This is a genomic window from Nonomuraea sp. B5E05, assembly GCF_039880665.1.
Classification (GTDB): domain Bacteria; phylum Actinomycetota; class Actinomycetes; order Streptosporangiales; family Streptosporangiaceae; genus Nonomuraea.
The window spans coordinates 55,178-110,383 of record NZ_JBDPMJ010000015.1; the positions used below are offsets into that span (position 1 = coordinate 55,178).

At 71.6% G+C, this 55,206-nt stretch carries 53 protein-coding genes (1 of these 53 running past the window's edge); 26 read left to right on the plus strand and 27 right to left on the minus strand.

Translation table 11 applies throughout. The features are described from left to right. The 3 genes in view from ABGB01_RS26305 to ABGB01_RS26315 are tightly spaced (each overlapping or abutting the next) and all read left to right on the plus strand, a layout consistent with a single transcriptional unit that may run on beyond the window. A protein-coding gene (locus ABGB01_RS26305) for a DUF6421 family protein (RefSeq protein ID WP_347776207.1) crosses the window boundary here: on the plus strand, positions 1–2,088 show its 3' portion. It extends 81 nt beyond the left edge of the window; only the last 2,088 of its 2,169 coding nucleotides appear in the window; its start codon lies beyond the left edge, outside the window; its stop codon occupies positions 2,086–2,088. Beyond that, positions 2,085–2,714, plus strand: a complete 630-nt coding sequence (locus ABGB01_RS26310; protein ID WP_347776208.1) for an SDR family NAD(P)-dependent oxidoreductase — start codon at positions 2,085–2,087, stop codon at positions 2,712–2,714. Before ABGB01_RS26305 ends, ABGB01_RS26310 begins: the two co-directional genes overlap by 4 nt. After that, the gene (locus ABGB01_RS26315) at positions 2,696–3,778 is read left to right on the plus strand and encodes a low specificity L-threonine aldolase (RefSeq protein WP_347776209.1); all 1,083 of its coding nucleotides are present in this window, start codon (positions 2,696–2,698) and stop codon (positions 3,776–3,778) included. Before ABGB01_RS26310 ends, ABGB01_RS26315 begins: the two co-directional genes overlap by 19 nt. A gap of 116 nt (positions 3,779–3,894) precedes the next feature. Here the strand turns inward: ABGB01_RS26315 and ABGB01_RS26320 are convergent, their stop codons facing one another. Next, a complete protein-coding gene (locus ABGB01_RS26320; RefSeq protein WP_347776210.1) occupies positions 3,895–5,292 on the minus strand; it encodes an NAD(P)/FAD-dependent oxidoreductase in 1,398 nt (465 codons plus the stop codon). A gap of 4 nt (positions 5,293–5,296) precedes the next feature. After that, positions 5,297–5,938 (minus strand): DUF305 domain-containing protein, encoded by a 642-nt coding sequence (locus ABGB01_RS26325; protein WP_347776211.1) that lies wholly within the window; start codon positions 5,936–5,938, stop codon positions 5,297–5,299. A 121-nt stretch (positions 5,939–6,059) separates the two neighbouring features. Here ABGB01_RS26325 and ABGB01_RS26330 point away from each other — a divergent pair, with 121 nt between their 5' ends. Continuing rightward, positions 6,060–6,770 carry a DUF3105 domain-containing protein gene (locus ABGB01_RS26330; protein WP_347776212.1) on the plus strand — a complete coding sequence of 237 codons (711 nt, stop codon included), beginning with the start codon at positions 6,060–6,062 and terminating at the stop codon, positions 6,768–6,770. A 6-nt stretch (positions 6,771–6,776) separates the two neighbouring features. Here the strand turns inward: ABGB01_RS26330 and ald are convergent, their stop codons facing one another. Next, positions 6,777–7,892 (minus strand): alanine dehydrogenase, encoded by a 1,116-nt coding sequence (gene ald, locus ABGB01_RS26335; protein ID WP_347776213.1) that lies wholly within the window; start codon positions 7,890–7,892, stop codon positions 6,777–6,779. 149 nt (positions 7,893–8,041) lie between these two features. On the opposite strand from ald, the gene ABGB01_RS26340 reads away from it, so the two are divergent. Beyond that, complete coding sequence (locus ABGB01_RS26340; RefSeq protein WP_347776214.1) at positions 8,042–8,956, plus strand: excalibur calcium-binding domain-containing protein; 915 nt, start codon at positions 8,042–8,044, stop codon at positions 8,954–8,956. Here ABGB01_RS26340 and ABGB01_RS26345 read toward each other — a convergent pair. Genes ABGB01_RS26345 through ABGB01_RS26355 form a run of 3 tightly spaced genes read right to left on the minus strand, consistent with a single transcriptional unit; the run spans position 8,953 to position 12,807 of the window. Further along, positions 8,953–10,332, minus strand: a complete 1,380-nt coding sequence (locus ABGB01_RS26345; RefSeq protein WP_347776215.1) for an NCS2 family permease — start codon at positions 10,330–10,332, stop codon at positions 8,953–8,955. The two genes, ABGB01_RS26340 and ABGB01_RS26345, sit on opposite strands and share 4 nt — an antisense overlap. 56 nt (positions 10,333–10,388) lie before the next feature. Further along, the gene (locus ABGB01_RS26350) at positions 10,389–10,622 is read right to left on the minus strand and encodes an EF-hand domain-containing protein (RefSeq protein WP_347620729.1); all 234 of its coding nucleotides are present in this window, start codon (positions 10,620–10,622) and stop codon (positions 10,389–10,391) included. Further along, on the minus strand, positions 10,606–12,807 hold the full coding sequence (locus tag ABGB01_RS26355; protein ID WP_347776216.1) for a molybdopterin cofactor-binding domain-containing protein: 2,202 nt from the start codon (positions 12,805–12,807) through the stop codon (positions 10,606–10,608). The genes ABGB01_RS26350 and ABGB01_RS26355 overlap by 17 nt, the downstream gene beginning before the upstream one ends. A 94-nt stretch (positions 12,808–12,901) precedes the next feature. Here ABGB01_RS26355 and ABGB01_RS26360 point away from each other — a divergent pair, with 94 nt between their 5' ends. Continuing rightward, complete coding sequence (locus tag ABGB01_RS26360; protein WP_347776217.1) at positions 12,902–14,458, plus strand: helix-turn-helix domain-containing protein; 1,557 nt, start codon at positions 12,902–12,904, stop codon at positions 14,456–14,458. A gap of 4 nt (positions 14,459–14,462) precedes the next feature. On the opposite strand, the gene ABGB01_RS26365 is transcribed toward ABGB01_RS26360, so the two are convergent. After that, positions 14,463–17,261, minus strand: a complete 2,799-nt coding sequence (locus tag ABGB01_RS26365; RefSeq protein WP_347776218.1) for a BTAD domain-containing putative transcriptional regulator — start codon at positions 17,259–17,261, stop codon at positions 14,463–14,465. A gap of 434 nt (positions 17,262–17,695) precedes the next feature. Between ABGB01_RS26365 and ABGB01_RS26370 the strand changes: the two genes are divergently transcribed. The 4 genes from ABGB01_RS26370 (at position 17,696) to ABGB01_RS26385 (ending at position 22,223) form a co-directional block, all read left to right on the plus strand. Continuing rightward, entirely contained in the window at positions 17,696–18,979 is a 1,284-nt protein-coding gene (locus ABGB01_RS26370; RefSeq protein WP_347776219.1) for a helix-turn-helix domain-containing protein, read from the plus strand. Positions 18,980–19,055: 76 nt separating this feature from the next. Further along, positions 19,056–19,652 (plus strand): copper resistance CopC family protein, encoded by a 597-nt coding sequence (locus ABGB01_RS26375; protein WP_347776220.1) that lies wholly within the window; start codon positions 19,056–19,058, stop codon positions 19,650–19,652. Beyond that, the gene (locus ABGB01_RS26380) at positions 19,649–21,625 is read left to right on the plus strand and encodes a cytochrome c oxidase assembly protein (protein WP_347776221.1); all 1,977 of its coding nucleotides are present in this window, start codon (positions 19,649–19,651) and stop codon (positions 21,623–21,625) included. The genes ABGB01_RS26375 and ABGB01_RS26380 overlap by 4 nt, the downstream gene beginning before the upstream one ends. 208 nt (positions 21,626–21,833) lie before the next feature. After that, positions 21,834–22,223, plus strand: coding sequence for an ATP-binding protein (locus ABGB01_RS26385; RefSeq protein ID WP_347776222.1), 390 nt, complete (start codon positions 21,834–21,836; stop codon positions 22,221–22,223). An 18-nt stretch (positions 22,224–22,241) separates the two neighbouring features. Here ABGB01_RS26385 and map read toward each other — a convergent pair whose 3' ends face one another. Continuing rightward, positions 22,242–23,090: a type I methionyl aminopeptidase gene (gene map / locus ABGB01_RS26390; protein WP_347776223.1), complete on the minus strand. Its 849-nt coding sequence runs from the start codon at positions 23,088–23,090 to the stop codon at positions 22,242–22,244. Between the two features lie 32 nt (positions 23,091–23,122). Here map and ABGB01_RS26395 point away from each other — a divergent pair, with 32 nt between their 5' ends. After that, positions 23,123–23,299, plus strand: a complete 177-nt coding sequence (locus ABGB01_RS26395) for a hypothetical protein (protein WP_347776224.1) — start codon at positions 23,123–23,125, stop codon at positions 23,297–23,299. On the opposite strand, the gene ABGB01_RS26400 is transcribed toward ABGB01_RS26395, so the two are convergent. Continuing rightward, positions 23,296–23,940 carry a cyclase family protein gene (locus tag ABGB01_RS26400; RefSeq protein WP_347776225.1) on the minus strand — a complete coding sequence of 215 codons (645 nt, stop codon included), beginning with the start codon at positions 23,938–23,940 and terminating at the stop codon, positions 23,296–23,298. The genes ABGB01_RS26395 and ABGB01_RS26400 overlap by 4 nt on opposite strands. Positions 23,941–23,950: 10 nt before the next feature. After that, a complete protein-coding gene (locus ABGB01_RS26405; protein WP_347776226.1) occupies positions 23,951–24,529 on the minus strand; it encodes a hypothetical protein in 579 nt (192 codons plus the stop codon). A gap of 179 nt (positions 24,530–24,708) precedes the next feature. Between ABGB01_RS26405 and ABGB01_RS26410 the strand changes: the two genes are divergently transcribed. From ABGB01_RS26410 to npdG, 3 genes are all read left to right on the plus strand, one after another. Beyond that, positions 24,709–25,893: a transposase gene (locus tag ABGB01_RS26410; protein ID WP_347776227.1), complete on the plus strand. Its 1,185-nt coding sequence runs from the start codon at positions 24,709–24,711 to the stop codon at positions 25,891–25,893. Between the two features lie 204 nt (positions 25,894–26,097). Then, the gene (locus ABGB01_RS26415; protein WP_347776228.1) at positions 26,098–27,240 is read left to right on the plus strand and encodes a lipase family protein; all 1,143 of its coding nucleotides are present in this window, start codon (positions 26,098–26,100) and stop codon (positions 27,238–27,240) included. 167 nt (positions 27,241–27,407) lie between these two features. Continuing rightward, complete coding sequence (gene npdG / locus ABGB01_RS26420; protein ID WP_347776229.1) at positions 27,408–28,064, plus strand: NADPH-dependent F420 reductase; 657 nt, start codon at positions 27,408–27,410, stop codon at positions 28,062–28,064. A gap of 70 nt (positions 28,065–28,134) precedes the next feature. Here the strand turns inward: npdG and ABGB01_RS26425 are convergent, their stop codons facing one another. From ABGB01_RS26425 to ABGB01_RS26445, 5 genes are read right to left on the minus strand one after another with little or no spacing between them, the layout of a single operon-like run. After that, positions 28,135–28,740 carry a response regulator transcription factor gene (locus ABGB01_RS26425; protein ID WP_347776230.1) on the minus strand — a complete coding sequence of 202 codons (606 nt, stop codon included), beginning with the start codon at positions 28,738–28,740 and terminating at the stop codon, positions 28,135–28,137. Further along, positions 28,737–29,819 carry a sensor histidine kinase gene (locus ABGB01_RS26430; protein WP_347776231.1) on the minus strand — a complete coding sequence of 361 codons (1,083 nt, stop codon included), beginning with the start codon at positions 29,817–29,819 and terminating at the stop codon, positions 28,737–28,739. The genes ABGB01_RS26425 and ABGB01_RS26430 overlap by 4 nt, the downstream gene beginning before the upstream one ends. An 8-nt stretch (positions 29,820–29,827) precedes the next feature. Next, on the minus strand, positions 29,828–30,547 hold the full coding sequence (locus ABGB01_RS26435; protein WP_347776232.1) for an ABC transporter permease: 720 nt from the start codon (positions 30,545–30,547) through the stop codon (positions 29,828–29,830). After that, entirely contained in the window at positions 30,544–31,431 is an 888-nt protein-coding gene (locus tag ABGB01_RS26440) for an ABC transporter ATP-binding protein (protein ID WP_347776233.1), read from the minus strand. Before ABGB01_RS26440 ends, ABGB01_RS26435 begins: the two co-directional genes overlap by 4 nt. 45 nt (positions 31,432–31,476) lie before the next feature. Beyond that, the gene (locus ABGB01_RS26445; RefSeq protein ID WP_347776234.1) at positions 31,477–32,166 is read right to left on the minus strand and encodes an alpha/beta hydrolase; all 690 of its coding nucleotides are present in this window, start codon (positions 32,164–32,166) and stop codon (positions 31,477–31,479) included. Positions 32,167–32,427: 261 nt separating this feature from the next. Between ABGB01_RS26445 and ABGB01_RS26450 the strand changes: the two genes are divergently transcribed. Together ABGB01_RS26450 and ABGB01_RS26455 are read left to right on the plus strand one after the other, a co-directional pair. After that, a complete protein-coding gene (locus ABGB01_RS26450; protein WP_347776235.1) occupies positions 32,428–33,600 on the plus strand; it encodes an aminotransferase class I/II-fold pyridoxal phosphate-dependent enzyme in 1,173 nt (390 codons plus the stop codon). A gap of 46 nt (positions 33,601–33,646) precedes the next feature. Further along, positions 33,647–34,585: a serine/threonine dehydratase gene (locus ABGB01_RS26455; protein ID WP_347776236.1), complete on the plus strand. Its 939-nt coding sequence runs from the start codon at positions 33,647–33,649 to the stop codon at positions 34,583–34,585. Positions 34,586–34,641: 56 nt separating this feature from the next. Here ABGB01_RS26455 and panB read toward each other — a convergent pair whose 3' ends face one another. Continuing rightward, positions 34,642–35,472, minus strand: a complete 831-nt coding sequence (gene panB / locus ABGB01_RS26460) for a 3-methyl-2-oxobutanoate hydroxymethyltransferase (RefSeq protein WP_347776237.1) — start codon at positions 35,470–35,472, stop codon at positions 34,642–34,644. A gap of 134 nt (positions 35,473–35,606) precedes the next feature. Here panB and ABGB01_RS26465 point away from each other — a divergent pair, with 134 nt between their 5' ends. Further along, the gene (locus ABGB01_RS26465; RefSeq protein ID WP_347776238.1) at positions 35,607–37,019 is read left to right on the plus strand and encodes an MFS transporter; all 1,413 of its coding nucleotides are present in this window, start codon (positions 35,607–35,609) and stop codon (positions 37,017–37,019) included. Positions 37,020–37,265: 246 nt separating this feature from the next. Here ABGB01_RS26465 and ABGB01_RS26470 read toward each other — a convergent pair whose 3' ends face one another. Continuing rightward, positions 37,266–37,919 (minus strand): helix-turn-helix domain-containing protein, encoded by a 654-nt coding sequence (locus ABGB01_RS26470; protein WP_347776239.1) that lies wholly within the window; start codon positions 37,917–37,919, stop codon positions 37,266–37,268. A 99-nt stretch (positions 37,920–38,018) separates the two neighbouring features. Here ABGB01_RS26470 and ABGB01_RS26475 point away from each other — a divergent pair, with 99 nt between their 5' ends. From ABGB01_RS26475 to ABGB01_RS26490, 4 genes are all read left to right on the plus strand, one after another. Next, positions 38,019–39,044 (plus strand): hypothetical protein, encoded by a 1,026-nt coding sequence (locus tag ABGB01_RS26475; RefSeq protein ID WP_347776240.1) that lies wholly within the window; start codon positions 38,019–38,021, stop codon positions 39,042–39,044. A 113-nt stretch (positions 39,045–39,157) separates the two neighbouring features. Continuing rightward, positions 39,158–40,720, plus strand: a complete 1,563-nt coding sequence (locus tag ABGB01_RS26480) for an FAD-dependent oxidoreductase (protein WP_347776241.1) — start codon at positions 39,158–39,160, stop codon at positions 40,718–40,720. Positions 40,721–40,942: 222 nt separating this feature from the next. Next, positions 40,943–42,493, plus strand: a complete 1,551-nt coding sequence (locus ABGB01_RS26485; RefSeq protein ID WP_347776242.1) for an MFS transporter — start codon at positions 40,943–40,945, stop codon at positions 42,491–42,493. A gap of 7 nt (positions 42,494–42,500) precedes the next feature. Further along, on the plus strand, positions 42,501–43,109 hold the full coding sequence (locus tag ABGB01_RS26490) for a TetR/AcrR family transcriptional regulator (protein ID WP_347776243.1): 609 nt from the start codon (positions 42,501–42,503) through the stop codon (positions 43,107–43,109). A gap of 12 nt (positions 43,110–43,121) precedes the next feature. Here ABGB01_RS26490 and ABGB01_RS26495 read toward each other — a convergent pair whose 3' ends face one another. Continuing rightward, positions 43,122–43,898 carry an ABC transporter permease gene (locus ABGB01_RS26495; protein WP_347776244.1) on the minus strand — a complete coding sequence of 259 codons (777 nt, stop codon included), beginning with the start codon at positions 43,896–43,898 and terminating at the stop codon, positions 43,122–43,124. Further along, entirely contained in the window at positions 43,895–44,803 is a 909-nt protein-coding gene (locus ABGB01_RS26500; RefSeq protein WP_347776245.1) for an ATP-binding cassette domain-containing protein, read from the minus strand. The genes ABGB01_RS26495 and ABGB01_RS26500 overlap by 4 nt, the downstream gene beginning before the upstream one ends. An 85-nt stretch (positions 44,804–44,888) precedes the next feature. Between ABGB01_RS26500 and ABGB01_RS26505 the strand changes: the two genes are divergently transcribed. Then, positions 44,889–45,650, plus strand: coding sequence for a TetR/AcrR family transcriptional regulator (locus tag ABGB01_RS26505; protein WP_347776246.1), 762 nt, complete (start codon positions 44,889–44,891; stop codon positions 45,648–45,650). Here ABGB01_RS26505 and ABGB01_RS26510 read toward each other — a convergent pair. Beyond that, positions 45,624–46,760, minus strand: coding sequence for a hypothetical protein (locus ABGB01_RS26510; RefSeq protein WP_347776247.1), 1,137 nt, complete (start codon positions 46,758–46,760; stop codon positions 45,624–45,626). The two genes, ABGB01_RS26505 and ABGB01_RS26510, sit on opposite strands and share 27 nt — an antisense overlap. Positions 46,761–46,838: 78 nt before the next feature. Here ABGB01_RS26510 and ABGB01_RS26515 point away from each other — a divergent pair, with 78 nt between their 5' ends. Beyond that, on the plus strand, positions 46,839–47,510 hold the full coding sequence (locus tag ABGB01_RS26515) for a TetR/AcrR family transcriptional regulator (protein ID WP_347620759.1): 672 nt from the start codon (positions 46,839–46,841) through the stop codon (positions 47,508–47,510). Positions 47,511–47,707: 197 nt separating this feature from the next. Here ABGB01_RS26515 and ABGB01_RS26520 read toward each other — a convergent pair whose 3' ends face one another. Next, positions 47,708–48,070: a MerR family transcriptional regulator gene (locus ABGB01_RS26520; RefSeq protein ID WP_347776248.1), complete on the minus strand. Its 363-nt coding sequence runs from the start codon at positions 48,068–48,070 to the stop codon at positions 47,708–47,710. A 272-nt stretch (positions 48,071–48,342) separates the two neighbouring features. Beyond that, complete coding sequence (locus ABGB01_RS26525; protein WP_347776249.1) at positions 48,343–49,212, minus strand: sigma-70 family RNA polymerase sigma factor; 870 nt, start codon at positions 49,210–49,212, stop codon at positions 48,343–48,345. Between ABGB01_RS26525 and ABGB01_RS26530 the strand changes: the two genes are divergently transcribed. Continuing rightward, a complete protein-coding gene (locus tag ABGB01_RS26530) occupies positions 49,171–49,641 on the plus strand; it encodes a VOC family protein (RefSeq protein WP_347776250.1) in 471 nt (156 codons plus the stop codon). The genes ABGB01_RS26525 and ABGB01_RS26530 overlap by 42 nt on opposite strands. A 47-nt stretch (positions 49,642–49,688) precedes the next feature. Continuing rightward, on the plus strand, positions 49,689–50,120 hold the full coding sequence (locus tag ABGB01_RS26535; protein ID WP_347620764.1) for a DoxX family protein: 432 nt from the start codon (positions 49,689–49,691) through the stop codon (positions 50,118–50,120). A 140-nt stretch (positions 50,121–50,260) separates the two neighbouring features. Here ABGB01_RS26535 and ABGB01_RS26540 read toward each other — a convergent pair whose 3' ends face one another. The 4 genes from ABGB01_RS26540 to ABGB01_RS26555 all read right to left on the minus strand — a co-directional run bounded on the left by ABGB01_RS26540 (position 50,261) and on the right by ABGB01_RS26555 (position 52,912). Then, positions 50,261–50,956: a GNAT family N-acetyltransferase gene (locus ABGB01_RS26540; RefSeq protein ID WP_347776251.1), complete on the minus strand. Its 696-nt coding sequence runs from the start codon at positions 50,954–50,956 to the stop codon at positions 50,261–50,263. Between the two features lie 66 nt (positions 50,957–51,022). Then, entirely contained in the window at positions 51,023–52,141 is a 1,119-nt protein-coding gene (locus ABGB01_RS26545) for a hypothetical protein (RefSeq protein WP_347776252.1), read from the minus strand. A 172-nt stretch (positions 52,142–52,313) separates the two neighbouring features. Continuing rightward, a complete protein-coding gene (locus tag ABGB01_RS26550; protein ID WP_347776253.1) occupies positions 52,314–52,523 on the minus strand; it encodes a hypothetical protein in 210 nt (69 codons plus the stop codon). After that, positions 52,520–52,912, minus strand: coding sequence for a metalloregulator ArsR/SmtB family transcription factor (locus tag ABGB01_RS26555; RefSeq protein ID WP_347776254.1), 393 nt, complete (start codon positions 52,910–52,912; stop codon positions 52,520–52,522). The genes ABGB01_RS26550 and ABGB01_RS26555 overlap by 4 nt, the downstream gene beginning before the upstream one ends. Before the next feature lie 129 nt (positions 52,913–53,041). Between ABGB01_RS26555 and ABGB01_RS26560 the strand changes: the two genes are divergently transcribed. After that, a complete protein-coding gene (locus ABGB01_RS26560; RefSeq protein ID WP_347776255.1) occupies positions 53,042–53,383 on the plus strand; it encodes a hypothetical protein in 342 nt (113 codons plus the stop codon). Positions 53,384–53,397: 14 nt separating this feature from the next. Here the strand turns inward: ABGB01_RS26560 and ABGB01_RS26565 are convergent, their stop codons facing one another. Further along, entirely contained in the window at positions 53,398–55,170 is a 1,773-nt protein-coding gene (locus ABGB01_RS26565) for an NAD+ synthase (RefSeq protein WP_347776256.1), read from the minus strand. Positions 55,171–55,206: the final 36 nt, after the last annotated feature.

Below are 55,206 nucleotides of genomic sequence, written 5' to 3' on the forward strand. Positions count from 1 at the left end.
AACCCGGCCCATCCCGACGACAACAGCTACGCCCGCGCGGCCGGACTGCTGCGGCACCTGGGGCACACGGTCGCGGCGCACACCTCCGGAGCGCTCGGCCCCGAGGTGCTGGCGGACCAGGACGTCCTGGTCATCGCGCACCCGTCGGGGGAGCGGTGGGAGCGGACGACCGGCCAGGGCAGCCCGGTCCTCACCGCCGCCGAGCTGGACGCCGTCCAGTCCTTCGTCGCGGCGGGCGGCGGCCTCGTGGTGCTGGCCGAGGAGGAGCAGGACAAGTACGGCAACAATGTGAACGAGCTGCTCGCACGGTTCGGGGTGGGCGTCCGGCACACCACCGTGCGCGACCCGAAGCGCGCCCACCGGGACGTGGCCACGTGGGTGCTGGCCGAGCCCGCCACCTCGGGCGGGCTGCTCGCCGGCGTCGGGACCGCCTGCTTCTACCGTTCCGGCGCGCTCACCGTGACCGCCGAGGGCGCGGGCACCGCGACTGCCGAGGGTGGGCGCACGGTGACCGCCGAGGGCGCGCTCGCCGTGACCGCCGGGGGCACGGTGCCGGGGACGGGCGCGACCGTGTTGTTCGCGACCTCGCCGAGCGCCGACCCCGCGGGCGCGCCGGTGGCCCTCGCGCTCCGGTACGGCCGGGGCCGCGTCGTCGTGTTCGCCGACTCCGACCTGTTCGGTGACGACTCCATCGACGACTACGACCACCGCACGCTCTGGGGGAACGTCGTCACCTGGGCCGCCCGCGTCCCGGCTCCCGGTGCGGACGACTCCGCGCGTGAGGAGGCCCGTGGCGGAAGGGCGGCGGCGTTCGGCAGGCTCAAGGAGGCCGTCGAGGAGCTCAGGCCGCTGCAGGTCAAGGACGGCTCGGTGCCGGAGGAGTCGAAGGCCAGGGCCGGCGAGCTGGTGGCGGCGATCGCGGGACACTTGGGCGAAATTTCGCCATATTTCCCCCATGACGCCGCCTACCTGCAGGCCGTGCAGGCCGACCTGTCCAAGTGGGCCGTGCAGGGCCTCGGCGTGCCCGACTTCCTCGACTCGCTCGACCTGTTCCACCCCGACCGCCAGCGCGAGGACGGTCTGGAACACGTCGTCGTCTTCCCCATGTACACCCAGAACGGCAACCCGAACCGCAACCTCGAAGCCGTCCGGATCCGTACGATCTGGCCCGGCTGGCTGGCCGAACTGGAGGCGGACGGCTACGACAACCCGATGTTCGTGCCGATCGCGTTCGAGGACTTCACCTCCGGCTACGACACCCACTCCGCCGTGTTGTTCCCCGAGACGGTCGCGGTGCGGACGGCGCCCGAGCGGTTCACCTGGGGCGGCATCTTCGCCGACCGGGAGGCCGCCAGGTTCCGGCGGGTGTCCAGGGCCGCGACCGAGACGCTCCGGCTGGACCTGCCGCCCGACGCCGCCAGGCTGCTGGAGTCGCAGCGGCTCGCGCAGGACACGTTCGTGTTGTGGGACCTGGTGCACGACCGCACCCACAGCCACGGCGACCTGCCGTTCGACCCGTTCATGATCAAGCAGCGGATGCCGTACTGGCTGTACTCGCTGGAGGAGCTGCGCTGCGACCTGACCGCGTTCGGGGAGGCGGTGAAGCTGGAGGCGCGGGGAGTTCCGTACGCCCGGTACGTGCAGCTCGCGATCCTGTTCGACCGGCTGTTCAGGTTCCCGATCACGGGGGAGCGGGTGCGGAACTACGACGGGCTCGGCGGGCAGCTGCTGTTCGCGTACCTGCACCGCAACGACATCGTGCGGTGGACGGACAACCGGCTCACCATCGACTGGGAGCGGGTCGCCGACGGCGTGGCCGACCTGCGGGGCGAGGTCGAGAAGTTGTACCGCGACAGCATCGACAGGTCCAAGCTGGCGCACTGGCTGGCGGCGTACGAGCTGGTGAGCGCGTACGTGCCGCCGCACCCGGCCTCGACCTGGGCTCAGGGGATCCAGGCGCTGCCCGGGGAGCAGAAGGCCAAGGTGGACGCGGTGCTGCCGGACGAGTTCCCCCTGAGCATGTTCTACGAGGCGCTCCGCCGTAAGCTGGCCGACGTCGTCGAATCGACCAAGGGACTCCGAGCATGATCATTCTGGTGACCGGGGCCGGCGGGCCCACCGGCGAGGCAGTTACCGGATATTTCCGGAAAAATGGGCACACCGTGATCGGCGTGGACAAGCAGGACGTCGACCTGCTCGACCGCGCCGCCGTGAACGACCTGGCCGGCCGGATCGACCGCGAGCACGGGCGCGTCGACGGCGTGGTGCACCTGGTCGGCGGGTGGCGCGGGGGCGGCTCGTTCGCCGACACCGACCTCGCCGACTGGGACGCGCTGCACGACCTGCTGATCCGCACGCTCCAGCACGTGTCGCTGGCCTTCGAGCCGCTGTTGCGCCGCAGTGACAACGGCCGCTTCGTGATCGTCTCGGCCAAGGCGGCCCAGAACCCGGAGGCGGGCGGCGCCGCCTACGCGGCGGCCAAGGCCGCGTCGGAGGCCTGGACGCTCTCCCTGGCCGACGCGCTCCGCGGCACCTCGAGCGCGGCCACCATCCTGGTGGTCAAGGCCCTGGTGAACGACGCCATGCGCGCGGCCAAGCCGGACGCGGCGTTCGCCGGCTTCACCGACGTCGACGACCTGGCCGCGGCGGTCGGCAGCCTCTACGACCGGCCCGCGCAGGAGATCAACGGCACGCGATGGGACCTGACTTCTTGATTCCCCGGCACGACCCCCAGCTCATCTCCTTCGCCAGCGACAACTACGCCGGCGTGCACCCCGAGATCCTGGAGGCCGTCGCGGCGGCCAACGGCGGGCACCAGATCTCCTACGGCGACGACGTCTACACCGAGGCCCTGCAGGACACCTTCCGGCGGCACTTCGGCGAGCGCGCGCAGGCCTGGCCGGTGTTCAACGGCACAGCCGCCAACGTCGTCTCCCTGCGCGCCATGACCGCCCACTGGGAGGCGGTCATCTGCGCCGAGAGCGCCCACATCAACACCGACGAGGGCGGGGCGCCCGAGGTCGCCGGCGGCATCAAGCTGCTGACCGTCCCCACACCCGACGGCAAGCTCACCCCCGAGCTGATCGACCGGCAGGCGTGGGGGTTCGGCGACGTGCACCGCGCCCAGCCGCGCGTCGTGTCCCTGTCCAACACCACGGAGCTCGGCACCGTCTACACCCCCGACGAGATCGCCGCCATCTGCTCCCACGCCCACGACCTCGGCCTGCTCGTCCACCTCGACGGCTCGCGGCTCACCAACGCCGCCGCCGCCCTCGACGTGCCGATGCGGGCCCTGACCACGGACGCCGGGGTCGACGTGCTGTCGTTCGGCGGAACCAAGATCGGCCTTCTGTACGGCGAGGCGGTCGTGGTGCTCAACCCCGACGCGGCGCGGGGCGTCGACTACATCCGCAAGACCTTCATGCAGCTGTCGTCGAAGATGCGGTTCGTGTCGGCGCAGTTCGAGGCGCTGCTGGACGGTGACCTGTGGTTGCGCAACGCCCGCCAGGCCAACGCCATGGGCCGGCGGCTCGCCGAGGCCGTGCGCCCGATCCCGGGGGTGCGCCTGCCGCGCCCCGTCGAGGCCAACGCCGTGTTCGCCGTCCTGCCCAAGGACGTCGTCGTGCGGCTGCAGAAGCGGTTCCGTTTCTACATGTGGAACGAGGCCGTGGGCGAGGTGCGCTGGATGTGCGCGTTCGACACGACGGAGGCGGACGTGGACGCCTTCGCCGCCGCCGTCGCCGAGGAAATGACCGCCGCCTCCCGGCCCACCACCTGACACCTCCCGGGCGCCGCGCACACCGTTCCAGAACACCCCGCTCGCGCGGGTCGTGGTTCGTGTGGGTGCGGGCCGGGAACGTCGGCGCCGGTTGGGTGCGCCGCCGGGGCGGGTGGTCAGGGGCGGAGGGCGAGGCGGGCCGCCTGCCAGCCTCCCATGCCGTGCGCGCCCGGCCCCGGCGGCGTCGACGAGGAGCAGAGGAACACCCCGGGCAGCGGCGTACGCCAGGGCGCGGGCGACCAGACCGGGCGCCTGACGAACTGCACCAGACTGGCCAGGCCGCCGCTGATGTCGCCTCCGGCCAGGTTGGGGTTGGCCGCCTCCAGCGCCGCGGGCCCCATGGCGTGGCGGGCGAGGACGCGGTCGCGGAAGCCCGGGGCGTACCGTTCGATCTGGCTCTCGACGGCGTCCGTCATGTCGACGTCCGAGCCGTGAGGGACGTGGCAGTAGGCCCACAGCGTGTGCCCGCCCCGCGTGGGGTCGGCCGCGTACGGCTGGACGAGCAGCACGTACGGCCGCGGCGAGTGCCGCCCGGCGGCCGTCTCGGCCTCGCTGAGCACGATCTCCTCCAGCGTCCCGCCCAGGTGCACCGTGCCCGCGCCCGCAACCGCGGGATCCCGCCACGGCACGGGCCCGTCCAGCGCCCAGTCCAGCTTGAACACCCCGGGCCCGTGACGGAAGCGGCGCAGGCGCCGCAGGTAGCCGCCGGGGAGGTCGGCCATCGACATGAGCTGCCGGGGTGTCACGTCGAGCACGATCGTGGGCGCGTCCAGCTCCGCGAGCCGGCGGACGCGGTGGCCGGTGACGGCCTCCCCGCCGAGGGAGCGCAGCTCGGCGACGAGGGCGTCGGCGAGGACCTGCGACCCGCCCCGTACGAGCGGCCAGCCCACCAGGTGGGCCAGGGACGCCAGCAGCAGGCCGTAGCCGGCGGTGATGGGTGAGCGCAGGTCGAGCATGGAGTGGGCGGCCATGCCGGCGATCGCCGCCCGTCCTTCCATGGTGCTGAACGCGCGCCTGGCGAAGGTCGTCGCGGGCAGCGCCGCCATCGTCCCGAACCTGGCCGCCCGCGCGAACGTGGACGGCGGGACCGTCCACGGCCCGAGCGGTTTGAGCAGCAGCTCCACCAGGGGAAGCCCGGCGCCGGCGGTCGCTCCTGCGGTCGCCAGCCACGCGCCCGCGTCGCGCCCGAGCCCTTCGGCGGTGCGGCGGGCGTCGCGGTGCACGAGCACGGCGGGACGGTCGTCGAACGGATGGGCGGCGGCGACCGGCGGATGGGCGAACTCGACGCCCTGGAGACGGAGCTCGCGGAAGGCGGGGGAGGCCAAGGTCATGGCCATCACCGTCGCGCCGAGGTCGTGCACCCGGCCGGGAAGCGTCAGCTCGCCGGACCGCAGCCCGCCGCCGAACCGGTCGGCGGCTTCGAGCAGCAGCACCCTGCGCCCGGCGCGGGCCAGCAGGACGGCGGCGACGAGCCCGTTGGGCCCGGACCCCACGACGGCGGCGTCGGGGCTCACGGCCCTATCGGGGGGTCAGGATCGACGGGTAGGGCTTCGCGCCCCGCTTCTCGAGCAGCTTGGTCATGAGCTCGATCTCACCGCTCTGGCTGGCGACGATCTTCTGGGCCATGTTGACCACCTCGGCCCGCGTGGAGAGCTTGAGCAGGCCCTCGGCCATCTCCACGCCGCCTTCGTGGTGGCGGATCATCAGCTGCAGGAAGAGCACCTCGGCGTCCTTGCCCTGTGCCTGCCTGAGCTCGGTCAGCTCCTGCGGGCTCGCCATGCCGGGCATGGTCCCGGGGGCGCCGGGGGCGGGTGACGTGCCGCCGTGTCCGTGACCGCGCATCCAGGCCATCGCGGGCTGGTCGGTCGACTGCGTGAGCTCCCACTGCTGCAACCAGCCCAGGAACATGCCGCGCTGGTTGGCCTGGGTGTTGATGATGTCGAAGGCCAGGCTGTCGATCTCGGGAGCGGGGCCCTTGTCCCTGATCTTGAACGCCATGTCGACGGCCTGCGCGTGATGGGTGGCCATGTCGCGGGCGAAACCGGCCTCGGGGGACGTGTCGCCGGGGGTGCCGCCGCGGCCGAACAGCAGGAACGCCGCCACGGCCAGCACCAGCACGCCGGCGATGGCGAGGAACGACTTCCGCGCGGGCATTTCCATGGTCAGTACAGCGTACCCACCTGGGGCGGCGGCCGTGATCGGACCCTTATGAAGCTCTTATTACCCCCATACGCCCGGAGGGCATAGGGTGACCGGAGTTTGGTACGCCGATGGAGGAACGATGGCCAAGGAGAAGGCGCAGGCGAGGCGCGAGCATCTGGACAGGATGCGGGCCGAGCAGCGGCGCAAACAGCGCCGCGCAGCGCTGCTCATGTGGGGCACCGGCGGTCTCATCATCGTGGTGCTCGTCGGCGTGGTGGGCTTCTACCTCGTCAAGCAGGCCCGCGAGACCTCGCTCGACGCGGTGACCAGCGCGAAGTACGAAGGCGGCCAGCACGTTTGGGCCAAGGTCTCCTACAAGGAGACGCCGCCGGTGGGCGGCCAGCACCACAACAACTGGCAGCAGTGCGCGATCTACGACAAGCCGATCCACAGCGAGCACGCGGTGCACTCGCTGGAACACGGCGCGATTTGGATCACCTACCGGCCGGACCTGCCGAAGGCGCAGCTCGACGCGCTGACGGAGGTCGCGTCGTCCACGGGTCAGCAGGACTACATGCTGATGAGCCCGTTCCCCAACCTGCCGTCGCCGATCGTCGTCTCGTCGTGGGGCCACCAGCTGAAGCTGACCGACGCCAACGACCCGAAGCTCGGGGCGTTCATCAAGAAATACCAGAACGGGCCCGACACTCCCGAGCTCGGCGCCACCTGCGGCGGCGAGGCCGCCATCACCACCACGGCCGACCAGGCGCCCCTGCCGCCCGAGCCCACGGGCCAGCAGCAGTCGCCGATGGAGACCACCTCCCCGGCGCCCAGCGAGTCCCAGCAGTAAGGGCGCTCAGGCGAGCACGTCCTCCAGCGGCGTCCACTCCAGGGCGTGCGCCTCGGCCACGGGCCGGCTGGTCAGCCGGCCCTCGTGGGTGCTCAGGCCGAGCGCCAGCGCCGGGTCCTCGCGCATGGCCCGCTGCCAGCCCCGGTCGGCGACGGCCAGCGCGTACGGCAGCGTGACGTTCGTGAGCGCGAACGTCGAGGTGTGCGGCATCGCGCCCGGCATGTTGGCCACGCAGTAGAAGATCGAGTCGTGCACCCGGTAGGTGGGCTGCTCGTGCGTGGTCGGGCGGGAGCCGGCGAAGCAGCCGCCCTGGTCGATCGAGACGTCCACCAGCACCGAGCCCGGCTTCATCCGGCTGACCAGGTCGTCGCTCACCAGCGTCGGCGCCTTGGCGCCGGGCACCAGCACGGCGCCGATGACGAGGTCCGCCTCCAGCACCGCGCGCTCGACCTCCAGCGTGTTGGAGGCGATCGTCTGGCAGTGGCCCTGATAGATCAGGTCGGCCTGGCGCAGCTTGTCGATGTTCTTGTCCAGCAGCACCACCTCGGCCTGCATGCCGAGGGCGATGGCGGCGGCGTTCATGCCGGACACCCCGGCTCCGAGCACCACGACGTGTGCCGCCCGCACGCCGGAGACGCCGCCCATCAGCACGCCTCTGCCGCCCTCCGAGCGCATCAGGTGGTAGGCGCCGACCTGCGGCGCCAGCCGCCCGGCGACCTCTGACATGGGCGCGAGCAGCGGCAGCGCGCCGCCGGGCGTCTGCACGGTCTCGTAGGCGATCGCCGTGCAGCCCGAGTCGATCAGGGCCCGCGTGCACGCCTTGTTCGCCGCCAGGTGCAGGTACGTGAACAGCACCTGGCCCTTGCGCAGGCGGTGGTACTCCTCCGGCATCGGCTCCTTGACCTTCATGACCAGGTCGGCCGCGGACCAGAGCTCGTCGGCCTCGGGGATCAGCACGGCGCCCGCCGCGGTGAAGTCGGCGTCGGGGATGGACGAGCCGGCGCCCGCGTCACGCTCGACGTAGACCTGGTGGCCGTGACGGACGAGCTCGTGGACCCCCGCCGGGGTCAGGGCCACTCGATATTCGCTGTTCTTGACCTCTCGGGGTACACCGACCTTCATATGACAACTCTTTTCGCCAATACGTTGATTTACCCCCAGTCTTCCTTCTATAGCGGCAAGAAGTGAGGATTGTTCGGCTGATTACCTGCGTGCCGCCCGTCCTCGATAAGCTCACCCGCATCCCGGACATCAGGATGAGGTCGCCATCGATGGACAAACCCGAAGAGCCGCCACCCGCGGACCCGGGAGAGCCGCAGGCCAGCAGGCTCACCACCATCGTGCTGATCGTCTCGCTCGTCCTCGTCGTGCTCGTGGCAGGTGTGCTCGGCACGGTCGCGGTCCTGATGACCCGCAGTCCCGACACCCCGCTGTTAGGCGGCACGCCGCCCACGCGGCTGGCCGTGCCGATCCACTTCGCCCCCGTCAGGGAGACCAAGCCCGCCCCCTGCCCCGGCGACCCCGCCGTGCTCGACGCCGAGCAGACCACCTGCTACCTCCTTGAGGACGGCGTCACGGTCGGCGCCGTGCAGAAGATCGAGCCGGTGCGCGAGAGAGACGGCCAGTACTCCGTGCGCATCGCGATCGCGCCGGCGTTCAAGGAGCGGCTGGTCCAGCTCATCGACGAGCAGGTGCCCGAGCAGCGGCAGGTCGCCGTCGTGCTGGCGCCGGAGAAGCCCGAGGTGCCCAAGACCGTGCTGGCCGCGCCCATCGTCACGCAGCACATGGACGGCGACAGCATGAGCATCGCGGGATACACGAAGGAGGAGGCCGACGCGCTGGTGGCGCGCCTGCTGGGCGGCACGCCCAGCGCGACCCCGTCCGGCCCCGCCTCCAGCGCCCCCTTTCCGACCGGCCCCGCGTCCACGGCGCCCACCTCCATGGGGCCCACCTCCACCGGCGCCCCGTCCCAGCCGTCCACCGGCGTTCCGCAGACGACCCGGACCGGCGGCACCGGCACGACGCAGACCGGCGCCGCGCGCTCCACCGACCGCCGCTACGCGAGCTGCAAGGAGGCCGTGGCCGCCGGCGACGGGCCCTACTACCAGGGCACGCACGCCGAATACGGCTGGTACACCGACGTCGACCGCAACGGCGTGGCCTGCAACAGCGCCGACATCCGTTAGGTGAACAGCTGCTCCAGCCCGTCGATGGCGAAGTAGGCCAGGAAGACCAGGGAGACGATCCAGAGCAGCAAGGGGATCTCGGAGAAACGGCCCCTGGCCGCCTTGATGAGGGTGTAGACGATCACTCCGGCGCCCACGCCGTTCGTGATCGAATAGGTGAACGGCATCAGCGCGATCGTCAGGAACGCCGGCACGGCGAGGTCCATGTCGCCCCAGGGCACGTTCCTGCTCTGCGTCATCATCAGCGCACCGACCAGCACCAGCGCGGGCGCGGCCGCCGCGGCGGGCACCACCGCGGCCAGCGGCGTGAACAGCAGCGTCACGCCCAGCAGCGCCCCGGTCACCACGCTGGCCAGGCCGGTCCTCGCGCCCTCGCCGACGCCGGCGGCCGACTCCACGAAGACGGTGTTCGCCGAGGCGCTGGCCGAGCCGCCCACCATGCCGGCCACGCCGTCCACGGTCAGGATCCGGCCCAGCCGGGGCACCTGCCCGCGCTCGTCGATCAGCCCCGCCTCGTCGCTGACGCCGATGATCGTGCCCATGGCGTCGAAGAAGCCGGACAACACCAGCGTGAACAGCACCACGGTCGCCGTCAGCGCCCCTGCCCTGGCGAAGCCGCCGAACAGGTCGAACGCGCCGACGAGCCCGAAGTGCGGGGCCGAGACCAGCGACTCGGGCACGCGCGGCGCGACCACGCCCCACTCCTGCGGGGGGACGGTGGCCAGTGAGTTCACCAGGATGGCCAGGACGGCGGTGACGGCGATGCTGATGAGGATCGCGGCCGGGGTCCTGCGGACGTACAGGACGATCATCAGAAGCAGGCCGAAGCAGAACAACGCGACCGGCCAGCCCGCGAGGTGGCCGGTCGCGCCGAGCTGCACGGGCGTGCCCTCGCCCGCCGCCACGAATCCGGCGTCCACCAGGCCGATCAGGGCGATGAACAGCCCGATCCCCACGCTGATGGCGTGCTTGAGCGCGAGCGGGATGGCGTTCATGATCAGCGTGCGCAGGCCGGTCACGGCCAGCACGATGATCACCAGGCCTTCCAGCACCACCAGGCCCATGGCCTGCGCCCACGTCATGTGCGGCGCGGCCTGGTAGGCGACGACCGCGTTCAGTCCCAGCCCGGCGGCCAGGCCGAAGGGGGCGTTGCCGACGACGGCCATCAGCAGCGTGGAGACGGCGGCGGCCAGGGCGGTCGAGGTGGTCAGCTCGGCGATGGAGAGCCGGGCGCCCGTGACGTCCCTCGCGCCGGCCAGGATGATGGGGTTGAGCAGGATGATGTAGGCCATGGCCATGAACGTCGTGAGCCCGCCACGCACCTCACGGCCGACGGTGGTCCCCCGCCCGGTGAGCTCGAAGAATCTGTCGAGCACGCCATCCCCCCAACGATCAGGGGGAATGCCGGGGAATTACCCGGCGGGGGACGAGATCACGCCTTCTCGTGCCGCCCGTGGCCCACCAGGCCGACGAACTCGTCGAGCCCGATCGTCCCGTCGCCGTCGTTGTCGGCGGACGCGATGAACGCCTCGATCTCGCTCTCGGACGCGCCCTGCCCGCCCAGAGCCTCGTTGGCCTGGCGGATCTCGGCGGCGGTCAGCAGGCCGTCGCCGTCGGCGTCGAAACGCCGGAACTCCGCCTCGGCCGCCTCACGTGCGTTTGCCATGAGAAACCTCCCCGTTGTCGAACAAGGCGATATCTTCCGGCCTAATCGGAACGCGAGTCAACCGGAGGCCGGTCGCCGCGCGCACCGCCGCCGCGATGGCCGGGGTGGAGGAGAGGGTCGGAGGCTCGCCGGCGCCGCGCAATCCGTACGGGGCCGCAGGGTCTGGATTTTCCAGGATTTTCGTCTGCATGGGCGGCATGTCGAGGATGGTGGGGATCAGGTAGTCGGTGAACGACGGGTTCAGCACGAGGCCGTCGCGGACCTGGATCTCCTCCATCAGCGCCAGCCCCAGCCCCTGCGCGGAGCCGCCGTGGATCTGGCCCTCCAGCGCCTGCGGGTTCAGCACCCGGCCCACGTCCTGCACGGCCGCCAGCTCGACCACCTTGACCAGGCCCAGCTCCACGTCCACGTCCACGACCGCCCGGTGCACGCAGAGCGCGAGCTGCGTGTGCGAGTCGCCCTGCCCCGTGACCGGATCCATCGGGTAGGTGGGGCGGTGCCGGTATTCACGCGTCTCCTCGATCGGCCCGGACCTCTCCAGCGCCTCCCGGGCCGGCCGGCCGCCGAATCGTTCCCGCACGGCCTCGCAGGCCGCCCGCACCGCGCCCCCGGTGACGTACGACTGCCGGGAGGCCGACGACGAGCCGGCCGAGCCGACCGCGGTGTCGGCGGTGGCCACGGTGACGTTCGCGATGCCCAGCTCCGTGCGGGCGATCTGCGCCTGGAGCGTCACCAGACCCTGACCCACCTCGGCCGCCGCCGTGTGCACGGTGACGTGCGGCTCGCCCCCGACCAGCTCGGCACGCACGCGGGCCGTGGAATAGTCGTCGAAGCCCTCGGAGAAACAGATGTTCTTGATCCCCACGCCGTAGCCGACGCCCCGGCGCACCGCCTCGCCGTGGGTCGTCTGCGAAACGCCGCCCGGCAGCGCCCGCAGGTCCGTGGCGGGCGGCCCCTCCGGCAGCGGCATCGACTCCAGGTCGCGCAGCATCGCGGCCAGCGGGGCCGGAGCGTCGATCAGCTGTCCGGTGATGAGGCGCGAGCCCTGCGCGACGGCGTTGCGCACGCGGATCTCGACCGGCGACAGGCCGCACGCCTCCGCCAGGCGGTCCATCTGCGACTCGTACGCGTAGCACGCCTGCACCGCGCCGAACCCGCGCATCGCGCCGCACGGCGGGTTGTTGGTGTAGACGCCGGTGGCGTCCACGCGCACGTTCGGCACCTCGTACGGCCCCACGCCCAGCGAGGCGGCGTTGCCCACGACCGCGGGTGAGGACGAGCAGTAGGCGCCGCCGTCCAGCAGGATGTCGGCCTTGACATAGACGAGCCGGCCGTCGCGGGTGGCGCCGTGCTCGTAGCGCATCAGGGCCGGATGGCGGTGCACGTGGCCGAAGAACGACTCCTCGCGCCCGTAGACGATCTTCACGGGCCGGTTCAGCCGCAGGGCCAGCATGCAGGCGTGCACCTGCATGGACAGGTCCTCGCGAGCGCCGAACGCGCCGCCGACGCCCGACAACGTCAGGCGTACCTTGTCGTGCGGCAGGCCGAGGCAGGGGGCGAGCTGGTCGCGGTCCACGTGCAGCCACTGGGTGGCGATGTACAGGTCGACGCCGCCGTCCTCGGCCGGCACCGCCAGGCCCGACTCGGGGCCGAGGAAGGCCTGGTCCTGCATGCCGACCTCGTACTCGCCGGTGACGACGACCTCCGCCTCGAACGTGTCGCCCCGGCGTACCGGCTGGTGGCGGACGACGTCCCTGGCCTGGCGGGGGTCGGTGACCGCCTCGCGGACCTCGTAGTCCACCACGATCGCCGCGGCCGCCCTGCGGGCCGTCTCCGGATGGTCGGCGGCCACCAGCGCCACCGGCTCGCCCTGGTAGCGGACCTGGTCGATGGCCAGCACCGGCTGGTCCCTGCGGTCCAGCCCGAAGAACCTGGCGCCCGGCACGTCCTCGTGTGTCAGCACCGCCAGCACCCCGTCGATCTTCAGTGCCGGGCCTGCGTCGATCGAGCGGATCCACGCCGACGGGTGCGGGCTGCGCAGCGTCACGCCCCACACCATGCCGTCCAGCCACAGGTCAGAGGCGTAGGCGAACTCTCCGGTCACCTTCAGCACGGCGTCCGGCCGCCGCGCGCTCTCACCGACGCCCTGACCTGCGGTGGTGGTGGTGCTCGCCGTCTCCGTCATCCTCCGAGTAGAGCACCGCCACCGGTTTCGTCCTATGCGCCCGGCGTCAAATCCGGGTCAGCGGTTGTCCGCACCTCCTTGTATATTCCTCCAAATGCGGATCTCTGACCTGCTGGCCATCGAAGAGCTGCGCCTCACGCTGCTCGCCGGCGACGCCGCCCGCGAGTTCAGCACCGTGCACATCACCGACCTGCCCGAGCCCGGGCGCTACCTGGGCGGCGGCGAGCTGGTCCTGTCCGGGCTCATGTGGTGGCACCAGGCCGGGGACTCGGCGCGTTTCGTGGCCGCGCTGGCCGAGGCCGGCGTCGCCGCGCTCGGGGCCGGGCAGGCCTGGCTCGGCCACGTGCCCGGCGACCTGGTGACCGCCTGCCGGGCCGCCGGGCTGCCCCTGATCGAGGTGCCGACCGAGGTGTCGTTCCGCACGCTGGCCGAGCTGGTCGTGCCCCGCCTGTCCGGCGACGTCCGCGAGGCGCTCGGCAGCCACCGCAGGCTCGTCGCGGCCATGGCCGAGGGCGCGGACCTGCCCGAGCTGTTCCGGCTGACCGCCGCCGAGCTGGGCGTCACCGGCGCCGTCGTGTCCGCGTCGGGTGAGGTGATCGTCGGCGCGGCCGACGACCCGGCACACCTCGCGACGGCGTACCTGACGGCGCCCCGATTGCCCGCGCTCGCCGGCGCCACCACGGTCTTCGCGGTCGGGCGCGGTCACCGGGCCGCGGGCTGGGCGCTGGCCTGCGACGGTGACCTGCTCGGCCGGGCCGACGTCGGCTACGAGCTGGCCGCCTGCGTGGCACTCGAACGCAGCCGGATGGAGGAGGGGCGCAGGGTGGAGCGCCGCCTGGTCGAGCAGCTCGTCGCCGCCGCGCTCGCCGGGGCCGGCCTGCCCGAGCTGAACGCCAGGCTGCGGACGTGCGGCATCGACGCGGCGGAGCCGTACACGATCGTGAACGCCACCGTGTCCGGGCATGGCGCCCCCTGCCCGTCCGCGCTCGCCGGCCAGGTGGTCGAGGAGCTGCTCGGCCGCGAGGCGGTCGCGGCGGTGGTCCCAGCGGTGGTCCCAGCGGTGGACCCGGCGGTGGACCCGGCAGTGGACCCGGCGGTGGACCCGGCCGTGATGGGGGAGGGCGCGGTCGCCGTGGTGCCCCTGCGCGAGCGCACCGCCTCCGAGATCGCCGGCCGGCTGCGCGCCGGCGTCCGGGTGTTGTCCGCCCTGCCGGACACGCGCGTCAGCGTCGGGCTGAGCGGCGCCCTGACCGGTGCCGCCGCCGTCAAGGGCGGGGTCGAGGAGGCCCGGCACGCCAGACGGCTGGCCGAGGCCCGCGCCGGCGGCGTGGTGACCAGCGACGAGATCTACACGCACGCGCTGCTGCTGGCCACCGTGCCGGTCGACGTGCGCCGCTCGTTCACCGCCCGGCTGCTGGCGCCGCTGCTCGACTACGACCGCACGCACCAGTCGGAGCTGGTGCGCACTCTGCGCGTCTACCTCGACTGCGCCGGCTCGTGGAACGCCTGCGCCGAGCGGCTGCACGTGCACGTCAACACCGTCCGCTACCGCGTCCGCAGGATCGAGGAGCTGACCGGCAGGGACCTGTCGGCGATGGCCGACCGGGTCGACTTCTTCCTCGCGCTCAGGGACACGGGCCCGCCGCGCTAGCGCATCAGACCTGGTGCAGCGCCTCGTGCACGGCCGCCTGCTCCTCCGCGAGCCGCCGCTCCCAGCGCGGGTTGCCGAGCGCGCCGCCGAAGCCGGCGGCCTCGGTCACGCAGGCGAGCGCCCGGTCCGGCTGCCCCATGACCCGGTGCGTGTACGACAGCCCGACCAGGCAGCGCAGTTTCCCGATCCGGTAGCCGACCAGCGTCATGAGCTCGGAGGCTCGTACGAGGTGCTCCAGCGCCTCCTCCGGCCGGCCCATGGCGAGGTGGGACTCCCCGAGCCCCATGCGGATCTGCGCCTCATGGGTGAGGTCGCCTGCCTCCTGGGCGTCGGCCAGCGCCGCGCGGAGGGGCTCGCACGCCTTCTCGGGACGCCCTGCGCCACAGTGGGCGTTGCCCGTCATCAGCAGCGCGTAGCGGACGCCCACCCGCGAGCCGATGCTTTTGGCCAGGGCGAGCTGGCGTTCCGCCCACGGGAGCGCCTCGTCGAAGCGCTCGCCCGAGATGTGCACGACGGCGAGGTTGCCCATCGCGCGCTGCTCGCCGAAGGCGTCGCCGAGGCGCCTGGCGATCGCCAGCGAGGCCCGCAGATGGGCGACGGCCTCGTCGGTGCGGCCCGTCATGCGCAGGGCGTTGGCGACGTGGTCGTGGGCGAGCTGCGCGTTCGTCTCGTCGCCGAGCCGCTCGCTGACCCGCAGGGCCTGCGTGTTCAGCGCGAGCATCGTCGCCATGTCGTAGGTCCGCTGCTGGTGCCAGGCGAGGCCGAACGCGAGGTTGATCCCCAGCCTGGCGATCGCCTCGTCGGGATAGCCCATGGCCTGGGCGGCCGCGGCGACCAGGATGGGCTCCTCCTCGTAGAGCCACGCCTTGGCCTCCTCGAAGCCGGAGACCTGGTGGGGAACCGCGTCCACGGGTGCGGCGGTCTGCACGCGGTGCGGGTCGATGACGCTGCTCGCCAGCCGCGCGGAGGCCGCGTAGTAGGAGAACACGCGGACGAGCGCGTCCCTGGCGCCGTCCGGCCGCAGCTCGCCCGCGAAGAGGCGGACGAGGTCGTGCAGCTGGTAGCGGCCGTGGCCGGCGCGGTCGAGCAGATGGGCGTCGACCAGGCGTTCCAGCCCCGGCTCCGCCTCGGCGGGCGGCACGCCGAGCAGCGCGCCCGCAACCTCGGCGGTCGCCTCGGGCACGTGCAGCAGGCCGAGCAGCGCGAGGATGCGCGCGGCCTGCCGGTCGACGGCCCGGCGGCCGCGTTCGAGCGCGGTGTGGCCGGCCGCCAGGCTGGAACGCACCGCAAGGTCGCCCACGGCGAGCTCGTGCAGGCGCCGCCGCTCGTCGCTCAGCCGGGCGGCCAGTGTCGCCACGGTCCAGTCGGTACGGGCGGCCAGGCGCGCGCCCGCGATCTTCAGGGCCAGCGGCAGGCCGTCGCACAACCGCACCAGGCTCGCCGTCTGCCCGGCGTCCGCCGCCACCCGGCCCGCGCCGGCGAGCCCGGCCAGCATCGTGGCCGACTCCGTGTGGGACATGCGGTCCAGCTCCAGCTGGAAGTAGTCGTCGCCCCACGTCATGGTCTCGCGGCTGGTCACCAGCAGCGAGTTGCCGAACGGCGTGGCCAGCAGCGGCCGGATCTGCGCCAGGTCCCCGGCGTCGTCGAGCAGCGCCAGCACCCGCCGGCCGTGCAGGCGGCTGCGCCACACGGCGGCCGCCTCGTCGAGGTCGGAGGGCACGGCGTGGGGCGGCACGCCGAGCGCGCGCAGGAAGCGGCCGAGCACCTCCAGGGCGGTGAGCGCGGGCAGCTCGGGCGTGGCGGCCCGGCAGTTGACGTAGAGCTGGCCGTCGGGGAACCGCTCTTCCGCCAGGTGGGCGACCTGCACCGCCAGCGCCGACTTGCCGACGCCCGGCGGGCCCGTGATGATCACCAGGGGTGCGGGCGGCACGTCGTGCCCGGGCGCCAGCCGCTCCTTCAGCCGGCCGATCTCGTCCGCCCTGCCCACGAACACCGCCAGCCGCCGCGGCAGCTGGTGCGGCGCCGGCGGCGAGAGCGGGGCCGCGTCGGCGCGCAGCACCATCTCGTGGCACCTGCGCAGCCCTTCGCCGGGGGACAGGCCCAGCTCCTCGGCGAGGACGGCCCGGCCCTCCTCGAAGGTCTCCAGGGCCTCCGCCTGGCGCCCCGAGCGGAACAACGCCGTCATGAGCAGCTCGCGGGCCCGCTCGCGCAGAGGGCGCTGGCGGGTCAGGTCTCGCATCTCCTCGATGATCTCCGCGTGGCGGTCGAGGCGCAGCAGGCTCTCCGCGCGCTGCTCGATCGCCGACACCCTGAGCTGCTCCAGGCGGTCGCGTTCCTGCTCCACGAACGGGCCCGACAGGCCGCTCAGCGCGATGCCGCGCCACATCCGCAGGGCCTGGTCGAGCGCGCGCACGGCCTGCAGGTCGTCGCCGCGCCGCTGCGCCTGGCGGGCCTCGGCGACGCGCTCGCCGAACAGCACCGCGTCCACCTGCCCGGGCCGCAGGCGGAGCACGTATCCGGCGGACGTGCCCGACAACAACCGCGACGGCTCGCGGCGGCCGCGCGAGGGCTCGAAGGCGCGGCGCAAGCCGGAAATGTAGGTGTAGACGCTCTGCTCGGCGTTGCGCGGGGCGTCGTCGCCCCAGATGCCGGAGACGAGCCGGTGCATCGGGACGGGCCTGGCGGGGACGGAGGCGAGGAGTGCGAGAGTGACCTGCTGCCGGGCGGGACCGAGATCGATGGGTTCGGCCTCCCGCTCACCGGTGACCGCGCCGAGCAGGCGGATGTAGATCTCTTCGCTCACGCGACCTCCCCGCTCCTTGATCACCCCGAGCCGGCGTCGTCGAAGCGATCACTGTAGATCAAATGTAGACGGCGCCGGATATGCTTCTGGATCAAGGCCGGGCTGGAGGAACACTTCGGAGCGGGGTCGAGGGGCACACATGACGAGGGCGTGCCTCATCGTCCCGGGGAGTGTCGGGAGCGAGGTGCGGTGTGCGCGCCCCTGACGCCGGGAGTGTGCCCCTCTGGCCGGGCGGCCTCAGCAGCAGTCGCTGGAATCCTGATTGGCGCCGACGGGGGACATTTCGGCACTCGCGGCCGTAACATTACCCGCAAGGGTCGCAGCGACCATCATCGCCGTGACCAGTGCCGACAGGGCAATACGCATACGCATGGGGGTTCTCCCTCGCCTATGTGGGGGTTGCTCAGACTATATCTTCTCAGGGAGCGACGGCTGTGACCACATCTGACCTGGTCGGACTCCGCATCAAGACAGTTCGGCGACAACGCGGCCTGTCACAGGCACAGCTGGCGCATCCCGAGTTGTCGGACAGCTACGTCTCGTTGATCGAGAGTGGCAAGCGTACCCCGACTCCTGCCGTTCTGGAGCTCTTGGCCCAGAAACTGGAGTGTTCGTTGTCTTATCTGATCAACGGTGTGACCGCCGAGCAGATGGAGGACATCGAACTGGCTCTCGGTTACGCACGGTTGGCGCTCGAGAACGGTGAGGTCGCCGAGGCCCGCACCCGGTTCCGCGAGCTGCTGGCCAACAGCAACCTGACAGGGTTGCCCACACTTCGTCAAGACACCGAATTCGGGCTGGCCCTCGCCACCGAGGCGGCCGGCGACCTCGACGAGGCGATCTCCATCCTCCTCAAGCTCCGCGAGGAGGAGCTGGCACCCGAGCGGCGCATCGAGGTCGCCATGGTGCTGTGCCGCGCCTACCGCGACAGCGAGCGGCTGACAGAAGCCGTCACGGTGGGGGAGCAGATGCTGGGCGGGAGCGCCCGCCTGCCGTGGACCGATCCGCTCGTCGAGCTGGCCGCGACCCTGCTGTCGGCCTACATGCACCGGGGCGACCTGCTCCGCGCCCGCCAGTTCGCGGCCGAGCTGCTCAACGCGGCCGACGCGCTCGGCACGCCCCGCTCCATCGTGGCCGCCAACTGGATGGCCTCCAACGTCGCCTACAACACCGGCCACAACGAGGAGGCGCTGTCCTTCGCCGAACGGGCCATGGCGGTGCAGCTGGAGAACGGCCATCCGCGCAGCGTCGCCAGGATGCGCCTCGCGCTTCTGCAGCAGCGGCTCAAGGCCCGGCCCGCCGAGGCCGGCGCCGTGCGCGACGAGCTGCGCGCGACGGTCGCCGAGTTCGAGCAGACCTCCACCAGCACGATCGACAAGGCCCGGGTCCACGTGGAACTGGCCTACGCCGAATACATGACCGGTGACCTCGACAAGGCCGTCGAGCACGCCAAGATCGGCAGAGGTCTGGTCCCCGAATACGGGCATGTGCTGGGCGCCGAGGCCAACCTCCTGCTCGGCCGGGCCTACGGCTCCGTCGGGCGCTCGGCCGAGGCAGCCGGTCACGTGGCGTCGGTGCGCGACTGGCTGACCCCGCTCCCCGACTCTCGCCGCTCCGCCTCCACCTGGCTGGCCACGGCTGAGACGATCGAAGAGCTGGGCGACGCGGAGGGGGCCGTCGAGGCCTACCGGCGGGCGCTGGCCTGCGCGGGTCTGTAGGCGGCATCGGCCCGTCCGTCGGGCCTGTACATCGGGGTCCGGACCGGGCAGTGGCGTCGGTAGCCTTGAAGGTGCCATGAAGAGATCCCCGTTCGCGGTGCTCGCCGCGATTCTCGCCGCCGCCCTGCTCGTGTCCGGCGCCGCTCCCGCCCTGGCCCATGACGCGCTCAAGAGCAGCTCGCCGGCCAAGGGCGCCGAGGTCAAGGCCCTCGACGAGGTCGAGCTCGAGTTCACCGCCAAGGTGCGCATGCCGTTCGTGATCGTGCGGGGGCCCGGCGACGACCAGCACCAGCTCGGCAAGCCCGAGCTGGAGGGCGCGGTCGTGCGCCAGGCGGTCAAGGGGCCGCTGCCCGACGGGAAATACACGATCGCCTACCGGGTCGTGTCCTCCGACGGCCATCCGATCGAAGGGGAGATCCCGTTCCGGGTGGAGGGGGCGCAGACACCGTCCTCCAGTCCCAGCCCCAGTGAGGAGGCGGCGACGAGCCAGGCGCCCGCACCCGCGAGCAGCGTCGCGTCCGAGCCCGCCGCGCCCGCGGCCTCGTCGCCGGGCGCCGAGCAGGCGTCGGCCGAGCAGGAGGCCATGTTCCCCGTCTGGCTGATCATCGTGATCGGCGCGCTCGTCGGCATCGGCATCGGCTTCCTGCTCAGCGCGCGGAAGAAGAAGCCATGAGCCGGGCGGCGCGTCTCGCGCTCGCCGGCGCGGGGGCCGCGATCGCCGCCCTGGTGATCGGCATGATAGCCGGAGGCAGCGCCTTCCCCAAGATCATTCCTGGGCTGCCCGACGCCGGCGCGGTCGTCAGGTGGGGGCTGCCGCTGTCCAAGCTGCTCATGGACGCGTCCGGGGTGCTCACCGTCGGCCTGCTGCTGATGGCCGCCGCGCTGCTGCCCAACGACAAGGGCGTGCTCGGCGGGACCGCCGTCGACTACGTCAAGGCCAGCTCGTGGTCGGCGCTGGCGTGGGCCGGGTCGGCGTTCCTCGCCATCCTCTTCGGGGCCGCGGAGTCCATCGGCAGGACCGTGCCCCAGATCCTCGAGCGCACCATCCTGACCAGCTACGCCACCCAGACCACGCAGGGTGTGGCGCTGACGCTCGTGGTGCTGTTCGGGGTGGCGATCGCGCTGTTCTCGCGCGGTGCCATCACCGCCGGAGCCGCGGCGGGACTGCTGGTGTTCGCGCTGGCGACGCTGCTGCCCGCGCCGCTGACCGGGCACAGCGCCTCCTCACCCAACCACGACCTGGCCACCTCGTCGGTGGCGCTCCACCTGCTCGCCCTCGCCCTGTGGGTGGGCGGGCTCGTCGTGCTGGCCGCGCACGCCCTGCGCCGTCAGCCGCAGCTGGAGGTGGCCGCCGCCAGGTTCTCCCGGATGGCCGTGTGGTGCTACATCGGCGTGGGGTTGTCCGGGCTGTTCAGCCTGGTGGCGCGGCTGGGTGCGGTCTCCGACCTGTGGACGTCCGAATACGGCCTGCTGGCCGTGGCCAAGATCGTGGCGTTCGTGCTGCTCGGCTACGTGGGCTACTGGCACAGGCAGCGCACGCTGGCCGACCTCGCGGCCGGCCGGCCCCGGGCGTTCACCCGGCTGGCAGGCGGCGAGACGCTGCTCATGCTCGCCACCGTCGGGCTGGCCGTGGCGCTGTCGCGCACGCGGCCGCCCGAGGTCGTCGTGCCCGCCGACCGGGCGTTCGAGCTGCTGGGCTTCCCCATGCCGCCGGAGCTGTCGCTGGCGAACGTGTTCACGCTGTGGTGGCTCGACCTGTTCTTCGCCGTGGTCGCCGCGGTCCTGGCCGGACTCTACGGAGCCGGCGTCTACCGGCTGGCGCGGCGCGGTGTCGCGTGGTCGTGGGGCCGCACCGCGTCCTGGTTCATCGGCGTGGCGCTGCTGGTGTTCGCCACGCAGAGCGGGCTGGCCCGCTACGCCAAGGTCATGTTCAACGTGCACATGATCGAGCACATGACGCTCTCCATGGTCGTGCCGATCTTCCTCGTGCTCGGCGGGCCGGTCACGCTGGCCCTGCGCGCGCTCAAGCCCGCGTCGAGGAGGGGCGATCGCGGACCGCGGGAGTGGATCACCACGATCCTGCACAGCCGGTTCACCAAGGTCGTCACGCATCCCCTGGTGGCGACCTCCATCTTCGTGGCGTCGACGTACGCGCTCTACTTCACGCCCCTGTTCGAGTCGGCCATGCAGGAGCACCTCGGGCACATCTGGATGACCCTGCACTTCCTCATCAGCGGGTGCCTGTTCTTCTGGGTGATCGTCGGGGTCGATCCGGGGCCCCACCGGCTCCCGCACGTCTGGCGGCTGCTGATGCTCTTCGTCACCATGCCGTTCCACGCGTTCTTCGGCATCGCGCTGATGATGATGGGCGCGGTGATCGCCTCCGGATGGTACGAACAGCTCGGCCGCCCCTGGGGCGACACGCTGCTGCAGACGCAGCGCGACGGCGGGGCCATCGCGTGGGGGTTCGGCGAGATCCCGACGCTGATCGTGTTGCTGGCCATCGCGGTGCAGTGGTATCAGGACGACGACCGGCAGGCACGGCGCACCGACCGCAGGGCCGACCGCTCCGGCGGCGGAGACCCGGAGCTCGACTCCTACAACGCCTATCTCGCCCGTCTCAACCGTGCCGACAAGGGCGAGTAGCCGATCGGACACGGCCTTCTATCTTCTCCGTACGCGCCTCAGGACCGCCGGGTAGCCTGACTTTCAGGGGAGACGGGCATAACCTCATTTGCCGGCATGCGCAACCTTGAGGGGGGATTGCGCGCCGCGCGATTGGGAGCGCCGGTGTGGGGTACGGCGCGAGCCCGGGGTGCCAAGAGAGGCGAGACCATTGTCGGAAGAGACGCGGATGCGCGGGGGGCAGAGCCTGGCCGAGGCGCTGGAGGCCTGCCTCATCGAGTGGTCGGAGCGCACGGGGATCGAGGTCGAGACCTGGGCGCTGCCCGCCACGGACGTGCCGTCGCGCGTGACACGCGGTGTCATGGCCGCGATGGGCGAAGCACTGTCGAACGTCGAGCGTCACAGCAGGGCCAAGACCGTCTCCATCGCCGTCACCGCGGGCAGGAGCGGGCTGCGCATGACGGTCAGCGACAACGGCAAGGGTGATTCCGCGCCGCTGACGGGGCGCGGGATCGCCAGGATGCGGGCGGCCTTCGCGGAGATCGGCGGAAGCCTGTCGGTCAACAGCGTGCCCGGAGAGGGCACCACGGTGACCGGGGTGGTGCCCATGCGGCGGTGACGGTGCCTCGGAGCGCGGTCAGGGCAGGGTGAGGATCTCGCTGCCCGTGTCGGTGACGACGATCGTGTGCTCGAACTGGGCCGTGCGCTTGCGATCCTTCGTGACCGCGGTCCACTTGTCGGGCCAGATGTCGTAGTCGATGGTCCCGAGCGTCAGCATCGGCTCGATCGTGAAGGTCATCCCGGGCACCAGCTCCACCCGCAGCGACGGGTCGTCGTAGTGGGGGACCATGAGGCCGGAGTGGAAGCTCGTGCCGATGCCGTGGCCGGTGAAGTCGCGCACGACGCCATAGCCGAACCGCTTGGCGTACGCCTCGATGACGCGGCCCACGACGTTGAGCTGCCGCCCCGGCGCGACCGCCTTGATCGCGCGCATCATCGCCTCGCGCGTGCGCTCCACCAGCAGCCGCGACTCCTCGTCGGCCTCGCCCACGAGGTAGGTGGCGTCGGTGTCGCCGTGGACGCCGCCGATGTAGGCGGTGATGTCGACGTTGACGATGTCGCCGTCGCGCAGCACAGTGTCGTCGGGGATGCCGTGGCAGATCACCTCGTTGATCGACGTGCACAGCGACTTGGGATAGCCCTTGTAGCCGAGCGTGCTCGGATAGGCGCCGTGGTCGATGAGGAACTCGTGGCCGATCCTGTCGAGCTCGTCGGTCGTGACGCCCGGCCGGACGTTGTTGCCGACCTCTTCGAGTGCCTGGGCGGCGATCCTGCCCGCCACCCGCATGCGCTCGATCATCTCGGGGGTCTTCACGTCGGACTCGCCGGTGGTGGGGCGCTTCTTGCCGACGTACTCCGGCCGCTCGATGTGGGCGGGGACCTTTCGCATGGGCGAAACTCGCCCTGGCTGGAGCAGTGTCGTCATGAAACATGAGTCTACGGGGCAGAATTGACCTCGTGAGCGAAGGCCAGTGGTGGTTCTGCCTCAAGCACATGAGGGTCGAGCCCGACAAGGGGTGCCCCAACAAGGACCGGATGGGGCCCTACGCGTCCGAGCAGGAGGCCGCCGGGGCGCTGCAGCGTGCCGCCGACCGCAACAAGGCATGGGATGAGGTCGAGGAGGACGACGACTAGGGCACGACCGCGTAGGCCCTGACGGGAAACGTGCCGAGGCCGGCGACCATCGGCGGCGCGGCGTGGAAGCGGAAACCCTCGTCGGGCAGCGCGTCCAGCCCTGTCAGGTGCTCCACGATGGGGATCCCCGCGCGCAGCAAGATCGAGTGGGCGGGGCGTTCGCCGTGCGGCGGGGTGTCGTCGATGTTGAGCGAGTCGATCCCGACCAGCGCCGGGCCCTGCTCCGCCAGCCAGGCCGCCGACTCGGGGGCGAGGTGCGGGTGGCCGTGGACGTAGGCGTCGGTGCCGAAGTGGCGGTCCCATCCCGTGTGGATCAGCACGGCCCTGCCGCGTACGTCGAGTGCCCGGTTTAGGGTCACCGCGCGCTGCCCACCGGCCCGGATCACCAGGCCGGGAAGGTCGGCCAGTTTCGTCAGCGGCACCCGCGCGAGGTCGTCGCCGCCGGCGTAGCGGTGGTGCGGGGTGTCCACGTAGGTGCCGGTGTTGGCGGCCAGCGTGATCACGCCGATGTGGAACTCCGTGCCCGGCGCGTACATGCTGCGCGAGTCCTCCCGGCTCAGGTGCACCCCGAGCTTCGGGGCGGGGATGCCGGGATAGGTGGTCATCCCCTCGACGATGCGGTGGCTGAGCTCGACGATCACGCGGCGCCTCCTAGTCGGTCATCTGAGGGCCGCTGACCTTCTCCAGCAGCCGGGCCAGGCGTTCGCGCAGCCCAGGGCGCCGCTCCACCTCGCCGGCCGCCGCGCTCACGAGGTGCTGCGCGCCGTCGAACGACACCAGCCCGCCGCGCGGCACCGCGATCGCGTCATGGGCGAGGCCGGTCAGCTCGGCGTCGCCGCCCTCGATCGCCAGGATCGTCGCGCCCGTGCGGCGCGCGTCGTCGACGCGTTCGAGCAGCGGGACCGGAGCCTGCTCCTCGGCCAGCACGAACAACGTCTCGCCCCGGGCCGCCCGCTCCAGGCGGTCGAGGCCGACGCGCAGGTGGGGGGGAGCGTCGGCCGGCGGTGTCCAGCGCACCAGGGTGGGTGCGAGCTGCGTCAGCCCGGAGTATCTGGCCTCGTCGCTGAGATGCGCCGTCAGGTGCCAGGGCTCGTCGTCGGGGGGGCCGACCAGCAGCAGGCCGCCGGGCGAGCGGGTGGCGCGCAGGGCGAGCCCCAGCTCGCGCGCGCGGTCGATCCAGCCGGTGTCGGCCAGGAGCTCGCGCAGGAGTGCCACCGATCCTGAGTCCATCAGATCCTCCCGAGGGGACCGTCGCCTTGAGGCGACGGGTGAATCGGGAGCGGGAGGGCCGTCAAGGCCCGAGCGTGCCCTGACCTGTCACATCTGCGCATCATGGATGTCCTTCCTGATTTTGTCGGCGCCAGCCAGTATCGTGGTGATGTTGTTACCGAACGTGACGGGAGGTGGGTGTGCGCAGGTCGTTTCGATTCCTGCTGCGCCCCACCGCCCGGCAGGCGGCGGCGCTGGCGGCGTGCCTGGAGGACCACCGGCAGCTCTACAATGCCGCTCTGGAGCACCGCCGCACCGCCTATGCCAGGGCGGGGGTGAGCGTCCGGTACGGCGAGCAGTCGGCCGAGCTGAAACACATCCGAGGCGATGACCCGGACGGGCAGGGGCGTTGGTCGTTCTCCTCCCAGCAGGCCACCCTGCGACGGCTCGACAAGGCGTTCACCGCGTTCTTCAAGCGGGTCCGCGCGGGTCGCACGCCGGGCTTTCCGCGTTTCAAGGGGCGCGGCCGGTTCGACACGGTCGAGTGGCCGAAGGACGGCGACGGCTGCCGGTGGGACTCCCAGCCCGGCCACCCCACCACGACCTACGTGCGGCTCCAGGGGGTCGGGCACGTCCGCGTCCACCGGCACCGGACCGTGCGCGGCCAGGTGAAGACGATCAGTGTCAAGCGCGAGGGCTGCCGCTGGTTCGTGGTCCTGTCGTGCGACGACGTGCCCGCCGAGTCCTTCCCCGTCACCGGCGCGGTCGCGGGGATCGACATGGGCGTGGCGTCGCTCGTCACGACCAGCGACGGACAGCATCTGAGCAACCCCCGTCACCTGGCCGCGTCCGCCGGCCGGCTGGCCGCCGCGCAGCGGGCTCTGGCCCGCAAGGAACGGGGCTCCAAGCGGCGGCGCAAGGCGGTGGCCCGCGTGGCCGCGCTGCACGCCAAGGTGCGCAGGCAACGTCTGGATGGCGCGCACAAGGCCGCGCTCGCTCTGGTGGCCGCCTATGACGTGATCGTGCACGAGGACCTGCGGATCGCGAACATGACCCGCTCGGCGTCCGGCACGATCGAGCACCCCGGCCGGAATGTCGCCGCCAAGTCCGGGTTGAACCGGAGCATCCTGGACGCGGGCTGGGGGGTGTTCCTGACGGTCCTCGCGCACAAGGCTGAAAGCGCCGGTCGCAAGCTGATCGCGGTGAACCCCGCCGGCACCTCCCGCACCTGCGCCCGCTGCGGGCACAGCGCGAAGGAGAACCGCATCACCCAAGCCGACTTCGCCTGCACGGCGTGCGGACATGCCGCGCACGCCGACGTCAACGCGGCGATCAACATCATGAGGGCGGGGCTTGCCCTTCGCGAACCTGCGGAAGCGGCTTAGCGAGAAGCCGCCTCCTTCAGGGGGCGGAGGAGTCACTCATCCATGGTGCCTGACGTCGTACTTCCGGGGTGGCTGATTCGGGAGTGGTGTACGGGTGGAATTACCGGTCAAATCGGGCCTTGACAGGGGGTTACCTGCGAGTAACGATCGGGCTCGCGGCGCCGCCGTCCCCGAGTGTGTGATCCTCAAGGAGAGGGGCGGCACATGACCTTTCGTGTCCGCGTCAGCATGTCAGTGATCCTGTTATCGATCATGTCTCTCATCGCGACCCCCGCCCGCGCCGCGACCGCCGGCGACGTGGTCTCGGCCCGGCCCGCCACCGTCTACCTGCTGCCGGGCAGGCTGCTCGAGGTGCCGGTCAACGCCTGGCACGTCCTCTACCACTCCACGTCCGCCACGGGCTCGCTCAACACGGTCTCCGGCACGCTGCTCGTGCCGAAGGGCCGCTACCCGTTCGGCACGCGCCCGATCGTCGGGTACGCCGTCGGCACCCACGGGCTCGGCGACCAGTGCGCCCCCTCCGCCGCCATGAGCCAGGGCCGGGAGGCCGAGCTCGCGCTGGTGAGCCTGTTCCTGCTCAAGGGGTTCGCGGTGGCGATGACCGACTATGAGGGGCTCGGCACGCCCGGGCCGCACACGTACATGGCCGGGATCTCGCAGGGGCACGCCGTGCTCGACTCGATCAGGGCGGCCACCCGCGTCCCCGGCTCCGGGCTGTCGAGCCGCGCGCCCGTCGCCGTCATGGGCTACTCCCAGGGCGGCGCGTCCGCCGGCTGGGCCGCGCAGCTGCAGCCCGCGTACGCGCCCGAGCTGCGGCTCAAGGGCGTCGCGGCCGGCGGCGTCCCCGCCGACCTGCACGCCGTGGCGAACCACCTCGACGGCGGCGACGACTTCGGGCTGGCCGCGGCCGCCGGTGTGGGGCTCGACGCCGCCTACCCCGAGCTCGGCCTCGAAGCCGACCTCAACGACCGGGGCCGCGCGCTGCTCGCCGACGCCGCCGACGACTGCGTGGGCGACCTGGACAGGCTGGCCGGGCTCCGCTTCTCCGACCTGAGCCCGATCGACCTGCTCGGCCAGCCGAAGTGGCAGGCGCGCCTGGCGGAGAACCGGCTCGGGTCCGCGGCCCCGCAGGTGCCGATGTTCCTGTACCACGGCACCGGGGACGAGATCATCCCGCTCTCGGTCGGATCGACGCTGCGCTCGGCGTACTGCCGGGCCGGGGTGACCGTGCGCTGGGTGTCGCTGCCCGCGCCCGACCACGTCACCGGGGCCATCGAGGGCGGGCCGCTGGCCATCGAGTGGCTGGCGCTGCGGATGTACGGGCTGCCCGCGTCCGGCAACTGCTGACCCGCCGGGCGCGCGCTCACCGGGCCGGGCTCACCGGGCCGCTCACCGGGCCGCCCACCGGGCGCGCCCGGTGAGCCCGCCGGGTTCGCCGGTGCTCCTTCTCGCCGGGCTCGCTTGCGGCGGGCCCGGCTGCGGGTCCGGCGGGGTGGAGCTGGCATGATCTGGTTATGACTGACGACGTAAACGGGCTTTCCATCGGCATCCTCGGCGGCACCGGCGACCAGGGCAAAGGGCTGGCGCGGCGGTTCGCGCTGGCGGGGCATCCGGTGCTGATCGGGTCGCGCAGCGCCCAGCGGGCCCAGGAGGCGGCCGGCTCCATCGGAGCGGGCGCGACGGGCGACGAGAACGCCGCCGTCGCCTCCGAGGCGGACCTCGTGATCGTCGCGGTGCCGTACGAAGGGCACAAGGCGCTGCTGGAGTCCCTGCGCGCCGAGCTGGCAGGCAAGATCGTGGTCGACTGCGTCAATCCGCTCGGGTTCGACAAGCAGGGGGCGTACGCGCTGCCCGTCGAGGAGGGGAGCGCGGCGCAGCAGGCCGCCGCGGTGCTGCCCGACAGCCGGGTGGTGGCGGCCTTCCACCACGTGTCGGCCGTCGTGCTGATGGACCCGTCGGTGGAGAAGGTGGACCTCGACGTGCTGGTGCTGGGCGACGACCGCGAGGCCACCAGCACGGTGCAGGCCCTGGCCGAGGCCATCCCGGGAGTGCGGGGCGTCTATGGTGGACGGCTTCGCAACGCCCACCAGGTGGAGGCGCTGACGGCCAACATCATCTCAATCAACCGCCGCTACAAGGCGCACGCCGGACTGCGCATCACCGACATCTGACCCGCGGCACTCGTGCGCCGGGCGGAGGTCCGCCGGGATCTGAGCCGCGGGAGCGGCGCCGGGCTCCGGCTCAGAGCCAGCCGGCGTCCTCGGCGATGCGGATGGCGTCGATCTTGTTGCGGGCGCCCGTCTTGGTGATCGCCCCGGTCAGGTAGTTGCGTACGGTGCCGGGCGACAGGTGCAGGCGGGAGGCGATGTCCTCGGCGGACGCGCCTCCGGCCGCCTCTCTGAGCACGGTCGACTCCCTGGGCGTCAGCGGGCTCTCCCCGTATTCCATGGCCGACGACACCAGCTCGGCGTCCAGCACGCGCAGCCCGGCGGCGGTGCGCCTGACGGCGTCCGCGAGCCGGTCGCCTGGGGCGTCCTTGACCAGGAACGCCTCGATGCCGGCGGCCAGCGCCCTGCGCACGTGGCCGGGCTGGCCCATGGCGGTGAGCACGAGGATCCGGCAGGACGGCAGGCGCTCGCGCAACTCCGCGGCGGCGGTGATGCCGTCGACGACCGGCAGGTCGATGTCGACGACGGCGACGTCGGGACGGATCTCCATGGCCCTCGGCACGATCTCGTCGCCGCGGGTGACCTCCGCGACCACGTCGATGTCGGACTCGAGGCCGAGCAGGGCGGTGAGGGCGGCGCGGATCATGTGCATGTCCTCGGCCAGCAGCACCCTGATCATGCCGCGACCTCCACGGCCAGCAGGAAGCCGCCGGTGCCCGTCGAGGTGGCGGCGCAGGTGCCACCGGCCTGCGCGGCCCGCTCCGCCAGGCCCGTCAGCCCGCCGCCGCGCGGCTCCGAGCCGGCCGGCGCGCCGTCGTTGGCCACTTCGAGGCGGAGCGTCCCGTCGTGCAGCGACGTGGTGATCGTGCAGGTCGTGGCCCTGCTGTGGCGCAGGACGTTGGTGACTCCCTCGCGCACCGCCCAGGCCAGCGCCTCCTCAGAACGCCGGGGGAGAGGTACGTCGGCCAGGTGCGCCTGCGCGCCCACCCCGGAGGACTCCAGCAGCGCCACCGCCTTGTCGACCTCACCGGCCAGCGACAGCGCGCGGTAGCCCTTGGCCACCTGCCGCACGTCCTTGGCCGCCTCCCTCGCCACCTGCACCAGCTGCCCCACCTCCGCGCGGGCCGAGCCGGGGTCGCGGTCCATGAGACGGGCGGCCAGGTCGCCCTTGAGCGCGATCGCGGTGAGGCTGCGGCCGAGCCCGTCGTGCAGGTCGCGGGAGATGCGCAGGCGTTCCTTCAGCACCGCGGCGTCCGCCAGCTCCGCCCTGGCCTCCTCCAGCTCGGCCGTCACCCGGACGAACCGCACCAGCGCGTACGTCATCGCGCCCGTCGTGGGCACGGTGACCACGTAGAAGGCGACGATCACGGGCGCCGCTCCGGAGAAGGTGAGCACGGTGCCCTCGTACACCATCATGAGCCCCACCAGCGCGCCGCCCCAGCGCAGCGGCAGGAACACCAGCAGGGTTCCGGCCAGCATCGGGGCCGCCACGGCCGACCAGCCGCCGGGCAGCAGCTCGGGCAGGTAGGTGGCGGCCGCCTGCAGCACGAGCGTGAGAGGGAAGAGCGGCGGGCGCCCGTCGCGCAGCGCCGCCCGCATGTTGACGGAGTAGGTGGTGACCACGGCCGTGATCGCGATGGCGGCCAGCACGCCGTAGGCCGCGCCATGCTGGAAGTAGAGCAGCGCGATCATGGTGTAGGCGCACGCGACGCCGACGATCAGCCCGGTCGCGAGCCGCCTGGCGGATGACGAGACCACAGGGACGATTATGACCTGCGCGGCTCCCAGCGGAACCACAGCCGGATCGCGGCCAGCCCGGCCAGCGTCCACCCGGCCAGGACCAGGAGGGGCACGGCGAGGTCGCCGGTCCTGACGGCGTCGACGACGGCCGTGGTCGGCAGCAGGTCGAGGGCTGGACGCAGCCAGGTGGGCACCGGGATGGGGCCCATCGCGCCAGCGGAGACACCCGCCGCCAGGAACACCGGCGTGGTGAACGCCGCCGCCAGCTCCGCGCGCGGGATCGCGGCCGTGTACGCGGCGCCGAGCAGGGACAGCACGGCCGAGCCCGCGATCGTGACGGTGGCGAAGGCGAGGGGGTTCGCGGGCAGCGGAACGTCGGCCGCGAGGTGCACGGCCAGCGTGCACAGCACGATCACGGCCACGGTCTGGGTGGCGGTGCCGGCGATCTGGCCGGTGAGGATCTGCGCGTCGGTCAGCCGGGTCGTCCGCAGCCGTTTGAGGACGAGCTGGTCGCGGCGGGCGGCCAGGGCGACGGCGACGTTCATGAACGCGGTGATCGCCAGCAGCAGCGCGAGCGCGCCCTGGAAGATGTGGGTGGCGGCGGCGACGCCGCCGGAGGTCACGTTCCGCATGAGGGCGGGCATCCCCACGGCCAGCCCGACGGGCGTGATCACCGAGGCGAACACCATGGACTTGTCCCGCCAGAACAGGCGGGTGCCGAGACGGTAGGTGGCGGTCATGCTCATCGGGCGCTCCCGGACAGGTCGAGGAAGAGGTCTTCGAGGGTGGCCGTGCGGACCTCCAGGCCGGTCAGGCGCACGCCGCGCGACGCGGCCCAGCTGAGGAGCGTCTGCGCGGCGAGGTCGGGATCCTCGGCGCGGCAGACGGCGCTGCCGCCCTCCAGGGTGACCGGCAGCGGCAGGTCCGCGGGACGGACCTGGGCGGGCATCCGGAACGCCACCCGCCCGCTCCGCGTCGCGAGCGTCTCCGCCATCCCGCCTGAAGCCACGATCTCGCCCCTGTCCATGATCGCCAGGGCGGAGGCCAGGCGCTGCGCCTCCTCAAGGTAGTGGGTGGTCAGCAGGACCGTGGTGCCCTGCCCGGCGAGGTCGCGGACGACCTCCCAGGTGCGCGCCCGTGCCTCGGGGTCCATGCCGGCCGTCGGCTCGTCGAGGAACAGCACGTCGGGGCGGCCCAGCAGGGCGAGCGCGAGGTCCAGCCGGCGCTTCTCGCCGCCGGAGAGCTGGCGCACCTTCGTACCGGACCTGCCCGCCAGCCCGGCCAGCTCCAGCGCCTCGTCGCGCGGGCGGGGCACGGCGGTGAAGTCGCGCCAGACGTCGACGGTCTGGGCGACCGTCAGGTCAGGGAAGAACCCGGCCTCCTGCAACATGATCCCGACGCGCCGGCGCGCGGCGGCCCTGTCGGCCCAGGGGTCGAGGCCGAGCACGCGCACCGTGCCGCTGTCGGCGCGCTGGAAACCCGCGAGCACCTCGACCGTCGTGGTCTTGCCCGCGCCGTTCCTGCCGAGCAGCGCGAAGATCGCGCCCTCGGCCACCTCGAACGAGACGTCCTTCACCGCGGGGAAACCCTGATGGCTCTTGCTGAGCCCGCTCACGTCGATCGTCGTCATGGATCCGACTATCGCCGGACCCGATCGCGGACGGCAGTGAAGAATTCACGACTTTCCGGAGAGCTTGAGCAGCGCGTCGGTGACGCCCTCCGGGTCGATCACCTGGTGCAGGTGCCGGCCGGGCAGGCGGGTCACGGGCCAGCCGCGCCGCGCGGCCTCTTCGGCGATCGTGTCGTACGGCGGGCCGTACCACAACAGCGAGCACCTGACGTCGTCCCACCCCGCGGGCACGGGCAGGGACTGGGTGTAGTAGTCGAGCGGCAGCCGTGGTTGCTCCGCCGCGATCCGCACGCGTACCGCCGGATCGGGCAGCAGGGCCACCACGTCCTCTTCGTCCCACCAGTCGGTCCAGCGCGGAAGCATCCCGTCGGGGCCCGCGAGGTCGCGCAGGAACGGCAGGAACCCGTCGTCGGCGACCTTGACCGGCCCTTCGCGCGGCGGGAGGTGCGCGTCGGCGAACACGCAGGCCACCACCCGTCCGTCGAGCCCTTCCTTGATCAATGGCAGGTAGAGCCCGGCGTTGCTGTGCCCGGCCAGCACCACGCTGGTGCCGGGAGTGGTGGCCGCGCGCACCTTCTCCACCACCCGCGGCCAGTAGGGCGTCTCTCCCGCGGTCACGCCGGTCAGGTCGGGCACCACCGCCGCGTGCCCGCGGCGCTCCAGCGACTCGGCCACGGGAGCCCAGGTCGAGGGCCCGACCGCGGGGCTGTGCACGAGTACGAAGGTCGTTTTCATTACCCCACCCTGTCAGATGACCAGGGTCCGACGGGAGACCGATTTGTCCGAATTTTTTAAGACGCCCCAGGCCGCGGCCAAGTTGTTCACCGCCCGCGAAAGCTCGTCCTCGGGCTGCACGCGGTCGCGCCCTCGGCTTGACGGCGAGCAGCGGGTACAGCGGCCCGGCAGGTCGACGGGGTCATCATGGCCGGCCTCTCCGGAGCGATTCCGGCGCATGGGCTCTGCCGTGGAGTCCCTTTTATGGGCGATCCTTAGCCTATGAGCGAATTCCGACCTGAAACGCGGGCCGTGCACCCGCCGCAGCCGGCCGTCGAGGGCAGCCGTCCGATCAGCGTTCCCATCTATCAGACCTCGGGGTTCGTGTTCGACGACCCCGCCGTGATGGCCACGTCGATGGGCCGCCCCGACGGCGCGTTCGTCTACGGGCGCTACACCAATCCCACCGTCCGCTCCCTCGAACTGGCCGTCTCCGGGCTCGAAGGCGGCGCCGGAGCCGTCGCCACCGGATCAGGCATGGGCGCGATCAACACCATCCTGCTCGCCTTGCTCAAGCCCGGCGACCACATGGTGGCCCAGCGATCTCTCTACGGGGGGACCGCCGCCATGCTCAACGAGCTGACGGGCAGGTTCGGGATCGCGGTCACGTACGTGCCGGAGAACGACCCCGAGGCCCTGCGCGCCGCCGTGCGGCCCGAGACCAGGCTCGTCTACCTGGAGACCATCAGCAACCCGATGACCCTCGTGGCCGACCTGCCCGGAATGTGCTCGGCCGCGCGCGAGCTGGGCATCCTGTCCGTGGTCGACAACACCTTCGCCACGGCCATGCTCTGCCGGCCGATCGAGCACGGGGCGGACGTCGTGGTGCACTCCACGACCAAATATCTGTCCGGGCACACCGACGTGGTCGGCGGGCTCGCCGTCTTCGCCGACGCCGCACTCTACGAGAAGGTGTGGCACTTCTCCGTCGAGCTCGGGGCCTCGGCCGACCCGTTCGCGGCCTGGCTGACGCTGCGCGGGCTCCAGACGCTGGGGCTGCGCATGGACCGCCACTGCTCCAACGCCCACCACCTGGCGGTCCGGCTCGCCGAGCACCCCGCCGTGACGGCGGTGCACTGGCCGGGGCTCGACTCGCACCCTTCGTACGAGCTGGCGGGCAAGCTGCTGCCGGGGTTCGGCGGGGTGTTCGCGTTCGACCTGGCCGGCGGGCGGGCGGCCGGGGAGAAGTTCATGAGCTCCGTACGCCTGGCGCTGCTCGCCCCCTCGCTGGGCGGCGTCGAGACGCTCATCCTGCACCCCGCCACCACCTCACACCGGTCGCTCAGCCCCGAGGAACTGGCGCGCAGCGGCATCGGCGAGGGCACGGTGCGCATCGCGGTGGGCATCGAGCACCCCGAGGACCTGTGGTCCGACATCGCCCAGGCGCTGGCATAGGGTCGGGTTCTGCGATCAGATCCGCAACGACGAACAAGGGGACAACGTGACCACCGTCGCCCACGAGCACGTGCTGGCCGCCGCCAGGAGGATCGACGGCCTCGCGCTCCGCACCCCGGTGCTCGAGATCTCGCCCGGGCTGTTCTTCAAGCTCGAACTGCTCCAGCACTCGGGGTCCTTCAAGGTGCGCGGGGCGTTCAACCGCATCCTGTCAGCGGGCGAGCTGCCCGCGGGCGGCGTGATCGCGGCCAGCGGCGGCAACCACGGGCTGGCGGTGGCGTACGCGGCGCGAGAGCTGGGTGTGCGGGCCGAGATCTTCGTCCCCGAGGTGACCAGCCCGGTGAAGGTGGCGGGGCTCGAGGCGCTGGGCGCGCACATCACGCAGACCGGCGCCATCTATGCCGAAGCCGCCGAGGCCGCCGCCAAACGCGCCGCCGAGACCGGCGCGCTGGCGGTGCACGCCTACGACCAGTCCGAGGTGATCGCCGGGCAGGGCACCACCGGGCTGGAGATCGTGGAACAGACCGGTGGCGTGGACACGGTGGTGGTGGCCGTCGGCGGCGGCGGCTTCGCCGCCGGCGTCACGCTGGGCACCGCGAGCACGGCGGGCGTTTCCGGGGCGGGACCGCGGATCGTCGCCGTGGAACCCGAGCGGATCCCGACCCTGCGGGCGGCGCTGCAGGCGGGCCGGCCGGTGCCCGTCGAGGTGAGCGGCGTGGGGGCCGACGCGCTGGGCGCCAGCAAGATCGGCGGCCTGGCCTTCGAGATCCTCTCCGGGCCCAGGGTGGAGAGCGCGCTCGTGACCGACGAGGCGATCGTGGCCGCCCGTCGCACCCTCTGGCAGCGGCACCGGATCGCGGCGGAGCCCGCCGGCGCGGCCGCGTACGCGGCGCTCCTGTCAGGCGTCTACACACCGAGCCCGGGGGAGCGGGTGGCGGTCGTCGTCTGCGGCTCCAACACCGATCCCGCCACCCTGGCCGCCTGACTGCCCGTGAGCCGCGTGGTCGGTCGAGCCCGTTCGTTGTGGCCGGCGCGCCGCGCTCAGCGGTAGGTGTGCTCGGGCGCGGGGAAGGCGCCGGAGGTGACGTCGGCGGCGAAGGCGCGGACGGCGCGGTCCATCTCGGCGGCCAGATCCGAGTACTGCTTGACGAACTTGGCCGGCCGCGGCGTCAGCCCCATGAGGTCCTGCCACACCAGCACCTGCGCGTCCGTCGACGGGCCCGCTCCGATGCCGATCGTCGGGATCGCCAGCGACGTCGTCACCCGCTGCGCCAGATCGGCCGGCACGCACTCCAGCACCACCGAGAACGCTCCGGCCCCTTCCAGGTCCTTGGCGTCCGACATGAGCTCGTCCCCGGCCTGCCCGCGGCCCTGGACGCGGTAACCGCCCATGACGTTGACCGACTGCGGGGTCAGGCCCAGGTGCGCCATGACCGGGATGCCCGCCGAGACCAGCGCCTCGACCTGGGGAACGGCCCGGCGGCCGCCCTCCAGCTTGACCGCGTGCGCGCCCGCCTCCTTCATGAAGCGCGCCGCCGTCTCCAGCGCCTGCCGCGGAGAGGACTGGTACGACCCGAACGGCAGGTCGGCGACCACCAGCGCGCGCGACGAGCCGCGTACGACGGCCGCCGTGAGCGGCAGCAGGTCGTCGACCGTGACGGGGAGCGTGGAGTCGTGGCCGTACACGACCATGGCCGCCGAGTCGCCCACCAGCAGGACGGGGATGCCCGCCGCGTCGAACACCCGCGCCGTCATCGCGTCGTAGGCGGTGACCATGGGCCACCGCTCTCCGCGCTCCTTGGCGGCGACGAGGTCGCGGACGGTGACGCGGCGTCCGGCGGCGCCGCCGTACAGCGTGGTCGAAGAGGACATGTGGCATCACTCCAGGAAGGTCTCGAGGCGCCCCAGTGGCGTCCCCGGACTCCTCCGATGATGGCACGCGCGGAAAACGAGTGGCGGAACTGTCGGTGCCTCTTGCCAGAATCAGCGCGGAGGTAACGAACACCATGGCTCTTGACCCCTACCGGCGCCTGTTCAGGATTCCGGGTCTCCCCACGTTGCTGCTGGTGGGGCTGCTGGCGCGCATCCCGTCCACGGCGGTCGGCATGGCGCTGACCCTGCACGTCGCCACCACGCTCGACCTGGGCTTCGCCAAGGCCGGGCTGGTCACCATGGCCAGCACGATCGGCATGGCGATCGGCTCGCCCCTGGCGGGCAGGTTCGTCGACAGGCACGGGCTGCGTCCCGTGGTCGTCGTCACGACCGTGGCGCAGGCGGTGTTCTGGGCGTGCGCGTGGGCGCTGCCGTTCCCCGTCCTCGCCGCGGCGGCGGCGGTGGCGGGGCTGCTGGGGCTGCCGGTCTTCAGCGTGACACGGCAGTGCCTGGCCGCCATGGTGCCCGAGCCCCAGCGGCGCAGCGGCTTCGCGCTCGACTCGATGCTGGTCGAGTTGTCCTACATGACCGGTCCCGCGCTCGCGGTGGCCGGCGTCACGACGCTCGGCAGCGGCCCGACGATGGCCGTCATCGGGCTCGGGGTGACGTCGGCGGGTGTGGGGCTGATCGTGCTCAACCCGCCCACCCGCTCGGCCGACGAGATGGCGGAGCAGACGGTCAAGGTGCCCAGGAGGCAGTGGGTCACGCCGGCGTTCGTGGCGCTGCTCGGCACGGTCGCGGCGGCCACGTTCGTGCTCGTGGCGGCCGAGCTCGCTCTGGTCGCCACCATGGAGCACGCAGGCCAGACAGCGTGGGTCGGGCTCGCCGTGGCCGTCTGGGCGGTTTACTCCCTGATCGGCGGTTTCCTGTACGGTGGCCTGTCCCGCGGGTTCTCGCCGCTGGTCCTCATCGGCGCCATGGGCCTGCTGACGGTTCCCGTGGCGTGGGTGGGCGGCGGCTGGCACTGGCTGGTCCTGGCGTTGCTGCCCTCGGGCATGCTCTGCGCGCCGTCCCTGTCGTCCACCGTCGACGTGCTCAGCCGCTGGGTGCCCGCAGGGGCGAGGGGGGAGGCGATGGGCTTCCACGGCACCGCGCTGCTGGTGGGTGGTGCCGTCTCGGCGCCGATCGCGGGTGCCGTCATCGACGGGACGGGTCCGGCTTGGGCGTTCGCCGTGGCCGGCCTGGTGGGGGTGGCCACGGTGGTGATCGCCCTCCCGTTCTGGCGCCGCCGCCCGATGGCATCCACCGCGCCGAGCCGGCCCGCTACGCCGGAGCCGGAGGGCGGTTCCACGGCACCGGTGGAGACGGTCGCCACGGCGCCGCTGGAGCAGGTGGCCGTGGTGCCGGTGGAGGGCACGTCCGGCGTGCAAGGACAGGAGGTCGTCCGGGCACTGGAGAACGACGCCTCCCTTGCGCCGATGGGGGAGCCTCCAATTCTGCTGGAGGACGCTCCGTTACGTCAGGAAGGACCCGCCGCACTCACTTGAGCAGATCGTCGAGGGTCCACGTGGTGGCCGCGTGGGTGAGCCAAGTTTCGGCTGCCCGGGTGCTGAGCTGGGCGGACGCGGTCCGGCGAAGGCCGATGTGACAGATGATCCATGCTCTCTGTCACCCATCAGGCGGCGTGGTCGCACGAGAGCGGGCGCGGTCTGACCGGTGGTGTTCGGCGGGTTCCTACGCGCCGGCGACGCCCCGGCGGCAGATGCCGGGGCGCCGTTTCCTGCGGCGGGAGGTCACTGGTGCCGGTGGCGGAGTGCTCGTTGCTCGGCGGCGTCGAGTGCGGGTGTGAGGGGCGCGAGCGTGGTGCGAAGGAGGTCCGGTAGCGAGCCGGACGGCACGACGAGCCCGCTGGTCGTGAAGGACGAAGCAGCCGTCTGCAGCCACTGCTCGAGCGCCACGCGAACTGCGGCGGCCACGCTCGCCGCGAGCACCCGTGCGGTGTGAGGGTCGCCATCGCCGAGACGTTCGGCGATCGCGCCGGTAAGAGGGTGTTCGATCGCGGTGGTGGTTTCGACGAACGCGTCGCGCAGTGCGGGGCGGGTGGTGATCAGCAGCAGCGCGTCCCGGCCGGGTTCGCCCGGGTCGGTGTACTGGTCCACGATCGCCTCGATGACGGCGTCGGCGAGGCCGTCGCCGGCGGGCCGGTCGGCCACGGCCGCCGCGACCCGCGCTTCCCGTTCGCCGGCGACGGCGGCGACGATCGCCTGTTCGCGGCTGGAGAAGTAGTTGTTGTACGTCCTCGGTGAGACGCCGGCGGCCTCGGCGATGTCGTCGACGCGCACGTTGTCCGGTCCACGCTCAAGAGCCAGCCGCAGGGCCGCCGCGCGCAGGGCCTCTCGGGTGGCCTGCTTCTTCTGCTCGCGCAACCCCGTCCGTCTCGTCGTCACCGTCCCAGCATCCCAGTTTGAATGCGTGTACGCAAACTTGCGTGTACGCAAGTTTCTTTCTAGCCTGGGCGTCCTCATCCCACAGGAAGGACCCGTGCCATGAGGGCCAAGGGCATCACCTACGACACCGGCTTCATCCGCAATGGAGGGTCCTCCCGCGAGCGCTTCGACCCGGACGTGGTCAGGCGCGAGCTGAAGATCATCAGGGACGACCTGCACTGCACCGCGGTCCGCGTCATCGGCGGCGATCCCGGGCGGCTGGAGCTGGCCGCGACCTACGCCTCCGACCTCGGCCTGGAGGTCTGGTTCTCGCCCTACCCTCTGGAGCTGACCGCCGAGGAGACGCTGTCGCTGTTCGCCGACTGCGCCGAGCGGGCGGAGCGGATCCGGCAGCGGGGCGCCGAGGTCGTGTTCGTCGCCGGCGCCGAGCTGAGCCTGATGAACAAGGGATTCCTGCCGGGCGACACCCAGGAGGACAGGCTCGAACTGCTGCTGAACCAGCGGGATCGGCTGGCCGAGCGGGTCGGCGAGCTCAGCGCGCGGGTCAACGCCTTCCTCGGCGACGCCGTGGCAGGTATTCGCGAGCGATTCGGCGGCCGGATCACCTACGCCTCCATACCGCTCGAGCGTGTCGACTGGGCGCCCTTCGACATCGTGGGCGTGGATCTCTACCGGTCGGCCGAGGTCGCCGGCGCATTCGCCGAGGTCGTGCGCACCCTCGTCGGGCAGGGGAAGCCGGTCGCGATCACCGAGTTCGGCACCGCGGCCTACCGCGGCGCGGGCGACAGGGGCGGCCGCGTCCTGGAGGTCGTCGAGTTCGGCGAGGACACCGGCACGCCGCTCCGGCTGGACGGCGAGTACGTCCGCGACGAGACCGGCCAGGCCGCCTACCTGCGGGAGCTGCTGGAGATCTACGACACCGCCGGTGTCGACGCCACCTTCGTCTTCCTCTTCGCGCTCGACAACTTCCCGCACCGCCCCGATGGCGATTGCCGCGACGATCTCGACCTGGCCAGTCCTGGCATCGTCAAAGTCCTCGAGGATCGCCGCGGGGACACCTACCCCGACATGTCCTGGGAGCCCAAGGCCGCCTTCATCGCCCTCGCTGAGTGTTACCGCGGCTGACCACGTCGCCATGCCCGCACCTCGCGACGAGCCTCGCCCAGCCGCCGCCCGCCGGCCGGGCCCTTCAGCGCCTCATCCGTCCTGCCCCTTTGCGGACGAACAAGGGAGTACACATGATCACAGATGTTGTCATCGCCGGCGGCGGCCCCAACGGGCTGATGCTGGCCTGCGAACTGAGCCTGGCAGGGGTCCGGCCGCTCGTGCTGGAGCGGCTACCTGAGCCCAGCCGGGAACCGAAAGCGAACGGACTGCTCGGCCAGGTCGTGAGGATGCTCGACCACCGCGGGTTGCACGAACGTCTCACCGGCAGCCCGGAACCGCCGCAGCCGAACTCCGCGTACTTCATGTTCGGCGCGATGGGCCTGGACCTGAGCCTGCTGGAGGACAGCCCCGTCCACGCTCTGCCGGTGCCGCAGCGACGTGTCGTGCAGGTTCTGCAGGAGCGAGCGATCGAACTGGGCGTGGAAATCCGGCGGGGACACGAGGTCGTCGGCCTGGCACAGGACGACGACGCCGTCACCGTCGACATCACGAGCCCGGAGGGGGAGTACCACCTACAGGCCCGGTACCTGATCGGTGCCGACGGAGCCCACAGCGCCACGCGCAAGCTCTCCGGCATCGGATTCCCCGGAATCACCTACGACCGGATGACCGTTCGCTCAGCGCATGCGACGGTCCCGGCGGACTGGGTCGATCCTGCGACCGGCGCGCTGAACCTGCCCGGTTACGGCGCCGTTATGCCGTTCATGCCCCACCGCACCGAGCACGGAGGGTTTTCCTACGCGCCGATGCCCGGCCATCCACCGCTGGTCAGCACCACCGAGTGGGACCAGCCCACGACCGACGCCCCGATGAGCCTGGAGGAGCTGGGGACGAGTATCCGCCACGTGCTCGGCGTCGACGTGCCACTCGGGCCGCCCGACGGCCAAGGACCGCACGCGCTGCGCCGGCTGACCGGCGGTAACACCCGGATCGCCGAACGGTTCGCCGACGGCCGGGTGTTCCTGATCGGTGACGCCGCCCACGTGTACGCCGCCACGGGAGGCGGTCCGGGGCTCAACCTCGGCCTGCAGGACGCGGTCAACCTCGGCTGGAAACTCGCCGCCGAGATCCGGGGAAGCGCCCCGTCCGGACTGCTGAACAGTTACGAGACAGAGCGGCGATCGGCCGCCCAGCGCATGGTGCTGAACGCGCAGGCACAGGCGGCCCTGATCGCCCCCGGCGGCGATGTCACCGGACTGCGCGAGGTGTTCACCGAACTGCTCCGCGACCCGAGCGCTGTGCGGCGCCTGGCCGAGCTCACCGCAGGCGCCGACGTCCGCTACGACATGGGCGTGCCCGAGGCGCACCCGCTGACCGGCCGGTTCGTCCCGGACCTGGATCTGCACACCGCGACCGGGCCGGTACGGCTGGCCGAGCTGACCAGAACCGCACGCCCTCTGCTGCTCGACCTGACCGAAGAATCATCGCTGGCGGAGACACTCGCCCTGGCGCACGACCAGGTCGATATCGTCACGGCGCGCTCCCTGACCCCCGCGCCCACCGCCCTGCTCCTTCGACCGGACTGCTATGTGGCCTGGGCATCTGCATCACCCCGGCCCGATCCCATGGAGATCGAAATGCTCCGGGCGGCCTTGCAGCGGTGGTACGGAGTCATCAAGCCCGCCCGCACCTGAAGCCGTGAGCGCCGACTCGGGCACGAACACGGTCGGCAACACCGACCTGGCGCACGCCTCACCGTCCCAGACCAACCCGTCCGATGTGGCGGGGTGAGGGCTGTGATCCCGTTCGGTCGCGGAGTTCGCATGGATTAACGAAACGGGACCGTTGCGTATCGGAATGTATTGCGCTACGGTGTCGTTGCGAAACTCAGACGTATCGAAATTAAGGACCTTGTCATGGACCCCAGAACGGGACATCCACGCCGATGGGCGATTCTCGGCGTGCTGGTGTTCAGCCTGCTGGCCGTCGTGCTGGACAACACGATCCTCAACGTCGCGATGAAGACCATCGCCGACGAGACGGTGGGCTTGGGAGCGACGCAGAGCGAGCTCGAATGGGCGATCAACTCCTACACGCTGGTGTTCGCCGGGTTGTTGTTCACGTTCGGCGTGATCGGCGACCGAACAGGGCGAAAGCGCATGTTGTTCATCGGCATGGTGTTGTTCGGGCTGTCCTCGCTGGCCAGCGCCTATGCCCAGGATCCGACGCAGCTGATCCTGGCGAGGGCGGCGATGGGCATCGGCGGCGCGGCCATCATGCCGGCCACGCTGGCGATCATCTCCAACGTGTTCCCGCCCGGTGAGCGTGGCAAGGCCATCGGCGTGTGGGCCGGCGGCGTCGGCCTCGCGGTGGCGATCGGCCCGATCACGGGCGGCCTGCTGATCGAGCACTTCTGGTGGGGCTCGGTGTTCCTGGTCAACGTGCCGATCGTGCTGGTCAGCCTGGTCCTGATCTCCATGGTCGTGCCCGAGTCGCGTGACCCGAAGCCGTCCAGGCTCGACCCGCTGGGCGTGGCGCTGTCGATCATCGGTCTGGTGGCCATCGTGTACGGCATCATCCGCGGCGGCGAACTCGCCACCGTGGCCAGCGCCGAAGTGCTGGTGCCGACGCTGTTCGGCCTGGCGGTGCTCGGCGTGTTCGTGTGGTGGGAGCGGCGCATCGACCACCCGGTCTTCGACGTCCGGAACTTCGCCAACGTCCGCTTCAGCTCGGCCATCGGCATGATGGGCATCGTCTTCTTCGCGATGATGGGCGGGATGTTCTTCCTGACCTTCTACCTGCAGATCGTGCTGGGGTTCACGCCGGTGCAGGCGGGGGCGCTGATGATCCCGTTCGCCGCGGCGCAGCTCATCTTCGCACCGCTCAGCCAGCGGGTGAACGAGCGGTTCGGCGCCAAGCTGTCGGCCACGGTGAGCATGATCGTGGTGACCCTGGCGCTGAGCAGCTACGCTCTGATGGACCAGAACACGCCGATCCTGCTGATCGAGATCGTCTTCTTCGTGCAGGGTGCGGCGATGGCCAACATCATGCCGCCCGCGACCACCGCCATCATGGAATCGCTGCCCAGGGAGAAGGCCGGTGTCGGATCCGCGATGAGCAACACCGTCCGCCAACTGGCCGGCGCGCTCGGCGTGGCGGTGCTCGGCTCGGTGTTGTCCTCCAGCTACCGGGGCGAGATGGCGCCGGTGCTGGCGGGCCTGCCCGCCGACGCCCAGCACGCCGCCGGGGAGTCGATCATGGGAACGATGGGCGTCGCCGAGGCTCTGGGAGAGCAGGGGCAGGCGCTGATCAAGCCGGCGTTCGCCGCGTTCGTCGACGGCATGCACGTCACGGCCATGGTGTCGGCGGTGGTCGGCTTGCTCGGCATCGTGGTCGTGGCGAGGTGGATGCCCGGCAAGCCGCGCCCGGTGCGGCAGACGGAACAGAGGGAACCCGCTACAGTGTGAGGCCGCGATGACGATCCAGGAACCAGCGGTTGCCCGCCCCGCGGGCCGTCCGCGCAGCGAGAAGGCCGAGAAGGCGATCATCGAGGCGACCCTCGACCTGCTCGGCGAAGGCATGGGCGTGTCCGAGCTGTCCATCGAGGCGATCGCGACGAGGGCAGGCGTCGGCAAGACCACGATCTACCGGCGCTGGTCCAACAAGGAAGATCTGGTCGTCGACGCCCTCGCCACGCTCAAGGCGCCGCTGCCAGAGCTCGGCGGCACATCAGTGCGCGACGACCTGATCAGCCTGCTCGACGCCATGCGCAGGGAGGCGGGTCAGCCCCGCAGCCGCTGCGTGATGAACATCGCGATGAGCGAGGCCGATCGTTACCCGCAGCTGATGGAGCGGTTCGTCAAGCGGGCCATCACACCCCGCAGGGAGGCGATGCGCGCGGTGATCGAGCGCGGCATCGCCTCCGGCGAGCTCAATCCCGACCTGGACGTCGACATGGGCATGGCGTTGCTCTCGGGAACGATGCTCTGGCACACCAAGTGGGGGCCCGGCGGCGAGCTCGCTCCCGACCTTGCCGTACGCGTGGTCGACGTGGTCCTGGCCGGGATAACGCCCCGACCCTGATCGGCGGGGCCGTCAGGCGGCGGTCCTGCGGCGGAAGAGCAGGGCCGCGACCGGGACGCTGATCACCACCACGCCGATCAGCCACGCCGCCGCCACCGCCCCCGACGAGCCCACGGGCCGGTCGAGGAGCAGTGCCCGCAGCGTCTCGATGATCGGTGTGGCCGGCTGGTTGTAGGCGAAGTCGCGCAGCACGCCCGGCATCGTCTCCGCGGGGACGATCCCGTCCGAGACGTACGGCAGGAAGAGCACCGCGAAGCTGAACGCGCCCGCCGCCTGGGTCGACTTGACCAGCAGCCCCCACACGACCGCGAGGGCGGACATCGCGAGGACGTATCCCGCGACCAGCGCCAGCACCAGAGCCCAGCCGGTGAGGGTGGCCTCGGGGCGGAACCCGAGGACGATCGCGGCGAGCAGGGCGATGGCGGACGATGCCACGTTGCGCACCACCGAGGCGACGACGTGTCCCGCGGGCACCACCCAGCCGCTGATGGGCAGGGTGCGGAAACGATCGATCATGCCTCCGGTCAGGTCTTCGGAGATGTTCACGGCCGACAGGGCGGCTCCGTACCCGCCTGACATGAGCAGCACGGCGGGGACGACGAAATCGATGTAGGACAGGCCGCTGGAGCCGGTGGTGATCGCGCCGCCGAACACGTACACGAAGAGCAGCATGATGATCACGGGCAGCGCCGTGTTCACGATGAGGCCGTCGAGGACGCGCAGTTCGCGGCGCAGGTCGCGGACAACGAGGCGGCGAAGGTCGCCGGCCGAGGTGACGAGGGCGCTCATGCCGCGGCCGCCGTGAGCTCGAAGAACACGTCGTCCAGGGTGGGGGCGCGCAAGGCCACGTGCTCGACGTCGATCCCGGCCCGGTCGAGCAGGTCCAGCGTCTGGCGCAGGTGCCGGGGGTCCTGGACGGCCACGGTGACCTCGCGGGCGTCCGGGCCGAGGTGGGCGTCGGCGAGCGCGGCCCCGGCACGGGGGACGTCGTCGGCCCGCGACAGGCGCATCACCAGGCGTTCCGCGCCGACCTGGCGTTTGAGTGCGGCGGGGGAGTCGTCGGCCACGACCCGCCCGCCGTTGATCACCACGACGCGGTCGGCGAGGTGGTCGGCCTCGTCGAGGTACTGGGTGGTCAGCAGGATGGTGGTGCCGGAGGCGAGCAGCTCGCGGATCACCGACCACAGTTCGGCCCGGCTGCGCGGGTCGAGCCCGGTGGTGGGCTCGTCAAGGAAGAGGATCCTGGGGTTGGAGATCATGCTGGCGGCGAGGTCGAGGCGGCGGCGCATCCCGCCGGAATAGGTGGAGACCTGACGGTTGGCCGCGGCGGTCAGGTCGAAGCGTTCGAGCAGCTCGCTCGCTCGCCGCCGGGCCTGCCTCCCGCCGAGATGGTAGAGACCGGCGAACAGCTCAAGGTTCTCCCGGCCGCTCAGCAGCCCGTCGACCGTGGCCTGCTGAGCGGTCAGCCCGATCACGCGGCGCACCGCGACGCCCTCGCGGGTGACGTCGTGGCCGCCCACGGTGACGGTGCCGCCGTCCGGCGCGAGCAGGGTGGTCAGGATGCGCACGGTGGTGGTCTTGCCGGAGCCGTTCGGCCCGAGCAGGGCCAGCAGGGAGCCGGTGGGCACGGTCAGGTCGATCCCCGAGAGCACCGGCCTGCCGCCGAAGGACTTGGTCAGTCCTCTGGCGTGCACAGCTTCTGTGAATGACGTACTGTGTATGACGTTCATAGTTTAAAGGTAATGCAGAATCCTAGGAGTGAGTCAAGGAGGAAGCCGAATGTCGCAGGAGCGGTCGTTGCCGCCCGTGGTGGAGCGGTTGTGGGGGCGCGAGCCGGTCTCGCGCCGAGGGCCGAGACCGCGGCTCGACCTGACCATGATCGCCTCGGCCGCCATCGAGATCGCCGATGCCGAGGGCCTGGCCGGGGTCTCGATGGCGAGCGTGGCCTCGCGGGTGGGGGTGGCGGCGACGGCGCTCTACCGCTATGTCGGGAGCAAGGAAGAGCTCCTCACCGCGATGGCCGACTTCGTCGTGCCGATGCCGCCCGACCCCGCGGGCCGGCCCTGGCGCGACTATCTCGAGCTCTGGACCCGCGCCCAGCGCGACACCCTCCTTGAGCACCCGTGGTTGTTGCCGATCGCGCAGCTCACCCCGCCGCTGGGCCCCCGGCGGCTGCTCTGGCTCGACCGCCTGCTCGCCGCGCTCGATGGCATGGGGCTGGACGGCGGGGAGAAGATCAACGTGGCAAGTGCCCTGGCGGGCTACGCGCTGACCGACGCGGCGCTCGTGGCCACGTCCGGAGAGCCGCACGTCGTCGACCCGGGCGTCGGGGGAGCCGACGACTACGGCGAGGCCCTCGCCGGGCTGCTCGACGCCGAGACCTACCCGGCGCTGTCGGCCGCCGTGCGCGCGGGCGCGCTGCGCGGCGCCGAAGGGTGGGTCGACGACGGCGACTTCCACTTCGGCCTCGAACTGCTGCTCGACGGCGTCGAGGCGCTGATCGCGCGGCGCGCGTCAGGGGATGACGTCGGCGGGAAGTAGCTGCTCGGTGAGCAGGCGGCGGACCCGGTCGGGGGTGGTCGCCCAGGGCCGCAGAAGCTCCCATCCATGGAAATATCCCAACAGGTACGGGCTTGTCGGCGTCGGCTTGATCAACCCCATGGCCCGCGCCACCTCGCTCTCGCTGTACAACGCCCACCGGCCCAGGTACGCGGCCACCTCCGCCTCGCTCCGCCCCTCCTCCGCCATGAACACGGCGTTGCCCCAGACGCCCCACAACACGTTCTTCGCGTGGTGGATCGCGGCCAGGTCGCTCCCGTCGGGCCGGATGCCGGCCTCGGGAAAGACGTGCTCGTCCAGCCAGGCCCGCGCCTCGCCGCCGGGGAAGACCAGCTCCTCGGCGAGCAGGCCGAGGCCCTCGCTGAGCACGAACGACGGCGACAACATGAACCGTACGTCCTGGTCGTCCTGGTGCTCCTTGAGCAGCGACTCGGCGATGTGCCCGGGATGGCCCTCGTGCGCGATGACGTACAGCAGATCGGCCAGGTTGAACGGGATCGCCTTGTTGACGTGGATCGTGGACTTCAGGCCGCCCTCGTACGCGCCGGCCGCGTGGAACGCCACCCCCTCCACAAGCCGGACCTCCACACTCTCCTCCGGCAGCGGGATGATCGCGCTCGTCCGTGCCCGCGTCTCGGCCACCGCGCCGGCCGCCAGCTCCGGCAGCCGCTCGATCGGCTCCAGCGTGTGGGCCGCCTGCCACGCCCGCATCCGGTCGGCCAGCGAGCCGCCGGTCCTCGGGAGCGCCGCGTCCAGCTCCGCGTGCGCCTGCTCGAACACCTCCTCGGGCAGCCGCCGCGGCTCCAGGCCCAGGCACTCGCGCGCGTACTCGGCCAGGGGCAGCCGCTCCCCGTCCAGCCGGCGGGCGACGGCCCGCAGCGCGCGCACCTGCGCGGCCAGATAGGCCGACGGGGCGGACTCCAGCAGCCGATCCGCCTCCCCGGCCAGCCCGCCCGGGGCTGCGGGCGGCTCCGACTCCGCCGTCGCCCTCCACTCCGCCGGACCCGAGTAGATGAGCATGCCGCCGCCCAGCACCTGGTCGACCCGCAACGCCAGCATCGCGTAGTCGTGCCGCCACCGCTGCTCTGCCATGGAATCTCCTCCTCTGCTCTGGGCGCCCTAAGCTAGCCGTACGGTTTTCCGTACAGTGCACGGAAAGGAAGCGGGAGCGTGCCGGAGTCCATCTGGTTCCGCGCCGACGACCGGCCGCGCCGGCCGCGCCTGACGCGCGAGCGCATCGTCACGGCCGCCGTCGCGCTGCTCGACGCCGAGGGCGTGGCCGGGTTCTCGATGCGGGCGCTGGCCGCGCGCCTGCGGGCGGGGACGATGTCGCTCTACGAGTACGTCAGAAGCAAGGAGGACGTCCTCGACCTGGCCCTCGACGAGGTGATCGGCGAGATCGAGCCCGCGGAGGCCGGCCCGTGGCGAGAGCTGCTGGTGCGCCAGCTCACCCAGAGCAGGCAGGTGATGCGCCGCCACCCCTGGGTGCCCGCGCTCACCGCCACGCGCCCTTTGCTCGGACCGAACGCGCTGGCTCGCTCCCGCGTGTTCTACTCCGCGCTGGCCGACGCCGGGCTGAGCGGCGCCACGCTCGTCGCCGCCGTCGGCACGCTCAGCTCGTACGTCAACGGCTTTGTCGCGTCGGAGAACACCTGGTGGGACACCGTACGCACGCCCGAAGCCGACGCCGAGATCCGCGGCAAGGTCACCCGGCACCTCGACGACCACGTCGGCGAGCTCGCCCGGCACGCCCAGGTGGACAACGGCGACTTCGAGGCCCAGTTCCTGCTCGGGCTCGACCTCGTCCTCGACGGCATCGCGACCCGCCTGCCGCCCGGTTGAGGTTGCCGGTTTCCTGAACGCGAGTGGTGGCTCGCCGAACGCGATCGTTCCCGGCCCACGAGGCGATCGCCAGGAACCACACGCGCGGCTCGTGACCCAGACCCGCGATCACCCGGGGACGCCCGGCGTGGCAAGGGGCTCTGATCCGCGATCATCCACGGACGGCGGCCGGGGTGGGGCCGGACCTGTTCACGCGGTCACCGCTGTTCCGCGACGGCGGTCAGCAGGGAGTCGAGCGCGCGCTGGGACGTCTGGAGCCGTTCGATGGTCTCGGCGATGCGCCGGCGTTCCCTCCGCAGGCTGCCGGCCATGCCCTGGCAGCCGGACGGCACCATCCGCCCGCCGTCGTCATGCACGCAGTCGAGCAACTGCGCGATCACCGACGTCGGCAGCCCCGCGGCGAGCATCACCCGGATGTGGCGGACGGCGGCGACGTCCGCGTCGCCGTAGTCGCGGTAGCCGTTGGGCAGCCGCACGGGCCGCAGCAGGCCCTGTTCCTCGTAGTAACGCAGTAGCCGCCTGCTCACCCCGGTCTCCCGGGCCAGGTCACCGATCCGCATGTGTTCCCTTGACCTTCACATCGATATGACGCCTTACCGTCCCATTGTTCTAGGGCAACAACACGAAGGAGCCGATGATGCCGGGTGCGGTGGTGGTCGGGGCAGGACCGGGGATCGGGCGGTCCGTCGCCCGCCGGTTCGCGCAAGAGGGCATGGAGGCCGGCCGGAGTATGTGACGGGTGCGTTCCCAGACCAGCCTCTGATGGGCGCGGGCGACGACCCCGGCGGTCACCGACAACGAGCCGAACCCGTACTCCGGCACGGCGCCCTCATCAGCTCTCGATGACCTCCAGGTGGAGTTCGCGAAGGTGGTCGAGGTCGGCGATCAGGTTGATCTCGGTGATCCGCCCCGCCGCGATCGTGAAATCGAACGCCACGCGCGGCTGCCCGCCCGCTGACCAAAGGGCTCCGGTGGCCCCGTCCAGCAGCGCCAGCCGCGCGCCCCGGGCACGGCCGCGGAAAGTCTCGGCCACCGCCGAAGCGCCGCGGAGCCGCCCGGAGGCGCCCGTCAGCACGGCCGCACGATCAGCGTGCAGCACCACGTCCGGGTCGAGCAGAGCGAGCAAAGCGCCGAAGTCGCCGGCCCGCGAGGCCGCGAGGAAGGCGCTGACGACCTCCCTCTGTCGCAGCAGGTCGGCACCGGACAGCGGGTCCACCCCCTGGACCCGCCGCCGGGCCCTGCTGGCGAGCTTCCTGGCGGCGGCCGCGGAACGATCCACGATCGGTGCGATCTCCTCGAACGGCACGGCGAAGACGTCGTGCAGGACGAAGGCCAACCGCTCGGCGGGAGCGAGCTTGTCCAGCACCACCAGCATCGCCAGGCCGACCGAGTCGGACACCAGCGCGGCCTGCTCCGGATCGCTCCCGCCGTCGCCGGGGGAGTCCGGAGCCACCGCCTCCAACGGGTCCTCGCGCAGAGTGGTGCGCGAGCGCAGCATGTTGAGCGACACGCGGGCGACGACCGTGGTCAGCCATCCCCCCAGGTTCTCGACCTCGCTGGTGTCGGAGCGGCTGAGCCGCAGCCACGCCTCCTGAACGGCGTCATCGGCCTCGCTCTGTGACCCCAGCAGTTGGTAGGCCACCGCTCGCAGGTGACGGCGATGCTCCTCGAATCGGTCGGCCAGAAACGCGTGGTCATCCATCGGTCACATTCCTTGATCGGGTCGTGTCATATCTATGACCCATCGGCCTTCGCCGATGTGACCGGCACACCAGGGGAGTTCGTCATGAACCATGGCATCAAAACCGTCATTCACCCGGTCAAGGATCTCGCCGCCGCCAAGGCCGTTTTCAGCGTACTGCTGGGCGTCGAGCCGTACATGGATGAGCCCTACTACGTCGGTTTCTCCGCCAACGGCCAGAACATCGGCCTGGACCCGCAGGGCCATCAGAAGGGGATGTCCGGGCCCGTCTCCTACTGGCACGTCGACGACATCGAGGCGAGCCTGCGGGCGCTCCTCGACGCCGGGGCGCAGACGTCGCAGGAGGTCAAGGACGTCGGCGGGGGCAAGCTGATCGCTTCGGTGACCGACACGGACGGCAATGTCATCGGGCTCATCCAGCCGGCCTGAACCGGCGGCATCCATTTTCCGGACGAGTTACTTCGGAGGAAACAATCATGTCCACCCGCGTGTGGCCACGACGACTGCTCACGGCCTTCTACTGGTTCGTGGCATTCACGTTCTTCATGGGCTTCGTCACGAAATACTGGCCCGGCCCCACGTTCTTCGGGCCGGCGTACTCGGTGAAGTTCGTCGAGTGGGGCTACCCGTCCTGGTTCAGGTTCGTGGTCGGGACCATCGAGGGGGTGTGCGCCGTGTTGCTGGTCCTTCCCCGCCGGCGATTCAAGTTCATCGGCGCGACGGCCCTGATCCTGGTCCTCACCGCCGCGACCACGACGCACATCATCGCCGGCAGCGAACTCTACGAACGCGTCGCCGCCCCCACCAACCTGGTGATCATGATCGTCTTCGCCCTGATCAACTGGCCGGCTGATTGGCGGGACCTGCTGCGCCGGGAACGACTGCCCAGGGTGTACCAGCGTGCGTGAAACGACCCGCATCCGTGCCGGGAAAGTGCTCGGTCACCTCGGCAGACTCGACGGACGAGTTACTCGTTCCATCTCACTGGTGATCGAGTCGGCTCTGGGGCAATCGAGGTCAGGCGATATGGCCGAGGTTGATTCACGTGTCAGCGGGTGAGCTTCCACAACCAGCCGATGGAACGGAGCCCGAGCCGCGCCGCCACCCGCTGCGAGGAGTGGTTGTCCGCGCTCGTGCTGTAGAACAGGCGGGTGCCCGGCAGGAGACCGGCCCAGGCGGCGGTGGCCGCCGCGGCGAGGCCACGACCACGGAACGCGGGTGCGGTCCACACCCCAGCCTCGGCGCCGGCCGGTGTCCGGCGCGCGGCGTGGCAGACGGCGGCCACCTGGCCGTCCGCCACGACCATCGCCCAGGGCGCGCCGTCGCGGCCGTCGAGGAGGTCGTCCCACTCATCGCAGGCCCAGTTCTGGGGTCGCAGGGGGTGTACGCGCTCGGCGTGCGCCGGGTCGTCCGACCGGAGCACCACGGCTGCGGGAGCGTCGAAGAGCACCGGTGGCGGCGGGATCAGGTAGCACGGCCCGCCGGACACCGTCGTCTTCCCGAGGAGCGCCCGGCACTGCTCCAGCACCTCCGGCGGCTGACCTGGGGAGGAAGGGACGCCGCGGGCGACCAGGTCGAGCAGCCGGGCGGCGAGCGCGCCGGGCACGTCGTGTCCCACCGCCGCGGTCATGCCGTCGGCCGCCACCCCCATCACCAGGTCTTCCGGCCCGGGCAGGCGGCCGCGGTCGTCGAGGCGCCAGATGACACCGATCTCGATGGCCAGCAGGTCGACGTCGGGGGTCACGGTGGGTCCGCCTCCAGGTCGGTGCGGTGCGCGGACGGCTGCGCGGGCCGTACTGACCGGGGCAATCTACCTGAAAGCTTCGAGGGGCGGGCCGGTGGCAGGGGCCGGCTCGGGCGCGGGATCGACGAGGGTGAAGGCGGTCGTCGCGGCCACCCTGCCGTTGACGATCACGTCGAGCTCCCTCCCGCCCGGCGGCTCGTCACGGGTGGTGACCGGGCGGAAAGAATGACTTTTGCGAACGGTGAACACCGCGCCGGACCCGTCGGCCGCCCGCTGGCCCAGGTGGAACACGCGGCGCGAGCCAGGCCGCCGGATCGCGTATTTCAGCAGCATCGGCCCCGGCGCGCCGGCCGTGACCGTGACGGTGAAGGACAGCTTCCCGCCGATGGGCACGGTGTCGGCCTCCAGGACCAGCGCGTCGACCGCGCCGCTGCCCGGGGTGACGCCCATGAGCGCGAGCGCCTCGGGGTGGCCCGTGCGCAGCAGCCCGCGCGCCGCGTGGCGCAGCACCTTCTCCACGTGGGAGCCGCCGTCGGAACGCCAGCGGGCGAGCAGCTCCAGGGCCACCCGGGGATGGTCTTTGGCCAGGTCGTTGACGTGGTTGGCGACCGAGCGGCGCACGTATTCGCTCGGGTCGTCGCGCAGGCGGTCGAGCAGGGGCAACGTCGGCCCCGGCGTCATCAGCCAGGCCACCCGCCCGGCCCACGGCAGCCGGGGCCGGGAGCCCTCGGAGGCCAGGCGGCGCAGGTGCTCGTCGGGGGACTCGGCCCAGGCGTGCATGATCTTGAGAGCGTCGTCGCGGTAGCGCTCTAGAAAGGGGCGTACGGCGAACTCGCCCGTCGCGTAGGGCGTGAGCGTGGCCAGCGTGGCCATCGCGGGCTCCAGATGATCGAGCCCCGCGGCGGCCGTGTGGTCGGTGGCCGGCCAGCCGCTCCACATGTCGAGCCGCACCCGCGACGCGCACTCGCGCACGATCTCGGCGGCCTGGGGATAGGGCAGCGGCAGCGCGTCGTGCAGCGCCGCCGAGACATGCCTGACGCGGTCCTTGAGCTCCAGCCCGCCGAGCCCGGCCAGGGCGCGCTCGGTGAAGCGGGCGCGGGGGAACGGCGCCCAGACCGCGGTCAGCCCGTCGGCCAGGACCTGCACGGAGGCGGAATTGATCATTTCTTTCAGGGGTTGGGCCACGGCGATACTGTGCCAGCTGCCCCCGACAGTTCTCACCCTGCACGCCCCGGCCCTGGGTGAACGCGGGGAAGCTCGCCGTCCCCCTGGTCGCGAGCGTGCCCCGGGGCGCCACCGGGTCATGGAGAAGCCGCGGGCAGCGCGGCGCCGGCAACCTGTGCGCCGTCCGCTGGGGTTATGCGCCGTTCGGCGTCTCCGGCGACAGGCCGCGGTAGTACGCCTGCATGGCGGGGTGGTAGTCGTGGAAATCAGGCGTGGGGGAGCCGTCGCGGGAGGCCACCAGCATGTCGAGGTAGTACTCCCAGCCGGGCCCGACGTCGCCGGCCATGTCCGTGCCGTTTCCTGAGGCCGTGCCGAACAGCCGGCCGGTGGGGATCGGGCTCATGCGGTGTTCTCCTCGTTGGTGCTGGTGCTGGTGCTGGTGCTGGTGCTGGTGTTGGTGCTGGTGCTGGTGCGGCGCTCGCGGCGCGTTCGGTACACCTCCGTCTCCAGTGCGTCGAAGCGGTGCTCCCACCCGGAGGGACGGGCGAACTGGGAGAGCCAGGCGAGCAGTTCGCCGAACCTGCCGGGGTCGAGCGCGTAGAGGCGCTGCCTCCCGACCAGTTCGTCGCGCACCAGGCCGCTCCCTCTGAGCACGCGCAGGTGACGGCTCACGGCCGGCCTGCTGATCGCGAACTGCTCGGCGATCTGCCCGGCGGACAGCCGCCCGTCGCGCAGCATCACCAGGATCCGCCGCCGCACGGGGTCGGCGATCGCTCCCGCCACTTCGTCCACCCGGAAAGCGTAACTTGTTGGTTACGCGTTTGGCCAGAGTTGGGGTGCCACGTCCGGGCAACCTCTCATGGGCCCAGATACATGAGGAACTTTCCTTAGCAGCGGCCACGGATGGCGGAGGTTCGCACCATGAGCAAGCCGGAATGCGCCGTAGATCTCTCCTCGTCGATCGCCCGCGGCGGCGCAGGCTCTCCGGGTGCCACCGAGGCGCCGGATCGGGCCTTCCGCTCCCAGCAGTCCCGCCAGCTCCAGGTGCTGCGCGACACCTACCCGGGGTGGCGGATCTGGCGCGAGCGCACCTCCACGGCCGTGTTGTGGCACGCGGAGCCACGGCGGCAGGTCAGCGCGGGCATGCGAAGTGCCGGGGTGGCCGAGCGGATCCAGCGCGGTGGAGCCCTGGAGCTCGCGTCCGCGCTGGCCCACCAGGCGTCGCTGGTGCACAACTCCCGGGCCTGGGCCTGGCCGTCATGAGCCGGGGTGGGGGTTCAGCCCGTGGTCTCGCGCCACCTGTTGGTGATCGGCAGGCGGCGGTCCCGGCCGAAGTTCTTGGGAGTGATCTTGGGGCCCGGCGGATACTGCCTGCGCTTGTACTCGGCCACGTCCACCAGCCTGATCACCCGCGTCACCAACTCGGGATCGTGGCCGGCCGCGATGAGCTCCTGAGAGCCCATGTCCTTCTCCACGTAGTCGTCCAGCAGCCGGTCCAGCACCTCGTACGGCGGCAGTGAGTCGGTGTCGCGCTGCCCTGGCCGCAGCTCGGCGCTCGGCTCCTTGATGATCGAGTTCTCCGGGATCGGCCGCTCGGCCTCCAGCAGGAAGGAGGGGTCGGAGTGGGTGTTGCGCCACTTCGACAACTCCCAGACCATCGTCTTCGGCACGTCCTTGATCGGCGCGAAGCCGCCCGCGGAGTCGCCGTACAGCGTGGAGTAGCCGGTCGCGAGCTCGCTCTTGTTGCCCGTCGTCAGCACCAGGTGGCCGTGCTCGTTGGACAGGCCCATGAGGATCATGCCGCGCACCCTGGCCTGGAGGTTCTCGGCGGCCAGGCCGGACAGGTCGATCTCCTTCTCGTACGCGTCGACGATCTGGGCGATCGGCGCGACCCGCGACGTCACCCCCTGCCTGCGCACCAGCTCCTCCGCGTCGCCCAGCGAGTGGTCGGAGGAGTAGCGGGACGGCATGAGCACCACGTGGACCCGCGAGGGCCCGATGGCGTCCGCGGCGATCGTGGCCGTCAGCGCCGAGTCGATGCCCCCCGACAGGCCCAGGATGACCGACTCGAAGCCGTTCTTGGCCACGTAGTCGCGGACGGCCAGCACCAGCGCGGAGTAGACCTCGGCGTGCGGGTCCAGCCGCTCGGCGATGGGGGCGGCCACCGGGGGATAAGGGGCGACCGGGTCGGCCGACAACACCAGGCGCTCGACCGTGATCGTGGTGCCGTCGCCCGCGTCGTACGGGAACGTCCCCGTCTGCGCCTGCGAGGGCGGCAGATCGAGATCCACGACCAGCAGCTCCTCCTTGAACTGCCCGGCCCGCGCCAGGAGCTCGCCCGAGCCGTCCACCACGATCGAGTCGCCGTCGAAGACCAGCTCGTCCTGCCCGCCGACCTGGTTGACGTAGACGAGCGCGCACCCTGCCTCGCGCGCCCTGCGCGCGCACAGCTCCAGGCGGACGTCGTCCTTCTCCTTCTCGTACGGCGAGGCGTTCGGGACGACGAGCAGCCCGGCTCCCGCCTGCCCGACGACGGACACCGGACCGCCGTCCTGCCAGAGGTCCTCGCACACCGCGATGGCCACGTCGACCCCGTGCAGGCGGAAGACGGGCAGGCGGTCGCCGCGCACGAAGTAGCGGTATTCGTCGAACACCCCGTAGTTGGGCAGGTGGTGCTTGGCCGTACGAGTGACCACCTGGCCCTTGAAGAGCAGCGCGGCGGCGTCGAGCGGCGCGCCCTTCGGCTGGCCGGTCCTGGGCGCCCGGGCGGCGCGGTCGACGTAGCCGACCACCACGGGCAGCTCGCCGAGCCCTTCCCGGTCCAGCCTGCGCGCCACCTCTTCCAGAGCCCTGATGCTGGCGTCCACGAACGACGTACGCAGCACGAGGTCCTCGACGGGATAGCCGGTGAGGAACATTTCGGTGAAGACGACCAGGTGGGCACCGCGTTCGGCGGCGTCGCGGGTCCACACGATCAGCCGGTCCGCGTTGGCCGCCAGATCGCCGACGGTCGGGTTGGTCTGTGCCAGGGCAATCCGCAGTTGAGCCACGCGCTCAGCCTAATACGTCACGCTTTTTATCGTCCA

Excerpts from the sequence above, each read along its gene's own strand:
- ABGB01_RS26310 (WP_347776208.1), top strand. The coding sequence starts at position 2,085 with ATGATCATTCTGGTGACCGGGGCCGGCGGGCCCACCGGCGAGGCAGTT.
- ABGB01_RS26315 (WP_347776209.1), top strand. The coding sequence starts at position 2,696 with ATGGGACCTGACTTCTTGATTCCCCGGCACGACCCCCAGCTCATCTCC.
- ABGB01_RS26325 (WP_347776211.1), bottom strand. The coding sequence starts at position 5,938 with ATGGAAATGCCCGCGCGGAAGTCGTTCCTCGCCATCGCCGGCGTGCTG.
- ABGB01_RS26330 (WP_347776212.1), top strand. The coding sequence starts at position 6,060 with ATGGCCAAGGAGAAGGCGCAGGCGAGGCGCGAGCATCTGGACAGGATG.
- ald (WP_347776213.1), bottom strand. The coding sequence starts at position 7,892 with ATGAAGGTCGGTGTACCCCGAGAGGTCAAGAACAGCGAATATCGAGTG.
- ABGB01_RS26340 (WP_347776214.1), top strand. The coding sequence starts at position 8,042 with ATGGACAAACCCGAAGAGCCGCCACCCGCGGACCCGGGAGAGCCGCAG.
- ABGB01_RS26350 (WP_347620729.1), bottom strand. The coding sequence starts at position 10,622 with ATGGCAAACGCACGTGAGGCGGCCGAGGCGGAGTTCCGGCGTTTCGAC.
- ABGB01_RS26355 (WP_347776216.1), bottom strand. The coding sequence starts at position 12,807 with ATGACGGAGACGGCGAGCACCACCACCACCGCAGGTCAGGGCGTCGGT.
- ABGB01_RS26360 (WP_347776217.1), top strand. The coding sequence starts at position 12,902 with ATGCGGATCTCTGACCTGCTGGCCATCGAAGAGCTGCGCCTCACGCTG.
- ABGB01_RS26375 (WP_347776220.1), top strand. The coding sequence starts at position 19,056 with ATGAAGAGATCCCCGTTCGCGGTGCTCGCCGCGATTCTCGCCGCCGCC.
- ABGB01_RS26380 (WP_347776221.1), top strand. The coding sequence starts at position 19,649 with ATGAGCCGGGCGGCGCGTCTCGCGCTCGCCGGCGCGGGGGCCGCGATC.
- ABGB01_RS26385 (WP_347776222.1), top strand. The coding sequence starts at position 21,834 with ATGCGCGGGGGGCAGAGCCTGGCCGAGGCGCTGGAGGCCTGCCTCATC.
- map (WP_347776223.1), bottom strand. The coding sequence starts at position 23,090 with ATGACGACACTGCTCCAGCCAGGGCGAGTTTCGCCCATGCGAAAGGTC.
- ABGB01_RS26405 (WP_347776226.1), bottom strand. The coding sequence starts at position 24,529 with ATGGACTCAGGATCGGTGGCACTCCTGCGCGAGCTCCTGGCCGACACC.
- ABGB01_RS26415 (WP_347776228.1), top strand. The coding sequence starts at position 26,098 with ATGACCTTTCGTGTCCGCGTCAGCATGTCAGTGATCCTGTTATCGATC.
- npdG (WP_347776229.1), top strand. The coding sequence starts at position 27,408 with ATGACTGACGACGTAAACGGGCTTTCCATCGGCATCCTCGGCGGCACC.
- ABGB01_RS26425 (WP_347776230.1), bottom strand. The coding sequence starts at position 28,740 with ATGATCAGGGTGCTGCTGGCCGAGGACATGCACATGATCCGCGCCGCC.
- ABGB01_RS26435 (WP_347776232.1), bottom strand. The coding sequence starts at position 30,547 with ATGAGCATGACCGCCACCTACCGTCTCGGCACCCGCCTGTTCTGGCGG.
- ABGB01_RS26440 (WP_347776233.1), bottom strand. The coding sequence starts at position 31,431 with ATGACGACGATCGACGTGAGCGGGCTCAGCAAGAGCCATCAGGGTTTC.
- ABGB01_RS26445 (WP_347776234.1), bottom strand. The coding sequence starts at position 32,166 with ATGAAAACGACCTTCGTACTCGTGCACAGCCCCGCGGTCGGGCCCTCG.
- ABGB01_RS26450 (WP_347776235.1), top strand. The coding sequence starts at position 32,428 with ATGAGCGAATTCCGACCTGAAACGCGGGCCGTGCACCCGCCGCAGCCG.
- panB (WP_347776237.1), bottom strand. The coding sequence starts at position 35,472 with ATGTCCTCTTCGACCACGCTGTACGGCGGCGCCGCCGGACGCCGCGTC.
- ABGB01_RS26465 (WP_347776238.1), top strand. The coding sequence starts at position 35,607 with ATGGCTCTTGACCCCTACCGGCGCCTGTTCAGGATTCCGGGTCTCCCC.
- ABGB01_RS26475 (WP_347776240.1), top strand. The coding sequence starts at position 38,019 with ATGAGGGCCAAGGGCATCACCTACGACACCGGCTTCATCCGCAATGGA.
- ABGB01_RS26480 (WP_347776241.1), top strand. The coding sequence starts at position 39,158 with ATGATCACAGATGTTGTCATCGCCGGCGGCGGCCCCAACGGGCTGATG.
- ABGB01_RS26485 (WP_347776242.1), top strand. The coding sequence starts at position 40,943 with ATGGACCCCAGAACGGGACATCCACGCCGATGGGCGATTCTCGGCGTG.
- ABGB01_RS26490 (WP_347776243.1), top strand. The coding sequence starts at position 42,501 with ATGACGATCCAGGAACCAGCGGTTGCCCGCCCCGCGGGCCGTCCGCGC.
- ABGB01_RS26495 (WP_347776244.1), bottom strand. The coding sequence starts at position 43,898 with ATGAGCGCCCTCGTCACCTCGGCCGGCGACCTTCGCCGCCTCGTTGTC.
- ABGB01_RS26505 (WP_347776246.1), top strand. The coding sequence starts at position 44,889 with ATGTCGCAGGAGCGGTCGTTGCCGCCCGTGGTGGAGCGGTTGTGGGGG.
- ABGB01_RS26510 (WP_347776247.1), bottom strand. The coding sequence starts at position 46,760 with ATGGCAGAGCAGCGGTGGCGGCACGACTACGCGATGCTGGCGTTGCGG.
- ABGB01_RS26520 (WP_347776248.1), bottom strand. The coding sequence starts at position 48,070 with ATGCGGATCGGTGACCTGGCCCGGGAGACCGGGGTGAGCAGGCGGCTA.
- ABGB01_RS26530 (WP_347776250.1), top strand. The coding sequence starts at position 49,171 with ATGCTCCTCGAATCGGTCGGCCAGAAACGCGTGGTCATCCATCGGTCA.
- ABGB01_RS26525 (WP_347776249.1), bottom strand. The coding sequence starts at position 49,212 with ATGGATGACCACGCGTTTCTGGCCGACCGATTCGAGGAGCATCGCCGT.
- ABGB01_RS26535 (WP_347620764.1), top strand. The coding sequence starts at position 49,689 with ATGTCCACCCGCGTGTGGCCACGACGACTGCTCACGGCCTTCTACTGG.
- ABGB01_RS26550 (WP_347776253.1), bottom strand. The coding sequence starts at position 52,523 with ATGAGCCCGATCCCCACCGGCCGGCTGTTCGGCACGGCCTCAGGAAAC.
- ABGB01_RS26560 (WP_347776255.1), top strand. The coding sequence starts at position 53,042 with ATGAGCAAGCCGGAATGCGCCGTAGATCTCTCCTCGTCGATCGCCCGC.